Here is a 55986-nt window from a genome sequence, read left to right as displayed (position 1 = left end):
ATACACTTATGGTGCGGTGGAAAAACGTGGTGAAGTGCAATTCAAAGGCAATGCCTCGGTTCTCCCGGCAGATAACACGCTGGCTACGGTTACCTTTAAAATCACCGAATAAAGCCACGATAAAGGATGATGAAGATGCAATCGCGTAAAATCTGGTACTACCGTATAACCCTCATCATCCTGTTGTTCGCTATGCTGCTGGCATGGGCACTGCTTCCCGGCGTCCATCAGTTTATCAATCGCAGCGTTGCGGCGTTTGCCGCCGTGGACCAACAGGGTATAGAGCGCTTTATTCAGTCTTACGGCGCACTGGCAGCCGTTGTCTCGTTCATTTTGATGATTTTACAGGCCATTGCTGCACCGCTGCCTGCGTTTTTAATTACCTTTGCTAATGCGTCGTTGTTTGGCGCGTTCTGGGGTGGCTTGCTGTCGTGGACCAGTTCTATGGCAGGCGCGGCGCTATGCTTTTTTATCGCCAGAGTGATGGGCCGCGAAGTGGTGGAAAAATTAACCGGTAAAACCGTGCTTGACAGTATGGACGGCTTTTTCACTCGCTACGGCAAACACACTATCCTGGTATGTCGGTTATTGCCTTTTGTCCCTTTCGATCCAATCAGCTATGCTGCCGGTTTGACGTCAATACGTTTTCGCTCGTTTTTTATCGCCACCGGGCTTGGTCAGTTACCGGCGACTATTGTTTATTCCTGGGCGGGCAGTATGTTAACGGGCGGTACCTTCTGGTTTGTCACCGGACTGTTTATTCTGTTTGCCCTGACCGTGGTGATTTTTATGGCGAAAAAAATATGGCTTGAACGCCAGAAGAGGAATGCCTGATGGGTTTACCACCGCTTAGCAAAATTCCTTTAAGTTTACGTCCGCAGGCGTGGCTGCATCGTCGCCATTACGGCGAGGTGCTAAGTCCAATTCGCTGGTGGGGACGGATCCCGTTTATCTTTTATCTGGTGTCGATGTTTGTCGGTTGGCTGGAGCGTAAACGCTCACCGCTGGATCCGGTAGTGCGATCGCTTGTCAGCGCACGCATTGCGCAAATGTGCCTGTGTGAGTTTTGCGTGGATATCACCAGTATGAAAGTCGCCGAGCGCACTGGCAGCACCGATAAACTGCTGGCAGTGGCTGACTGGCGGCAAAGCCTGCTCTTTAGCGATGAAGAACGGCTGGCGCTGGAGTACGCCGAAGCCGCCAGCGTAACGCCACCAACAGTCGATGCAGCCCTGCGTACCCGACTGGCTACGCATTTTGACGCTCAGGCGCTCACCGAACTGACGGCATTGATCGGCCTGCAAAATCTGTCAGCCCGTTTTAATTCTGCCATGGACATTCCCGCTCAGGGGCTGTGCCGTATTCCTGAAAAACGTTCTTAAGGAGAGATGATGCGCCATTGTGGGTGGTTGCTGGGATTGTTATCGCTGTTTTCTCTGGCAACACATGCCAGTGACTGGCAGGAAATTAAAAATGAGGCCAAAGGGCAAACCGTCTGGTTTAACGCCTGGGGCGGCGATACCGCAATTAACCGCTATCTCGACTGGGTTAGCGGCGAGATGAAAAACCATTATGATATAAACCTGAAGATTGTCCGTCTGGCAGATGCCGCAGACGCGGTGAAGCGCATTCAGACCGAAGCTGCTGCCGGACGTAAAACGGGCGGCTCGGTGGATCTGCTCTGGGTGAACGGCGAAAACTTCCGCACCTTAAAAGAGGCCAATTTACTGCAAACCGGCTGGGCTGAGACTCTGCCAAACTGGCGTTATGTCGATACACAACTGCCGGTACGGGAAGATTTTTCTGTACCTGTCGAAGGCGCAGAATCACCGTGGGGCGGCGCACAACTGACGTTTATCGCCCGCCGCGATGTTACGCCACAGCCACCACAAACACCGCAAGACTTACTGGAATTTGCTAAAGCCAATCCTGGCACGGTTACCTATCCGCGCCTGCCAGACTTTACTGGCACCGCATTTCTTGAACAGTTACTGATTATGCTGACGCCAGATCCCGCAGCATTAAAAGAAGCGCCGAACGATGCGACTTTCGCCCGTATCACTGCGCCCTTGTGGCAATATCTTGATGCGCTGCATCCGTATTTATGGCGCGAAGGAAAGGATTTCCCACCTTCGCCCGCGCGGATGGATGCTCTGCTGAAAGCTGGCACATTGCGCCTGTCGCTGACCTTTAATCCTGCACATGCCCAGCAAAAAATCGCCAGTGGCGATTTGCCGGCAAGCAGTTACAGTTTTGGTTTTAACGAGGGGATGATTGGCAACGTGCATTTTGTCACCGTTCCGGTCAACGCGAATGCCAGTGCTGCGGCGAAGGTGGTTGCCAATTTCCTGCTCTCACCTGATGCACAGCTGCGTAAGGCAGATCCTGCTGTATGGGGCGATCCATCGGTTCTCGATCCACAAAAACTGCCTGACGGGCAGCGTGAAACATTGCAATCAAGAATGCCGCAGGATCTGCCGCCGGTACTGGCGGAACCGCATGCTGGCTGGGTAAATGCGCTGGAACAAGAATGGCTACGCCGTTACGGTACGCATTAATCTTGTTGCTGTGGGCGATGGTGGTGGTGATTTATGCACCGCTGATCCCGGCAGCTCTCACGCTGATATCGCCTGCTTTGTCGTTGGCACACTGGCATGCGTTATTTGCCGATCCGCAGTTACCGCAGGCCTTACTGGCAACGCTGGTATCGACAACCATCGCGGCGGTCGGCGCTTTGTTTATTGCCCTGCTGGTGATAGTCGCGCTGTGGCCGGGGCCGAAATGGCCGCGTATGTGCGCCCGTCTGCCGTGGCTGCTCGCCATCCCCCATGTGGCTTTTGCCACCAGCGCCCTGTTGCTGTTTGCTGAAGGTGGCCTGGTTTATCAGGTTTTTCCTTTTCTCACTCCGCCGATGGATAAATTGGGTATTGGGCTGGGCCTTACCCTGGCGGTGAAAGAAAGCGCATTTCTGCTGTGGATCTTAGCGGCAGTATTGAGCGAGAAACGGCTGTTGCAGCAGGTTATTGTACTGGATTCGCTGGGCTACAGCCGCTGGCAATGTCTGAACTGGTTGTTGTTGCCCTCCGTCGCGCCTGCACTGGCAATGGCGATGCTGGCTATTGTGGCATGGTCGTTGTCGGTCGTGGATGTGGCAATTATTCTCGGGCCGGGTAATCCACCGACGCTGGCGGTAATTAGCTGGCAGTGGCTAACCCAGGGTGGCATTGACCAACAGACAAAAGGCGCGCTTGCCAGCCTGCTGCTGATGCTGTTACTCGCCGCCTACGTTTTGCTGGGTTATCTGTTATGGCGCGCCTGGCGACGCACGATCCCCCAGGACGATGGCGTTCGTAAGCCTGCCACGCCTTTATTGCCAGGGATTACGCTGGCGATTTTTTTACCCTTAACCGGTGTGCTGTGTGTGGTTCTGCTGGCGATCCTCGCGGATCAGTCGACGATCAATAGTGAAGCGCTCATCAACAGCCTGACAATGGGGCTGGTGGCGACGTTTATCGCTTTGGTCCTGTTACTGCTGTGGCTGGAATGGGGGGCAAAGCGTCGCCAGTTGTGGCTCTGGTTGCCCATTTTATTACCCGCTCTGCCGCTGGTGGCGGGCCAGTACATGCTGGCGCTATGGCTGAACATAGATGGGAACTGGACAGCGGTGGTCTGGGGGCATCTGCTGTGGGTAATGCCGTGGATGCTGTTTATCCTGCAACCCGCCTGGCAGCGCATTGATTCACGGTTAATTTTGATTGCGCAAACACTGGGCTGGTCGCGGGCCAAAATCTTCTTTTACGTGAAATGCCCACTCATGTTGCGCCCTGCGCTGATTACCTTCGCGGTGGGATTTTCAGTCAGTATTGCGCAGTATATGCCGACGCTGTGGCTGGGCGCGGGGCGTTTTCCGACACTCACCACTGAAGCGGTGGCATTAAGCAGCGGCGGCAGCAACGGCATTCTCGCCGCCCAGGCTTTATGGCAACTACTGTTGCCGCTTATTATTTTTGCCCTGACCGCGTTAGTCGCAAAATGGGTAGGTTATGTCAGACAAGGACTCCGCTAATGCTCTGCGTGAAAAATGTTTCGCTACGTTTACCAGAAAGCCGCTTGCTGACAAACGTTAACTTTACGGTGGATAAAGGTGACATTGTCACGTTAATGGGGCCGTCTGGCTGTGGAAAATCTACACTGTTTTCATGGATGATTGGTGCGCTGGCCGGACAGTTTTCTTGTGCAGGTGAGCTATGGCTCAATGAGCAACGGATTGACATGCTACCCACCGCACAGCGTCAGATTGGCATTCTTTTCCAGGATGCACTGTTATTTGACCAGTTCAGCGTCGGGCAAAATTTACTGCTGGCGCTACCGGAGACACTTAAGGGGAATGCCCGACGTAATGCCGTGAATGATGCACTTGAGCGTTCAGGCCTTGACGGAGCTTTCCATCAGGATCCTGCCACTTTGTCTGGCGGTCAGCGAGCGCGCGTTGCTCTGCTACGCGCCCTTCTCGCCCAGCCAAAAGCGTTACTCCTGGATGAGCCGTTCAGCCGTCTTGATGTGGCTCTGCGCGATAATTTTCGCCAGTGGGTGTTCAGCGAAGTTCGCGAACTGGCGATCCCCGTCGTTCAGGTAACGCACGATCTCCAGGATGTTCCTGCTGATAGTTCTGTTCTGGATATGGCGCAGTGGTCAGAAAATTACAACAAACTGCGATAACGCAAAGTTTTTCCCAATGTGTCAGTTCAGAATGGCGCACTCAAAACTACAATGTCGGGATTTTCGATGAAACGTGTTTCTCAAATGACCGCGCTGGCAATGGCTTTAGGGCTGGCTTGCGCTTCTTCGTGGGCCGCTGAACTGGCGAAGCCTCTTACTCTTGACCAGCTTCAACAACAAAATGGCAAAGCGATAGATACTCGCCCCAGCGCGTTTTATAACGGCTGGCCACAAACCTTAAATGGCCCTTCCGGTCATGAACCTGCCGCCTTAAACCTTTCTGCTAGCTGGCTCGACAAAATGAGCACCGAACAGCTCAACGCGTGGATCAAGCTACATAACCTGAAAACCGACGCTCCGGTGGCGCTGTACGGTAATGACAAAGATGTCGACGCCGTCAAAACGCGACTGCAAAAAGCAGGTTTTACGCATATCTCCATTTTGAGTGACGCGCTAAGCGAACCTTCCCGTCTGCAAAAACTGCCGCACTTTGAGCAGCTGGTTTATCCGCAATGGCTGCATGACCTGCAACAAGGAAAAGACGTTACAGCGAAACCTGCCGGTGACTGGAAAGTCATTGAAGCAGCCTGGGGCGCACCGAAACTTTATCTTATCAGCCATATTCCTGGCGCGGATTACATTGACACCAACGAAGTGGAAAGCGAACCGCTGTGGAATAAAGTCTCTGATGAGCAACTGAAAGCGATGCTGGCAAAGCATGGCATTCGTCATGACACCACGGTGATTCTATATGGTCGTGATGTATACGCAGCAGCGCGTGTAGCACAGATTATGCTCTATGCAGGGGTGAAAGATGTGCGCCTGCTGGACGGCGGCTGGCAAACCTGGTCCGACGCGGGACTGCCTGTTGAGCGCGGAACGCCACCGAAAGTGAAAGCTGAACCGGATTTCGGCGTGAAGATCCCGGCGCAACCGCAGTTGATGCTTGATATGGAACAGGCCCGTGGGCTGCTGCATCGCCAGGATGCATCGCTGGTGAGCATTCGTTCGTGGCCAGAATTTATCGGTACGACCAGTGGTTACAGCTATATTAAGCCAAAAGGTGAAATAGCCGGAGCCCGTTGGGGACACGCTGGTAGCGACTCGACGCATATGGAGGATTTCCATAACCCGGATGGCACCATGCGTAGCGCCGATGATATTGCCGCTATGTGGAAAGCATGGAATATCAAACCAGATCAGCAAGTTTCATTCTACTGCGGCACCGGCTGGCGCGCGTCCGAAACCTTTATGTACGCACGAGCAATGGGCTGGAATAACGTCTCCGTATATGATGGCGGCTGGTATGAATGGAGCAGCGATCCGAAAAATCCCGTAGCAACCGGTGAGCGCGGCCCGGACAGCAGCAAATAACATTGCAATTACTGGCGCTGGAGCGACTTCAGCGTCAGATACCCACTCCACACCCGCGTAAAGGTCGTCATCCAGCACAACGCACCAAATACCCACGCAAACCACGGAAAATAAGCTGGCAAGAGGCAACTCAGAACAAACAGCAAAATCGTCTCGCTGCCTTCGGTTAACCCGCCCAGATAATAAAACGATTTATGCGCATAACCGGGATTATCAATCTGATGTTTCGCCGCCAGCGCAGCAAAAGCGAGAAAACTGCTGCCCGTGCCGATAAACGCAAACAGCAGCCAGCCGCCTGCCAGCGCGTTTTGCTCCGGTGCGGCGAGGATAAACCCAAAAGGCACCAGTGCGTAAAAAAGAAAATCGAGAGAAATATCGAGAAAGCCACCCGCGTCGGTAAGTCCTCTTCGCCGCGCCAACGCGCCGTCCAGACCATCAAGCAGCCTGTTCAACAAAATGACGATTAGCGCCGCCAGATACCAGCCCAGCGCCAGAAACGGCAGTGCCAGCACGCCGATGGCAAATCCCACTAATGTTAAACCATCTGGCGTAATGCCGGGTTTATCCAGCACCTTCACACACTGATGCAACAAAGGTTTAATTCGGGGATGAAGATGGCGGTCTAACACAGGCACTCCTTAAATATAAAGCCTTTCTGATTGAGCAACAGTGCGGATATTATGGCATTTTTCGCTTATCTGCCCGTGTGTAATTTATGAATATGATTGAAGTTGTTGCCGCCATCATCGAACGTGATGGCAAAATTTTACTCGCTCAACGCCCCGCCCATAGCGATCAGGCGGGATTATGGGAGTTTGCCGGTGGTAAAGTCGAGCCGGATGAAAGCCAGCGGCAGGCGCTGGTGCGTGAGTTACGCGAAGAATTGGGCATCGAAGCAACTGTGGGTGAGTATGTTGCCAGCCATCAGCGAGAAGTGTCGGGGCGGATTATCCATCTTCATGCCTGGCACGTACCCCACTTCCACGGGACGTTACAGGCACATGAACATCAGGCGCTGGTCTGGTGCTCACCTGAAGAGGCTCTGCAATATCCGCTGGCCCCTGCTGACATTCCACTATTAAAGGCGTTTATGGCTTTACGCGCCGCCAGACCAGCGGATTAGTGCTAAGAGTTTTGTCATCCCGCTGGCATTGCAGCAGTATTCCTTCGGCTTTAATTACCGCCCCTTCAGAATAGTTTTGATCCTGATAGACGCAGCACTGATTACAGGGCTGCGCTGACTGCCCGCCTGAACTGAACACTTCTGGCGGTACGTTCACCTCCACGTCCGGACGATAATGCGGGTTAGCCAGTGCAATGAATGGAAATGCCAATGCTACGGCGAACAATGCTCGACTCACAGGGAACTCCTTAACGTTTTGTCTCTGTTACTGATAACGGTAGCCTGGCGGCAAAACTTTAGCGTCTGAGTTATCGCTTTTGGTTATGAGATTTCTCCCGTTATTAATTTGCTTTCGTGAGTCATTTTTTTCTTGCTTACCGTCACATTCTTGATGGTATAGTCGAAAACTGCAAAAGCACATGACATAAACAACATAAGCATAATCGTATTAATATATAAGGGTTTTATATCTATGGATCAGACATATTCTCTGGAGTCATTCCTCAACCATGTCCAAAAGCGCGACCCGAATCAAACCGAGTTCGCGCAAGCCGTTCGTGAAGTAATGACCACACTCTGGCCTTTTCTTGAACAAAATCCAAAATATCGCCAAATGTCATTACTGGAGCGCTTGGTTGAGCCGGAGCGCGTGATCCAGTTTCGCGTGGTATGGGTTGACGATCGCAACCAGGTGCAGGTCAACCGTGCATGGCGCGTGCAGTTCAGCTCCGCCATCGGCCCGTACAAAGGCGGTATGCGTTTCCATCCGTCAGTTAACCTCTCCATTCTCAAATTTCTCGGCTTCGAGCAAACCTTCAAAAATGCCCTGACAACTCTGCCGATGGGCGGTGGTAAAGGCGGCAGCGATTTTGACCCGAAAGGGAAAAGCGAAGGCGAAGTGATGCGGTTCTGCCAGGCGCTAATGACTGAACTGTATCGCCACCTGGGCGCAGATACCGACGTTCCGGCGGGCGATATCGGCGTTGGTGGTCGTGAAGTCGGCTTTATGGCGGGGATGATGAAAAAGCTCTCCAACAATACCGCCTGCGTCTTCACCGGTAAGGGGCTTTCTTTTGGCGGCAGTCTTATTCGCCCGGAAGCAACCGGCTACGGTCTGGTTTATTTCACAGAAGCAATGCTAAAACGCCACGGTATGGGTTTTGAAGGGATGCGCGTTTCCGTTTCTGGCTCCGGCAACGTCGCTCAGTACGCTATCGAAAAAGCGATGGAATTTGGTGCTCGTGTGATCACTGCGTCAGACTCCAGTGGCACTGTCGTTGATGAAAGCGGATTCACGAAAGAGAAACTGGCGCGTCTTATCGAAATCAAAGCCAGCCGCGATGGTCGTGTGGCAGATTACGCCAAAGAATTTGGTCTGGTCTATCTCGAAGGCCAACAGCCGTGGTCTGTACCAGTTGATATCGCCCTGCCTTGCGCCACCCAGAACGAACTGGATGTAGACGCCGCGCATCAGCTTATCGCCAATGGCGTTAAAGCCGTCGCCGAAGGGGCAAATATGCCGACCACCATCGAAGCGACTGAACTGTTCCAGCAGGCAGGCGTACTGTTTGCACCGGGTAAAGCGGCTAATGCTGGTGGCGTAGCTACATCCGGCCTGGAAATGGCGCAAAACGCTGCGCGCCTGGGCTGGAAAGCCGAGAAAGTTGACGCACGTTTGCATCACATCATGCTGGATATCCACCATGCCTGTGTTGAGCATGGTGGTGAAGGTGAGCAAACCAACTACGTGCAGGGCGCGAACATTGCCGGTTTTGTGAAGGTTGCCGATGCGATGCTGGCGCAGGGTGTGATTTAAGTCATTAGCGCCGTTTCAGGCGTTTATGCCAGATGCGGCGTGAACGCCTTATCTGGCCTACGAAAACTGACTGCATCAGAGCATTACATTATCACTCCACTGCCCGCCTCTGCTGCTGGCGGGCTTTTTTTCGCTGCTCGCTTACGTGATGAAGTCTTTTTATTTCCTTCTCCGCCATCTGGAGCCACTATGCCGCGAAACTGCCGCACCGGTGTACGTTTGGCTTGATCAATTAGCTGATACAGCGTCCCCACCAGCGGTTGCATAAAGTCCTGGTAGCGGCACTGCTTTTCGCTGATTTGCGTCAGCACCGATTCCCAGTGCGCGGTCATGTCCGGTCGCGTAGCCATTTCTGGCAGTGAATGGAATAACGCTTTTCCGGCGTCGGTGGAGTGGATATAGCGCCCTTTTTTGGTCAGAAAGCCACGCTTGAACAGCAGTTCAATAATCCCGGCACGGGTTGCTTCTGTCCCCAGACCATCGGTGGCACGAAGGATCTTTTTCAGATCTTTGTCCTGCACAAAGCGCGCGATCCCGGTCATCGCCGAAAGCAGTGTTGCATCGGTAAAATGGCGCGGCGGCTGGGTTTGCCGCTCTACCACTTCACCTTTTTCACACAGCAACTCATCGCCTTTCGCCACCACAGGCAGTGGCGTGCCGTCGTTTTCTTCATCGCGCTCTTTGCTGCCTAACAGTGTGCGCCAGCCTGTTTCAGCAAGAAAACGGGCTTTAGCGACAAATTTGCCTTTGGCTATTTCCAGTTCGATAACACACTTGCGGAACACCGCGTCCGGACAGAACTGCATCAAATACTGACGAGCAATCAGGTTATAGACCTTCGCCTCGTTTTCCGTCAGGTTGATGGCAGAACTCCTCGCGGTCGGGATGATGGCGTGGTGCGCATCGACCTTTTTGTCATCCCAACAGCGGTTGCGTATATCTGGATCTACCACTGGTTGCGGCAACAGATCCGGCGCATGGACGCCGATAGCATTCATCACCGCGTGGCGTCCGGCAAAATGCTCTTCTGGCAGATAGCGACAATCGGAACGCGGATAAGTGATTAGCTTGTGCGTTTCGTACAACTTCTGGCAGATATCAAGCACGTTCTGCGCACTCAGACCAAAGCGTTTAGCCGCTTCAATCTGCAACGCCGAAAGCGAAAACGGCAGCGGTGCGGATTCTGATTCCCGTTTATCGTTATAGCTGGTGACAATAGCCGGTTGGCCGCTGATGCGGTTGACCACATGCTCCGCCAGCGGACGATGTAACAAGCGCCCTTCTTCATCCTGGTACGGTTCACACGCTTCGCTCGGTTGCCAGATAGCGGTAAACCGCTCATCGGCAGGTGTCACGATATGCGCTTTGACTTCAAAGAAGTCTTTCGCCACGAAGTTTTCAATTTCTTCATCGCGGCGCACCACCAGCCCGAGCACGGGCGTCTGCACGCGGCCCACGGAAAGCACGCCCTGATAACCCGCATTACGACCGAGAATGGTGTACGCGCGGGTCATATTGATGCCGTATAACCAGTCGGCTCGTGCTCGCGCCAGCGCAGAAACGCACAGTGGTACAAACTCGCTATTGGAGCGAAGACGATCGATCGCCCGCTCAACCGCCTGCGGGTTCAGGTCGTTTATCAAACAACGCTGTACCTGCTGGCGCTTTTCTGGTGCCAGTTGCAGGTAGTCCAGCACTTCATCTACCAGCAATTGCCCTTCACGGTCCGGGTCACCGGCGTGAACGATTTCGCTGGCTTCATGCAGAAAGCGTTTGATGACGTTAAGTTGTTTGGTCACGGAGGGTCGTGGCTGTAATTGCCACTTTTCCGGGACAATGGGGAGATCGGCCAGGTTCCAGCGCGCATAGCGACTGTCGTAGGCGTCTGGCTGCGCCTGCTCAAGCAGGTGACCGATACACCAGGTCACCACCTGGCCATTACCGCACTCGATAAAGCCATCGCCTTTCCGGTGCGGTTTGGGCAGGACATCAGCAATGGCGCGCGCCAGACTCGGTTTTTCGGCAATAAACAACCGCATTGAATTAACGGATCTCAACCATGGCACGACCGCCGCGCGCTGGCACCAGTTCGCCAATCGCCGTCAGTTCAATGCCAAACTCGGCGGCTGTAGCTTTGACCTCATTTTCTGCTTCCGGCATGACCGCCAGCAGCAGACCGCCAGAAGTTTGCGGATCGCACAGCAGATCGCGCACTTCACGCGGCATTTCACCCATCAGATGCCCATAGCTGGCAAAGTTACGTTCGGTGCCGCCAGGCACTGCGCCCAACTTAATGTACTCTTCAACCCCCGGCAGTTTCGGGATCGCGTCATAGTCGACTCGCGCCTGCACACCAGCACCCTGACACATTTCGCTCAAATGCCCCAGCAGACCAAAACCAGTCACGTCAGTCATCGCTTTTACGCCTTCGATGTTGGCAAAGGACGCGCCTGCAATATTCATCCGGCACATCACTTCCGTCGCTAGTCCCTGATGTTCTGGTTTCAGCAGTGATTTTTTCTCAGCCGTAGTAAGAACGCCAATTCCCAGCGGTTTCGTCAGGAACAGTTTGCATCCGGCTTGTGCAGTACTGTTTTTCTTCACCCGCTCGGTCGGTACGATCCCCGTTACCGCCAGACCAAAAATCGGCTCCGGCGCATCGATGGAGTGACCGCCAGCCAGCGCAATACCCGCCTGACGGCATGCATAGCGTCCACCTTCGGTTACTTCGCGGGCAATTTCAGGGGAAAGTTTGTTAATAGGCCAGCCGAGGATCGCAATCGCCATAATCGGTTTGCCACCCATCGCGAAGATATCGCTGATGGCGTTAGTCGCCGCAATGCGGCCAAAATCGAAAGGTTTATCAACGATCGGCATAAAGAAGTCGGTGGTACTGATAACGCTGGTGCCATTGCCCAGATCGTACACCGCCGCATCGTCGCGGGTTTCATTACCCACAAGCAAATTCGGATCAACAAACTTCGCCTGCTCACTGTGCAGGATGGTTTCCAACACTTTTGGGGAAATTTTACAGCCGCAACCTGCACCGTGGCTGTATTGGGTCAAACGAATCGAGTTCTCGCTCATGGACATCTCCTGTCAATGCAATCCGGGTATGGTAACCCTCATTCCATGAAGTGATAAGTGAGAGTGTCTGAATTCCTGCGCCTTTGCTCACAATCCAGACAGTTTCGCGACAATTATCAGAAATAAGTCACAAACGGCGTCGGGTCCGGAACGTTTATCGATGTAGATGCTTTCAACTGCGGCGTACCAAGGTAGAGAAAACCGACAATTTTATCCTGCTCACGGCAACCGAATGCTTCACGCACTACCGGACTTTCAGTTAATGCGCCACTGCGCCAGATGCCGCCAAACCCCTGGGCAACTGCTGCCATTTGCATCGCCATGACCGCACATCCCGCAGACATTTCCTGTTCCCAGCGCGGGACTTTATGATTTTCTTCGCATTTTGCCACCACCGTTATGATGAGCGGTGCGCGGAACGGCGCATTACGCGCTTTGTCGATAGCTTTGTCATCACTACCGGCAGCAATCGCCCCCTGTTCCAATAATGCGCTGAAACGCTCGCGTCCTTCCCCTTCAATCACAAAAAAATGCCACGGTTGCATGGACTTATGGTCCGGGGCACGCATACCCGCTCGCAGTATGTTTTGCAGTTGTTCACCCGTTGGCGCAGGTTCAGCCAGGCGGGAGGCGCTACGGCGATTGATCAATAGTTCGAGTGCATCCATTTGATTAACTCCTGTCATGATATTTATTCACAAAATTAACACGAGAGTGGATTTTGTTACAGCCCAGTCCGCAATTCCTGCTGACAAGTGCCGGTTGGGTCATTACGATAACCACATCTATTGCGCCTGAAAAAGGTGTGACCTTAAGTTGGGAGAATACATGCGAACCCTTTGGCGATTTATTGCCGGATTTTTTAAATGGACGTGGCGTCTGCTGAATTTCGTCCGTGAAATGGTACTTAACCTGTTCTTTATTTTTCTCGTGCTGGTTGGTGTGGGGATCTGGATGCAGGTCAGTGGTGGTGATTCGAAAGAAACGGCCAGTCGTGGCGCACTGCTGCTGGACATTTCTGGTGTGATCGTCGATAAACCCGACAGTTCTCAGCGGTTTAGTAAATTAAGCCGCCAGCTGCTTGGTGCCAGTTCCGATCGTCTGCAGGAAAACTCACTGTTTGATATCGTCAACACCATTCGCCAGGCGAAGGACGACCGCAATATCACCGGTATCGTGATGGATCTGAAAAACTTCGCAGGCGGCGACCAGCCGTCTATGCAGTACATCGGCAAAGCCCTGAAAGAGTTTCGTGACAGCGGGAAACCAGTTTATGCCATAGGCGAGAACTACAGCCAGGGGCAATATTATCTCGCCAGTTTCGCCAACAAAATTTGGCTATCTCCACAAGGCGTGGTGGATCTGCACGGTTTTGCTACCAACGGTCTGTACTACAAATCGTTGCTGGATAAGCTGAAAGTTTCCACCCATGTGTTCCGCGTGGGTACGTATAAATCTGCCGTTGAACCGTTTATTCGTGATGATATGTCGCCTGCAGCCCGCGAAGCTGACAGCCGCTGGATTGGTGAGCTGTGGCAAAACTATCTGAATACTGTTGCCGCTAACCGGCAGATCCCTGCTCAGCAGGTATTCCCTGGCGCGCAAGGGTTGCTTGAGGGTTTAACCAAAACCGGTGGCGATACCGCGAAATATGCGCTGGAAAACAAGCTGGTCGATGCACTGGCATCAAGTGCCGAAATCGAAAAAGCTCTGACCAAAGAGTTCGGCTGGAGTAAGACTGATAAAAATTATCGCGCCATCAGTTATTACGATTACGCATTGAAAACGCCGGCAGATACCGGTGACAGTATCGGTGTCGTCTTCGCGAATGGCGCAATTATGGATGGCGAGGAAACTCAGGGGAATGTTGGCGGTGATACCACTGCGGCACAAATCCGCGACGCTCGCCTTGACCCGAAAGTGAAAGCGATTGTTCTGCGTGTTAATAGCCCTGGCGGCAGCGTTACCGCCTCTGAAGTGATTCGCGCTGAACTGGCAGCCGCCAGGGCAGCGGGTAAGCCTGTGGTTGTATCGATGGGCGGCATGGCGGCATCTGGTGGTTACTGGATTTCCACGCCAGCTAATTACATTGTGGCTAACCCCAGCACCCTGACCGGTTCTATCGGTATCTTCGGCGTGATCACTACCGTAGAAAATAGTTTGGATTCGATTGGTGTTCATACCGATGGCGTCTCAACTTCACCGCTGGCGGATGTTTCTATCACCAAGGCACTGCCGCTGGAAGCGCAGCAGATGATGCAGTTAAGCATTGAGAATGGCTATAAACGCTTTATCACGCTGGTTGCTGATGCGCGTCATTCGACGCCGGAGCAGATTGATAAAATCGCCCAGGGCCACGTCTGGACCGGTCAGGATGCCAAAGCTAACGGGCTGGTCGATAGTCTCGGGGATTTCGATGATGCGGTTGCCAAAGCAGCAGAGCTGGCAAAAGTGAAACAGTGGCATCTGGAATACTACGTTGATGAACCGACCTTCTTCGACAAAGTGATGGACAATATGTCTGGTTCTGTCCGGGCAATGTTGCCAGATGCGTTCCAGGCCATGTTACCTGCACCGCTGGCCTCGGTAGCCTCTACCGTTAAAAGTGAAAGCGACAAGCTGGCAGCGTTTAACGACCCACAAAACCGTTATGCGTTTTGCCTGACCTGCGCCAACGTGCGTTAAATCCTGCAAAAATGTGGCCGATATGCTGTCGGCCACACTCCTGAATCGGACTGTCTTTCACTCCCTCTCTCCACTACATTCCCTTGCTCATTTAGCATCTGATATGGAGTTATCAGTGAATAAGGCCCCCTCTTTAATTGCCGCTATCGTCCTCGGACTGGGGATTAGCGCCTGTGGTTATTTTGTTGGCGATGGTGTTAAACATTTAAAAACCAATAACCGTTATGTAAATGTGCGTGGGCTTTCTGAAAAAGAAGTTCGCGCAGATACGGCAGAATTAACAATTGCGATTAACTTTAAGGGTAATATTCCCGGCGAACTGTTCCCGAAACTGGAAGACGCGCAGAAAAAAATTGTTGCCGAACTCAATGCTCAGGGGATTAACGAGAAAGAGATAACCCTGGGCCAATGGAAAAGCAAGCGAACAGATTCCTTTTATCTGAAAGATGATCCCACAATGCCACGCTATAACGCAGACGGGTCAGTGACGATAAAAACCCATAATGTTGCTGCTGTCGAAAAAGTCGTCGCGAAATTAAACGAACTGCAAGTCGCTACGGAGGGCGCTATCGCTGAGAGCAAAGTCGCCTATCGCTTTAATGGTATTGGCGCACTGCGCGCTGAGATGATTGCCGCCGCCACCAAAGATGCACGCAACGCAGCATTACAATTTGCAACGGACTCAGGTAGCCAGGTGGGGTCAATTAGCGATGCCTCACAAGGCGTGTTCCAGATCTTCGCCAGTGGCAGTGATGAAGATGATCCTACGGCGATTAATAAAACGGTACGCGTAGTAACCACCGTAACCTATGCGTTGCAGGATTAACCACTTTTCTCCGGCGGGACACTAATCCCTCCGTTCTGCCGGACTTTTCTCATATCCACAGAGTATCCAGGTGCGCTCGCTGCCCCTCACGTATATACTTTTGCTCTTTCGATATCATTCATATCAATATCATGCAAAAGAAATCAATTTACGTCGCCTACACGGGCGGGACCATCGGGATGCAGCGTTCCGAGCAGGGTTATATTCCGGTGTCAGGTCATCTACAACGCCAACTGGCGCTGATGCCGGAATTCCATCGCCCGGAGATGCCAGATTTCACCATTCATGAATATACGCCGCTGATGGACTCTTCAGATATGACGCCAGAAGACTGGCAGCATATTGCTGAAGATATTAAAGCGCATTATGACGACTATGATGGTTTTGTCATTCTGCACGGCACCGACACGATGGCGTATACCGCCTCTGCGCTGTCGTTCATGCTCGAGAATCTCGGTAAACCGGTCATTGTGACAGGGTCACAAATCCCGCTGGCTGAGTTACGCTCTGACGGACAAATTAATCTGCTGAATGCGTTGTACGTTGCGGCGAATTATCCTATCAACGAAGTAACTCTCTTTTTTAATAATCGACTTTATCGTGGCAACCGTACCACCAAAGCCCATGCCGATGGTTTTGATGCGTTTGCCTCTCCAAACCTTCCTCCGTTACTGGAAGCAGGTATCCATATTCGTCGTTTGAATACGCCCCCCGCCCCGCACGGTGAAGGGGAATTGATCGTTCATCCAATCACCCCACAACCAATTGGCGTAGTGACGATTTATCCGGGGATTTCTGCTGACGTCGTGCGCAATTTTCTGCGCCAACCGGTGAAAGCATTGATTCTGCGCTCATATGGCGTGGGTAATGCGCCACAAAACAAAGCCTTCCTGCAAGAATTACAAGAAGCCAGCGATCGCGGAATTGTGGTAGTCAACCTGACACAATGTATGTCCGGTAAAGTGAACATGGGGGGTTATGCCACCGGTAACGCCCTCGCCCATGCCGGCGTTATTGGCGGTGCAGATATGACTGTAGAAGCCACGCTAACCAAACTGCATTACCTGCTTAGCCAGGAACTGGATACTGAAACCATTCGCAAGGCCATGAGCCAAAACCTGCGCGGCGAACTGACGCCGGATGATTAAGGAGACTGCAATGCCCCCTCGCGCCCTGTTACTGGTCGATTTACAAAATGATTTCTGTGCTGGTGGCGCGCTCGCCGTGCCGGAAGGTGACAGTACGGTGGATGTCGCTAACCGCCTGATTGACTGGTGCCAGTCGCGCGGTGAAGCGGTTATCGCCAGTCAAGACTGGCACCCGGCGAATCACGGCAGTTTTGCCAGTCAGCACGGTGTAGAGCCTTATACGCCAGGCCAACTCGACGGTTTGCCACAAACCTTCTGGCCAGATCACTGTGTGCAGAACAGTGAAGGCGCACAATTACATCCGTTACTGAACCAAAAAGCGATCGCAGCGGTGTTCCATAAAGGCGAAAATCCTTTAGTTGACAGTTACAGTGCCTTTTTTGATAACGGCCGTCGGCAGAAAACCACGCTCGATGACTGGTTACGTGATCATGAAATCGATGAATTGATCATTATGGGCCTGGCTACTGACTATTGCGTGAAGTTTACCGTGCTGGACGCGTTACAGTTAGGTTATAAGGTTAATGTGATTACCGATGGTTGTCGTGGCGTGAATATCCAGCCACAGGACAGTGCGCACGCGTTTATGGAGATGTCAGCAGCTGGGGCAACGCTATATACGCTGGCAGACTGGGAAGAGACGCAGGAGTAATATTAGTTGAATACATCTCTGGCCTACATTTCCTCATTGACATCGTAGGCCAGGTTATACTCGTCAGTGTTGCATTTAACCTATCAACCGCTAAATCGAACAATCAAGACGTCAAACAAGTATTTTTGTTCGCACTTAATAACAGACTCAAAAAGCTGAATAATTCAATCATTTAAACATGGCAATAGGCTTTGCTGAGATACCAAAATCTTCTTTTAACTGTTGTTTGCTCTTCATAACCATCTGACCATGTGTGTCAATTGTCATATGCTGTGCTTCGGTATTATGGCGGGCTTGCCACAGCATCACCAGCTGTAGGCAGTTCTCTTTTTGTTCCTCGGTCAGCGCAACGCCATCGGGCCATTTCCCCAGCTCAACGGCAGTCGACAAACGCTGGTATACATCAGGCGTCATGCTGTTGATAATGTCATCAAGATTCATAATTTTTCCGCTCCTGTGGAATAAGTTGCTGAATCGTTTTTTCAACCGTTGATTTCTTCGCCGTTTTCGCCATCGGTAAAGCGTAAAGAGGCTGAGTTAACACAATAACGTTCACCCGTTGGCTGCGGCCCGTCGGGGAAGACATGCCCCAGATGGGCATCACAGTTACCGCAACGAATTTCTATGCGCTGCATTCCATGTGACAAGTCTTTGATATAACGAATGGATTCTTCACTCACCGGTTCGTAGAAACTGGGCCAGCCACAGCCGGAATCATACTTGGTTTGGGAATGAAACAGCGGGGCATCGCAGATCAAACAGTGATATACGCCGTCACGCTTGTTATGCAGTAAACGACCCGTAAATGGCGGCTCTGTCCCATGATTCTGCGTCACGTAGAACTGCATCTCGGACAAATTTTTTTTCAGTTCTTCTGCCGAAGGTTTATTAGCCATTTGCTCACATCTCACTTTAATCGTGCTCACATTACGTGACTGATTCTAACAAAACATTAACACCAACTGGCAAAATTTTGTCCTAAACTTGATCTCGACGAAATGGCTGCACCTAAATCGTGATGAAAATCACATTTTTATCGTAATTGCCCTTTAAAATTCGGGGCGCCGACCCCATGTGGTCTCAAGCCCAAAGGAAGAGTGAGGCGAGTCAGTCGCATAATGCTTAGGCACAGGATTGATTTGTCGCAATGATTGACACGATTCCGCTTGACGCTGCGTAAGGTTTTTGTAATTTTACAGGCAACCTTTTATTCACTAACAAATAGCTGGTGGAATATATGACTATCAAAGTAGGTATCAACGGTTTTGGCCGTATCGGTCGCATTGTTTTCCGTGCTGCTCAGAAACGTTCTGACATCGAGATCGTTGCAATCAACGACCTGTTAGACGCTGATTACATGGCATACATGCTGAAATATGACTCCACTCACGGCCGTTTCGACGGTACCGTTGAAGTGAAAGACGGTCATCTGATCGTTAACGGTAAAAAAATCCGTGTTACCGCTGAACGTGATCCGGCTAACCTGAAATGGGACGAAGTTGGTGTTGACGTTGTCGCTGAAGCAACTGGTCTGTTCCTGACTGACGAAACTGCTCGTAAACACATCACCGCTGGTGCGAAAAAAGTGGTTATGACTGGTCCGTCTAAAGACAACACTCCGATGTTCGTTAAAGGCGCTAACTTCGACAAATATGCTGGTCAGGACATCGTTTCTAACGCTTCCTGCACCACCAACTGCCTGGCTCCGCTGGCTAAAGTTATCAACGATAACTTCGGCATCATCGAAGGTCTGATGACCACCGTTCACGCTACTACCGCTACTCAGAAAACCGTTGACGGCCCGTCTCACAAAGACTGGCGCGGCGGCCGTGGTGCTTCCCAGAACATCATCCCGTCCTCTACCGGTGCTGCTAAAGCTGTAGGTAAAGTACTGCCAGAACTGAATGGCAAACTGACTGGTATGGCGTTCCGCGTTCCGACCCCGAACGTATCCGTAGTTGACCTGACCGTTCGTCTGGAAAAAGCTGCAACTTACGAGCAGATCAAAGCTGCCGTTAAAGCTGCTGCTGAAGGCGAAATGAAAGGCGTTCTGGGCTACACCGAAGATGACGTAGTATCTACCGATTTCAACGGCGAAGTTTGCACTTCCGTGTTCGATGCTAAAGCGGGTATCGCTCTGAACGACAACTTCGTGAAACTGGTATCCTGGTACGACAACGAAACCGGTTACTCCAACAAAGTTCTGGACCTGATCGCTCACATCTCCAAATAAGTTGAGATGACTCTGTGATCTAAAAAGAGCGACTTCGGTCGCTCTTTTTTTTACCTGATAAAATGAAGTTAAAGGACTGCGTCATGATTAAGAAAATTTTTGCCCTTCCGGTCATCGAACAAATCTCCCCTGTCCTCTCCCGTCGTAAACTGGATGAACTGGACCTCATTGTGGTCGATCATCCCCAGGTAAAAGCCTCTTTTGCATTACAGGGCGCACACCTTCTCTCGTGGAAACCTGCGGGTGCAGAAGAAGTTCTGTGGTTGAGTAACAACACACCGTTCAAAAATGGCGTCGCCATTCGCGGTGGCATACCGGTTTGCTGGCCGTGGTTTGGTCCGGCTGCACAACAAGGTCTGCCTGCGCACGGTTTTGCCCGCAACCTGCCGTGGACGCTGAAATCACATCGTGAAGATGCTGATGGTGTAGCGCTGACTTTTGAATTGACACAAAGCGAAGAGACGAAAAAATTCTGGCCGCACGACTTTACGCTGTTAGCGCATTTCCACGTGGGTAAAACCTGTGAAATCGATCTTGAAGCACACGGCGAATTTGAAACTACCTCTGCTCTGCATACCTACTTTAACGTGGGTGATATCGCTAAGGTAAGCGTCAGTGGACTAGGCGATCGCTTCATTGATAAAGTAAATGACGCGAAAGAAGATGTACTGACCGACGGTATTCAGACCTTCCCTGACCGTACCGATCGCGTGTATCTGAATCCGCAAGATTGCAGCGTAATTAATGACGAAGCGCTGAATCGTATTATCGCCGTAGGCCACCAGCATCATCTGAACGTTGTAGGCTGGAACCCAGGACCGGCGCTTTCAGTTAGCATGGGCGATATGCCGGATGATGGCTACAAGACCTTTGTTTGTGTAGAAACGGCATACGCTTCAGAAACGCAAAAAGTCACCAAAGAGAAACCTGCACATCTGGCGCAATCCATTCGCGTTGCGAAACGTTAATTTGCGTTAATATTGTGTGCCGGGTGCGATGCATCCGGCACGTATCAACATCACACCATATCCAACGCAGTTTTTCCTTTTGGTGCCGGATACGCTTTATCCAGCATAACTAATTCCGCTGACGAAAGTTCAACCTCAAGCACATCCGCATTTTGTTGGACATGTGCGACAGTTGCCGCTTTTGGAATCGCCATCACACCCTGATGGCTGATTACCCACGCCAACAATACTTGTGCCGCACTGATATTGTGAGCATGTGCAATTTCGTTGACTACCGCATTTTTTAACAGTCCATTGCGCAACCGGCCGGCCTGGGCTAATGGACTGTAAGCCATCACCGGCATCTGCTGTTTCTGGCACCAGGGCAGTAGATCGTACTCAATCCCTCGTGAACCGAGATGGTAAAGCACCTGATTAGTGGCACACTGATTTCCCCCCGGCAGCTGCCAGAGTTCCTGCATATCGGCATAATCAAGGTTAGAAACGCCCCAGCGGCGGATTTTTCCCTGGGCGATCAATTTTTCCATCGCTGCGACAGTCTCTTCGAGAGCGAAACTGCCAGACCAGTGTAATAAGTAGAGATCGAGATAATCAGTATTGAGACGGCGTAAACTGGCTTCGCATGCATTTATCGCTTTTTGCCCGCCAGCATTCCACGGATAGACTTTAGAGACGAGAAAGACGTTCTCACGCAGACCGATTAATGCTTCCCCAACCACTTTTTCGGCACCGCCATCGGCATACATTTCGGCGGTATCAATGAGGGTTAAACCGAGTTCAATGCCCGCGCGTAGTGCAGCAACTTCTGTTTTACGCTGACTGGCATCTTCGCCCATATACCATGTTCCCTGCCCTATGGCTGGCAGTGAGACATCGCCACTAAATTGAATCATTTTTTGTTGCATTGTTTCCTCCCAGGTATTGCACCACCGTAATGCAAAACAGGGCGTTACGCCCTGTTTTTATGCACAAAATGCCCTGGAAAGATGCATTATCAGAATTTGTAGGTGATCCCGGTAGAAATCAGGCCAGTCCAGGATTTATCTACCATCGGGCTGTCAGTAACTTCATCAGACAGACGAGTGTAGCGTGCGGTGCCGTAAACACTCCAGTCGCCGAGGAAGTTGTAGCTGGCACTTAGCTCCAGGTAAGGGTTCCAGCTGTCATTCGGGTTATAGCCACGCAGACCGCTGCGCGCAGACTCTTTGCGCGATACGCCATAATAGTATTCGTTCTGGTTTTCGCTGTTCCACTGCACACCAATACCCGGAGTCACGGTCAGGCCACCGTTGGTGTAACGATACAACCAGGCCATATCCCAGACGATGCCGTTGCTGTTATCCAGGGTATCGCCAGCCAGGGTGGTACGCAGGTAACCGTACTGGGTAAAGTGAGCATAAGACAGACCAGCCATCATGGTGCTCTTACGGTCATCCAGGTGACGCATTTGGTGATCGCCACTGTCTTTAGCTTTGAAGTAAAGCGGCGACCAGTAAGCGGTAATTGAAAGTTTATCCGTTGCGTCATTCCACAGGTAGTAACCACCACCTAAGCCACGGAACCAGAAGTTATCGCCTTCATAGTTGATTACCGGTACTGGGTAAACATCGGTATCGTAATCTTTATATGGGTGTTCAACGACACCTACGCCTGCGCCCAGGGAAAATTTACCTTCAGCGTGCGCTACGCCTGCAGACGTTGCGATAAGCACTCCAAGTGCCAGAAGTTTGAGTTTGGTCACAATTAATCATTCCTTAAACAAATGTTTAGCGGGCGACAAAGTTTACCCGTCAATACATCGAAACCCAACCTTTTTACGTTTTCATTTTTTAAAGTAACTGTTTAATTTTCCTGACGCAGATGACACCACGCTTACAGCCAAATGAATTACGCGTTACTGGCGACCCTGGTCTTTACATTAATTATGCAAATTTTATGGATGAGTTGTTGATATGCCATTGAAATTAAGAAAGCCGTGCAGGCAAGTTTTCCATTTGCCATCTACGCTTAATTTTGAAGGTGTATCACCGGGCACGTTGTTCTCATCGTCGATAAAATGGCATGAGAGTTGCTGTGTTTTAGCAAGAGACGTCGTTCAGTTTACCTCTTCCGGGAGCCTCTACTATTCATATGAACGGCTCTTAACCTGTGCTAAAAAACGAAAGGACGGCATACCATGAATATATTCGATCACTATCGCCAGCGATATGAAGCTGCCAAGGACGAAGAGTTCACACTGCAGGAGTTTCTTACCACTTGTCGGCAAGATCGCAGTGCTTATGCCAACGCGGCTGAACGGCTATTGATGGCTATCGGTGAGCCTGTCATGGTCGATACAGCCCAGGAACCCAGACTTTCTCGACTCTTTTCTAACCGGGTCATTGCACGTTACCCGGCCTTTGAAGAGTTTTACGGCATGGAAGACGCGATTGAACAGATTGTCTCTTATCTGAAACACGCGGCTCAGGGGCTGGAGGAGAAGAAACAAATCCTGTATCTGCTGGGGCCTGTGGGTGGGGGTAAATCATCGCTTGCTGAGCGACTGAAATCATTAATGCAGCTCGTGCCGATCTATGTATTAAGCGCTAACGGTGAGCGGAGCCCGGTCAACGATCATCCGTTCTGTCTTTTCAATCCGCAAGAAGATGCGCAGATTCTGGAAAAAGAGTATGGCATTCCTCGACGCTATCTTGGCACCATCATGTCGCCGTGGGCAGCAAAACGCCTGCATGAATTTGGTGGCGATATTACTAAGTTCCGGGTGGTAAAGGTCTGGCCGTCAATTCTGCAACAAATTGCTATCGCCAAAACGGAACCTGGCGATGAGAACAACCAGGACATCTCAGCGCTGGTAGGGAAAGTCGATATCCGTAAACTCGAACACTACGCGCAGAACGATCCGGACGCCTACGGATATTCCGGTGCACTATGCCGCGCCAACCAGGGGATCATGGAGTTTGTCGAGATGTTTAAAGCACCGATTAAAGTGCTGCATCCCCTGTTAACCGCCACTCAGGAAGGTAACTACAACGGGACGGAAGGTATCTCCGCCTTGCCGTTTAACGGGATTATTCTCGCCCATTCGAACGAATCCGAATGGGTCACTTTCCGTAATAACAAGAACAACGAAGCCTTCCTCGATCGTGTTTATATCGTGAAGGTGCCATATTGCTTGCGTATTTCCGAAGAGATCAAAATCTACGAGAAATTGCTTAATCACAGTGAACTGACTCACGCCCCCTGCGCACCTGGCACGCTGGAAACGCTGTCTCGTTTTTCCATTCTTTCGCGTCTGAAAGAGCCGGAAAACTCCAGCATTTATTCGAAGATGCGGGTTTATGATGGCGAAAGTCTGAAAGACACCGATCCGAAAGCCAAGTCGTATCAGGAATATCGTGACTACGCAGGCGTTGATGAAGGGATGAACGGTCTGTCCACGCGTTTTGCGTTTAAGATCCTCTCTCGCGTGTTCAACTTCGACCACGTGGAAGTGGCAGCAAACCCTGTTCATCTGTTCTACGTCCTGGAACAGCAGATCGAGCGCGAGCAGTTCCCTCAGGAGCAGGCTGAGCGTTATCTCGAGTTCCTGAAAGGTTACTTGATTCCGAAATATGCCGAGTTTATCGGTAAAGAGATTCAAACTGCGTATCTTGAATCCTATTCTGAATATGGACAAAACATTTTTGACCGTTATGTCACGTATGCAGATTTCTGGATTCAGGATCAGGAGTATCGCGACCCGGATACCGGGCAGCTGTTTGACCGCGAATCTCTCAACGCTGAGCTGGAGAAAATTGAGAAACCGGCGGGGATCAGTAATCCAAAAGATTTCCGCAACGAGATTGTCAACTTCGTACTGCGCGCCAGAGCGAATAACAGCGGACGCAATCCGAACTGGACCAGCTATGAAAAACTGCGCACGGTTATTGAGAAGAAAATGTTCTCTAATACCGAGGAGCTGTTGCCAGTTATTTCGTTTAACGCCAAAACGTCAACCGACGAGCAGAAGAAACACGACGATTTTGTCGACCGTATGATGGAAAAAGGCTACACCCGTAAACAGGTGCGTTTACTGTGCGAATGGTATTTGCGCGTACGTAAATCGTCTTAACAACCATGGCCCGGTACGCATGCTACCGGGCCTACAACGACAGCGAACCGTGGGCCAGAGAAGCGGCAACACAGGCGTAGCAAACAGTTGGCAAATGTAGTACGGGGGGCATATGACCTGGTTTATTGACCGGCGTCTGAACGGCAAAAACAAAAGCATGGTGAATCGCCAGCGTTTTTTACGCCGTTATAAAGCGCAAATTAAACAGTCGATCTCCGAGGCCATTAATAAGCGTTCGGTGACTGACGTCGACAGCGGCGAGTCCGTATCCATTCCAACGGAAGATATTAGCGAACCGATGTTTCATCAGGGACGTGGCGGCCTGCGCCACCGCGTTCATCCGGGCAATGACCATTTCGTCCAGAATGACCGCATTGAACGCCCCCAGGGCGGCGGCGGTGGTTCCGGCAGTGGTCAGGGCCAGGCCAGCCAGGATGGTGAAGGTCAGGATGAATTTGTCTTTCAGATTTCGAAAGATGAGTATCTTGATCTGCTCTTTGAAGATTTGGCCTTACCGAATCTGAAACAAAACCAACAACGCCAGCTGACCGAATATAAAACGCATCGGGCGGGTTATACCGCTAACGGCGTTCCTGCCAATATCAGCGTTGTGCGTTCATTGCAGAACTCACTGGCGCGACGCACAGCCATGACGGCGGGCAAGCGGCGGGAACTTCATGCGCTGGAAGAGAATTTGGCCATCATCAGCAACAGTGAGCCTGCGCAACTACTGGAAGAGGAACGTCTGCGCAAAGAAATTGCAGAATTACGTGCCAAAATTGAACGCGTCCCTTTTATTGACACCTTCGATTTACGTTACAAGAACTACGAAAAACGACCCGATCCCTCCAGCCAGGCAGTGATGTTTTGCCTGATGGACGTTTCGGGTTCAATGGATCAGTCCACTAAAGATATGGCTAAGCGTTTTTATATTCTGCTGTATCTGTTCCTTAGCAGAACGTATAAGAACGTGGAAGTCGTTTACATCCGGCACCATACCCAGGCGAAAGAAGTCGATGAACATGAGTTTTTCTACTCACAGGAAACTGGCGGTACCATTGTTTCCAGCGCCCTGAAACTGATGGATGAAGTGGTGAAAGAGCGTTATAACCCGGCGCAATGGAATATTTACGCGGCACAAGCATCGGACGGCGATAACTGGGCCGATGACTCTCCACTTTGCCATGAAATCCTGGCGAAAAAATTATTGCCCGTTGTTCGTTATTACAGCTATATCGAAATTACCCGTCGCGCTCATCAGACACTGTGGCGAGAATATGAACATCTGCAATCTACTTTCGACAATTTTGCGATGCAGCATATCCGCGACCAGGATGATATTTATCCGGTGTTCCGTGAACTATTTCATAAACAAAATGCAACAACCAAAGACTAAAACTATCAGCCGGGTCATCGTCGCCTGGCTGTTTTTTAGCACACTGTAAATCATCTCATTTATTATATACATTAACTTACAATCGCTTTAAATATGACAGCATAACCTTTACACAATTTAGTTCCAGAAAACAATCATTCGGAAAAATGCTTCGTTCAACACGTATTTACCCGTGTTATTCTTTAATTATTTTGCATCGTTACCGAAAATTGATCCTGGTCAAAACCATATATCTCTGCCATCAATAAAATCCAGCACTCACATTGCTCTCCTTTTTATGGTTTCTATGGGTACACAAAAATTAAAAGCTCAAGGCTTTTTTATTTTCAGCTTATTGCTGACGTTAATTTTATTTTGCATCACCACCTTATATAACGAAAACACGAATGTAAAACTCATCCCACAGATGAATTACCTGATGGTTGTTGTGGCTTTGTTTTTCCTTAACGCCGTCATTTTTCTTTTCATGTTAATGAAGTATTTCACTAACAAACAAATTTTACCAACACTCATTTTAAGCCTTGCATTTTTAAGTGGCCTTATCTATTTAGTTGAAACCATTGTAATTATCCATAAACCAATCAACGGCAGTACACTGATCCAGACAAAGTCGAATGATGTTTCTATTTTCTATATTTTCCGCCAACTCAGTTTCATTTGTTTAACCTCGCTGGCGCTCTTTTGTTATGGGAAAGACAACATCCTTGACAACAATAAGAAAAAAACTGGCATTCTGTTGCTGGCGCTGATTCCTTTTTTAGTTTTTCCCCTTCTGGCACACAATCTGAGCAGTTATAACGCTGACTATTCTTTGTATGTCGTCGATTACTGTCCGGACAACCATACTGCGACCTGGGGAATCAACTATACAAAAATATTGGTTTGTTTGTGGGCATTTTTACTGTTCTTTATTATCATGCGTACACGATTAGCCAGCGAACTATGGCCGTTAATAGCATTATTATGTCTGGCATCGCTATGCTGCAACTTACTTCTACTGACTCTGGATGAGTATAATTACACCATCTGGTATATCAGTCGCGGGATTGAAGTTTCCAGTAAACTGTTTGTTGTGTCTTTTCTGATTTATAACATTTTTCAGGAACTGCAACTCTCCAGCAAACTGGCAGTTCATGATGTACTGACCAATATTTATAATCGGCGCTACTTTTTCAACAGCGTAGAGTCATTATTGTCGCGACCTGTTGTTAAGGACTTTTGTGTCATGCTGGTTGATATTAATCAGTTCAAGCGCATCAATGCCCAATGGGGACATCGTGTGGGTGATAAAGTGCTGGTTTCAATTGTCGATATTATCCAGCAAAGCATCCGCCCCGATGATATTTTAGCGCGACTGGAGGGTGAGGTGTTTGGCTTGCTATTTACCGAACTCAATAGTGCCCAGGCAAAAATCATTGCGGAACGTATGCGTAAAAATGTCGAACTCCTGACCGGTTTTAGTAACAGATATGATGTTCCTGAACAAATGACCATCAGTATTGGCACGGTTTTTTCAACGGGTGACACGCGTAATATCTCGCTTGTCATGACGGAAGCAGATAAAGCCTTACGCGAAGCGAAAAGCGAGGGGGGCAACAAAGTGATTATTCATCATATTTAAGTGCAAAAATATTCAGAGCCATGCTTTTTGCGTGGCTTTTGCATACAATTTATTACTATTACCCCTAAATTTCCCCTCCCCAGCGGCGCAGAGATGAGTATAATTAGCGCCCCTGTGCCAGGCCGCAATCGAACTTTATCTGGTTTTCTCGTTTCACTAACCGAAGGAGTGCCATTTATCATGAAATTGCACCATAGAATGCTCCGGCATTTTATCGCCGCAAGTGTCATTGTGCTGACATCTTCCTTCCTTATTTTTGAACTTGTCGCCAGCGACAGAGCAATGAGTGCCTATCTGCGCTATATCGTGCAGAGAGCAGACTCCTCCTTTCTTTATGATAAGTATCAGAATCAGAGCATTGCCGCGCATGTGATGCGCGCTCTCGCTGCTGAGCAGTCGGAAGTGTCGCCAGAACAGCGGCGCGCCATCTGCGAGGCTTTTGAGTCTGCCAATAATACCCATGGTTTAAACCTGACTGCCCATAAGTACACGGGCTTACACGGTACACTACAAACCGCATCCACTGACTGCGACACAATTGTGGAAGCTGCGGCACTATTACCCGCTTTTGATCAGGCAGTGGAAGGCAACCGCCACCAGGATGATTATGGTTCAGGTCTTGGAATGGCCGAAGAGAAATTTCACTATTATCTCGATCTCAATGACCTCTATGTCTATTTTTATGAGCCGGTTAATGTTGAGTACTTTGCGATGAATAACTGGTCCTTCCTGCAGTCAGGAAGCATTGGCATCGATCGCAAAGATATTGAAAAAGTTTTTACCGGTCGCACCGTATTATCGAGCATTTACCAGGATCAGCGTACTAAACAGAACGTGATGAGTTTGCTGACGCCGGTATATGTCGCAGGGCAGCTAAAAGGGATTGTGCTGCTGGATATTAACAAAAACAATCTGCGGAATATCTTTTACACGCATGACCGCCCTCTCCTCTGGCGTTTTCTCAATGTCACGCTAACTGATACAGATTCAGGGCGCGACATTATCATCAACCAGAGCGAAGATAATCTGTTCCAGTATGTCAGTTACGTCCATGACTTACCGGGCGGTATTCGTGTCTCGTTATCCATTGATATTCTTTACTTTATCACGTCTTCGTGGAAAAGCGTTCTGTTCTGGATTTTGACGGCGTTAATTTTGCTGAATATGGTCCGGATGCACTTCCGTTTATACCAAAATGTGTCGCGAGAAAATATTAGTGATGCGATGACCGGACTGTATAATCGCAAAATTTTAACCCCTGAACTGGAGCAGCGGTTGCAAAAACTGGTGCAATCCGGTTCTTCGGTGATGTTTATTGCAATTGACATGGACAAGTTAAAGCAAATAAATGACACCCTCGGTCATCAGGAGGGGGATTTAGCGATTACGTTATTAGCTCAGGCGATTAAACAGTCGATTCGTAAAAGTGATTATGCCATCCGACTCGGTGGCGATGAATTCTGCATCATTCTTGTCGATTCGACGCCGCAAATTGCAGCACAACTGCCTGAACGTATCGAAAAACGTCTGCAACATATCGCGCCTCAGAAAGAGATCGGCTTCTCTTCCGGTATTTACGCGATGAAAGAAAACGATACGTTACATGATGCATATAAAGCTTCCGATGAGCGTTTATATGTCAATAAGCAGAACAAAAACAGCCGTTCATGATAACCTTCTGTGGTTGTTTGCTTGTAATCTCAGGAGCATGAAATGACTGAAATGGCTAAAGGAAGCGTGACGCATCAGCGGTTAATCGCTTTATTATCACAAGAAGGTGCTGACTTCCGCGTCGTTACCCATGAAGCGGTAGGTAAATGTGAAGCGGTGTCAGAAATTCGTGGCACCGCTTTAGGCCAGGGGGCTAAGGCACTGGTATGTAAAGTCAAAGGCAATGGTGTAAATCAACATGTTCTGGCGATCCTCGCGGCCGATCAACAGGCCGATCTGAGCCAACTCGCCAGCCATATAGGCGGATTACGCGCTTCGTTGGCCAGCCCGGCGGAAGTCGATGAACTCACAGGCTGTGTCTTCGGCGCGATCCCCCCTTTCAGCTTCCATCCAAAACTCAAACTGGTTGCCGATCCCCTACTCTTCGAACGATTTGATGAAATCGCCTTCAATGCAGGCATGCTGGATAAATCCGTTATTTTGAAAACCGCGGATTATTTGCGCATTGCGCAACCAGAACTGGTCAATTTCCGCCGCACTGCGTAACTAGCCTGTCCGTTCAATAAGCAGAACGGACAAAACCAGCACAACAGCAATGGCAAAAAACGATGACGTGATAATCAGTGTCTCGACAAACATTTGATCGTTCATAGTATGCCCCGGGGAGATAGCTGTTTTCACGTTATTGTTAGCGTGCACAAATGGCAGTTTGATGACAGTTCGCCTGATTTTTTATGCAAAAAACGTAAAGATTTTCTACTTCCTTCCTGCAGCAAGCGTAAAGTAAGCAGGCTTATTATTTTTTGGCAAGGAAACCACGATGTTTGATGTCACTTTGCTGATCCTGCTCGGGTTAGCTGCGCTGGGCTTTATCAGTCATAACACCACTGTCGCCGTTTCAATTCTGGTGTTAATCATTGTCCGCGTCACACCGTTAAGCACCTTTTTCCCGTGGATTGAAAAACAGGGGCTAAGTATCGGGATAATCATTCTGACGATTGGCGTTATGGCCCCCATCGCCAGCGGGACGCTACCGCCCTCAACCCTGATTCACTCGTTTCTGAACTGGAAATCGCTGGTGGCAATTGCAGTAGGCGTTATTGTCTCCTGGCTAGGTGGGCGCGGCGTGACGTTAATGGGCAGCCAGCCGCAACTGGTCGCCGGGCTGCTGGTGGGCACTGTTTTGGGCGTGGCGCTATTTCGCGGCGTACCGGTTGGCCCGCTTATTGCCGCGGGTCTGGTTTCGCTGATTGTGGGGAAACAGTAGTTAATCCCGCAATATATCGGCCTGGCGTTTGCCCCAGGCCTTTCTTAAACATAGTAATAAAGGCCGTTGTTGAATCATACCCCAGCGTATGAGCAACTTTCTGTACAGTATCGCCTTTCACTAATCCCTGAAGCGCCATAATCAGCTGTAACTGCTGACGCCACTGGCGAAAACTCAACCCCGTCTCTTTCACTATCAGCCGGGCAAGATTGCGTTCACTCATCGCAAAAAAGCCAGCCCATTGCCCCAATGAGCCCCACTCGACGGGCTCTTTCGCCATCATCTCCACCATCGTGCGGATTTTAGGATGAGAAGAAACGGGCAGGTGCAGCTGTTGTTGTGGCTGCTGAGGGAGTTCATCAAACAGGACCTGAATTAATCTGCGGGTCATCGGCTCAGCACGCTGAGTCGTCGTCCTGTTTGCCAGGGTTAAAATTAATTCCCGGCATAAGGGCGATATTTTCAATGTGCAACATGTTGTCGGCATTGTCACTGCGCTGGGTTCGATAAACAGAAAACAGAGTTCAGCGTTAGCTGTCACTTGATTGCTATGTTTCACCCCGCCCGGTATCCAAACCGCATATTGTGGCGGCACCATCCACAAAGCATTTTCCACCGTACAGGTAATTGCACCATGTAGTGCCAGTATCAACTGCCCTTTGCGGTGCTTATGTACAGGACTGGTTAACTCATCCGTTCCGGCGTGAATACAAAATGCGACCGCGGCTTCATGGTGTCGGTCGGGTTCATAGCCATTGAGATTCAACCTGTGCATCATTTTGTCCGAATTTAGCGATATTTTGTCATTTTAGCTTGATTCAACATAACAATAAAAACGGTAAGGTACAGCCTCGTTTGTAACAATGAGAAGCATATGACCTGTTCAACTTCATTAAGCGGTAAAAACAGGATTGTCCTTATCGCTGGCATTCTGATGATTGCCACAACATTACGCGTCACCTTTACCGGCGCAGCACCGTTACTGGATACGATTCGTTCCGCTTACTCGCTAACGACGGCGCAAACCGGCTTATTGACCACCCTGCCATTATTAGCCTTTGCGCTAATCTCACCGCTGGCCGCCCCGGTGGCGCGACGTTTTGGTATGGAACGTAGCCTGTTTGCCGCGTTACTTTTGATCTGTGCTGGTATTGCAATTCGCTCTCTCCCTTCGCCTTACTTATTATTTGGCGGTACAGCGGTCATTGGCGGTGGGATTGCATTAGGCAATGTCTTACTGCCAGGATTAATTAAACGCGATTTCCCTCATTCTGTCGCCAGACTTACCGGCGCATATTCCCTGACAATGGGAGCTGCGGCGGCACTGGGATCGGCTATGGTCGTGCCGCTGGCTTTGAACGGTTTTGGCTGGCAAGGCGCGTTGCTCATGCTGATGTGTTTTCCTCTGCTGGCTCTTTTTTTATGGCTGCCACAGTGGCGAAGTCAACAACATGCAAATTTGAGTACCTCACGCGCCTTACATACTCGGGGTATCTGGCGTTCGCCGCTTGCCTGGCAGGTAACATTGTTTCTTGGGATCAACTCACTCGTCTATTACGTGATTATTGGCTGGCTTCCGGCGATCCTCATCAGTCACGGCTATAGCGAAGCACAGGCGGGTTCACTGCATGGTTTGCTGCAACTAGCCACAGCAGCTCCCGGTTTGCTGATCCCACTTTTCTTACATCATGTGAAAGATCAGCGTGGTATTGCAGCGTTCGTTGCCTTGATGTGCGCAGTGGGCGCGGTTGGGCTCTGCTTTATGCCAGCACACGCGATCACCTGGACTCTGCTTTTCGGTTTTGGTTCCGGCGCAACAATGATACTGGGGTTGACGTTCATTGGTCTGCGGGCAAGTTCTGCGCATCAGGCGGCGGCACTGTCGGGGATGGCACAATCCGTCGGGTATTTGCTGGCAGCCTGTGGGCCGCCGCTGATGGGTAAAATACACGATACTAACGGTGACTGGTCCATACCATTGATGGGTGTTGCCATACTTTCACTACTGATGGCGATTTTCGGACTTTGCGCCGGGAGAGACAAAGAAATTCGCTAATATCCGGTGCTATAGTGACGTGACAAATCATGCGTGAAAGGGAGAACAAATACGATGAACATTCAGTGCAAACGCGTTTATGATCCGGCTGAACAGAGCGATGGTTATCGCGTACTGGTCGACCGCCTCTGGCCACGCGGTATCAAAAAAACCGATTTAGCCCTTGATGAGTGGGATAAAGAAATCACGCCGTCAACGGAGCTGCGCAAAGCCTTTCACGGCGAAGTCGTCGATTTTGCAACCTTTCGCGAGCAATATCTTGCAGAACTGGCGCAACACGAGCAAGAAGGAAAGCGGCTGGCAGACATCGCCAAAAAACAGCCGCTAACCCTGCTCTACTCAGCAAAAAACACCACGCAGAACCATGCGCTGGTGCTGGCAGACTGGCTACGTAGCTTGTGATTTTAGTGCAGCATCCGGCGGTTATTTTTCACCAGCCGGATGGTCCCGTCGCCACAATGCCCATTCATCAATCGTTTCACCGCCCGGTAATTTGCAATTGTTGCTGACCCCTTGCGCTGTCTGCACAGGAATGAGCGTCCCGCCCTTCTGCTGGCAATAGACCGACGCCGGATTTGCCATACCAATCTGCGGCGGTTTAGGTGCTTCTGGCTGAGAAGGGGTTGAACAACCAGCCAGGACCAGCAAGCAAGGCAGAACAAAACTGATAATTTTCATTTATTGATCTCACATATTTATCCAGGCTTAGAGTATCGCGGTATCGTTTTGTTTTGCAGCACTATTTTTATTACATTCACTCAAAACATATTACGTCTTGTTTCATCTTTGTTGATGATGTTTTATCATGCCTGCAAAGATTAAATAATCAGCATTTACCCGCCGTATCCTGGAGTTGTTTCGTGTCAGATCAGATTATCGCCCGCGTCTCGCAATCCCTTGCCAAAGAACAGTCACTGGAAAGTCTGGTCCGACAGCTTCTGGAGATGCTGGAAATGGTCACTGATATGGAATCAACCTACCTGACCAAAGTGGATGTCGAAGCGCGCCTGCAGCATATAATGTTTGCCCGTAACAGCCAGAAAATGCACATCCCGGAGAATTTTACCGTCTCGTGGGATTACTCGTTATGCAAACGCGCCATTGATGAAAACTGCTTTTTCAGCGATGAAGTCCCCGACCGTTGGGGCGACTGTATTGCGGCACGCAATCTTGGCATCACCACATTTCTGAGCACGCCAATTCACTTACCGGATGGATCATTCTATGGCACGCTTTGCGCCGCCAGCAGTGAGAAGCGCCAGTGGAGTGAACGCGCGGAACAGGTTTTGCAGTTATTCGCCGGACTGATTGCACAATATATTCAAAAAGAGGCGCTGGTTGAACAGCTGCGCGAAGCCAATGCCGCACTGATTGCGCAATCGTATACCGACTCGTTAACCGGGCTACCGAATCGGCGGGCGATTTTTGAAAACCTGACGACGCTGTTTTCTCTTGCGAGGCATCTTAACCATAAGATAATGATCGCATTTATCGATCTGGATAACTTCAAATTAATCAATGATCGTTTTGGTCATAATAGTGGCGATCTGTTTCTTATTCAGGTTGGCGAGCGCCTTAATACGCTCCAGCAAAATGGCGAAGTTATTGGTCGTCTCGGCGGTGATGAGTTTTTGGTTGTTTCACTGAACAATGAGAATGCGGATATTCCATCGCTGCGAGAACGTATTCAACAGCAAATACGCGGAGAATATCACTTAGGTGATGTTGATTTGTATTATCCTGGTGCCAGTCTTGGCATAGTAGAAGTCGATCCTGAAACGACCGATGCAGACAGCGCCCTGCATGCTGCCGATATCGCGATGTATCAGGAGAAAAAACACAAACAGAAAACACCTTTTGTCGCGCATTCAGCGCTACATTCCTGAGGCGTATTCACATCCTTTTGATTGGTGATAACATGCGAATCGGTATTATTTTTCCGGTTGTAATCTTTATTACAGCGGTCGTATTTTTAGCATGGTTTTTTATTGGCGGCTATGCTGCCCCGGGAGCATAAAGATGAAAAAAACAACGATTATTATGATGGGCGTAGCGATTATTGTCGTTCTCGGCACTGAGTTGGGATGGTGGTAACGTCACATCTAAAAAATAGCAAAGGCTGCCTGTGTGCAGCCTTTGTGCAATTTACGCGTTAACTTTTGATCTTTCTGTAGATAAACAGCACGACAATCGCACCAATAACGGCAACCACGAAGCTGCCAAAATTGAAGCCATCGACTTTACCAAAGCCAAACAGCGTGCTGATCCATCCGCCGACTACGGCACCGACTATCCCCAGCAGGATAGTCATAAAGAATCCACCACCATCTTTACCTGGCATGATCCACTTCGCCAGAATACCGGCAATAAGCCCAAAAATAATCCATGACAGAATGCCCATTGTTTCCTCACTTATCTGTTTTGCATTAGCGGGTTAGTCGCTGATAAAAAGCATAGCACAACATCAGGAGGGCAAGATTTGTGACAAGCATCACGGAGGATTTTTTTGCGATGGCGCAGAAATTGCGCCATCTACGATCAGTGATAATTACCAACCACAAACATCATGTTCGTTTTCCGTGTCATAAGAACGCACGGTATTCACCAGATCTTTTATCACTTCAGCCGCCACTTCTGGCACCAGCAAAGTCATCGGCGTCTCTGTTTCATAATCGACAGAAACGCCATTACTGTTATTGGTGACGGTCACGGTATACGTTGCTTTGCCCATGATTCATTTCCCGTTATGAATGACTTTTCGTTGTTGCGCGCCTTCCATCAGGACTTCAGGAGCAACGAAGAAGTCAATGTTGAAATAAGTGTCGTCAGTCATGGCTTCAATGTTGTGCCACTTTTCTGGAGGGAACACCGCAAACTGCCCCGCTTCGATAAGGATCACTTGATCAGGATCTGCACTGTGTTCATCAGCGTAGCCGAGATATTTGACCGCCCCATGCATAACGGAAAGGCGTGGGTAAACCCCCGGGCGCGTTCCTTTATCAAGATGACGTTCGAATATTCCGGCAGGCGCAGTTTGTTTATTCCAGAAAGGCGTTGAGCGCGTATGAATATAATTCTGTGGGATTTGCAGCATCCTTTTCCCTCCTTCGGTGAATGCGCTGAAAACGGTTTATTCCAGCCGTTTTAGGGTACGCCTGATAATTTGCATTTTAAATACCATTTATTGGTTACTTTTTAGCACCGTATCAGAGAAGAATCAGGGAGGATTACAGGTGGGAAGCCCGCGACAACGCGGGCTGAATGCATCAGGACTGGAGCGTCGCCAGTCGGGCGGCGAAACCCACAAACATCAAACCAATCAGTGAGTTGCCCACTTTAGCCAGTTTCTTTTTGGTACGGATGTACTGCGTGACAAAAGCACCAGAAATAATCAGGAAGCTCAAATAGCAGAAACTCACCAGTTCCAGCGTCGTCGCCAGAATAAAGAATGAAATTCCCGTATGTGGTGCATTAACATCGATAAACTGTACAAAAAACGACACATAGAACAAAATGGCTTTCGGATTAGTCAGGCTCAAAATTAACGCGCGCTTAAAGATGGCACCGTATTGGGGCTCGTCGGATTTGACCTCGCTATTTTTACCCTTCAGGGTCGCGTAGAGAATTTTACTCCCCAGATAGAGCAAATAAAATGCACCAAGATAACGTACAATGTTGAATAATATCGGGGTGGTCTTAATTAATGTCGCCACTCCAGCCCATGCCAGAAACATCAATACCGCATCGCCAATAAATACGCCACAGGCCGCAAGATAACCGCCTTTGATACCGCTACTGACGCTATTTTTGAGTACAAACAGGGTATTTGGCCCTGGCACCAACACAATAAAAATGGCCCCAACCAGATAGGTCCAGTAATTCAGAACCCCGTATTCAGCGAACACATTAACCTCTTTAATTAGCTATCGATCATGCGCGATTAAAGGTGAATATGCTAACCAATCTCTAGCGGCTTAGAAAGGAGAAAATCAGGGTTTAACCTGATATCAACCCGATAATTGAATCATTAATCAGGCGTGGTCCAGTGAAAAATTCGGGTAGTGCTCGGCAAAATACTGGCGTAAAAATTCTACCGTTATCCGCACTTTCGCTGACGTCGCCAGCCTTGAAACATAAACGGCCCAGACATTTGCTGGCTGGTAATACTCCGGTAGCACTTGCACTAAATGTCCACTGGCAATATTTTCGCTAACATCCCACCAGGAGCGCAGAGCAATCCCCTGCCCATCGAGACACCACTGATGGACAATTTCTCCATGATTAGACGACAGCGGGCCGGTGACTTTAATCGCATGGTGGCCTTCTTTATTGCGTAATTGCCAGACACCAAAAGGATGATCGCGCTCTTTAATGACCAGACATGGCAATGCAGAAAGGTCGGTTAAATGTTTCGGCGTGCCATATTGCGCAATAAATTCCGGCGAAGCGCAGAGAATGCGGTAATTGGTCGCCAGTTTGCGGGCGATTAAATTAGGGGCGATGTCATCGCCAATGCGAATATCGAGATCAACACCTTCATTGACCAAATCGACCAACCGGTCTTCCACATCAAAACGTAATTCCAGTTGCGGATACGCCTTCGCCAACGCCGATAACGCCGGAGCCACCACCTGCCGTCCAAAACCAAAGCTGCTGATAATACGCAACATCCCCTGCGGCACCTGACGTACGTCAGAAAGCTCGTCCATCATCTGGCCGACATCTTGCAAAATTCGCTGCGCCCATTCATAAATCCGCTCTCCTTCTTCGGTAATAGTGACGCGGCGGGTGGTGCGGTGTAACAACACCACATTTAGCGTTTGCTCCAGCAAGGCGATGCGCTTGCTGACGAACGCCGGTGAAACGCCCAATTCTTCTGCCACGGAGGCAAAACCAGCCCGGCGAGCCACCAGCATAAAGACGCGCAAATCGTTCAGCAGCGGTAAATTATTCATGATTCGTGTTTTATGTTTCACCAGTTACGGGGATTAATTCCTTTTCAGTCAATTATAGGATGAGGGTATTGTCAATTTTGATGGTCAGGAAGTGAGAACCCAATGATGAAAACGATGCGTATTGCTGCGATCCCGGGAGACGGGATTGGCAAAGAAGTCCTTCCTGAAGGGATTCGCGTGTTACAGGCTGCCGCTGAGCGCTGGGGCTTCGCCTTGAGTTTTGAGCAAATGGAGTGGGCGAGCTGCGAGTATTACAGCCATCACGGTAAAATGATGCCGGACGACTGGCATGAGCAACTTAGCCGTTTCGACGCCATCTATTTTGGTGCCGTCGGCTGGCCGGATACCGTTCCGGACCATATTTCGTTGTGGGGTTCGCTGCTGAAATTTCGTCGTGAGTTCGACCAGTACGTCAACCTGCGCCCGGTTCGTCTCTTTCCTGGCGTTCCCTGCCCGCTGGCGGGAAAACAGCCTGGCGACATCGATTTTTACGTGGTCAGGGAAAACACCGAAGGCGAATATTCCTCGCTCGGCGGTAGAGTGAATGAAGGTACAGAGCATGAAGTCGTCATTCAGGAATCGGTATTTACTCGTCGTGGTGTCGATCGTATTTTGCGCTATGCCTTTGAACTTGCGCAAAGCCGCCCACGTAAGACGCTAACTTCTGCCACTAAATCGAACGGTTTAGCCATCAGCATGCCGTACTGGGATGAGCGAGTGGAAGCAATGGCTGAGAATTACCCGGAGATCCGCTGGGACAAGCAGCATATTGACATTCTCTGCGCACGTTTTGTGATGCAGCCGGAACGCTTCGATGTGGTAGTGGCGTCCAATTTGTTTGGCGATATCCTTTCCGATCTTGGCCCGGCCTGCACCGGCACCATTGGCATTGCCCCATCCGCCAACCTGAATCCCGAACGCACTTTCCCGTCGCTCTTCGAGCCAGTCCACGGTTCCGCGCCGGATATCTACGGGAAAAATATTGCTAACCCTATCGCCACGATTTGGGCCGGTGCAATGATGCTCGATTTTCTCGGCAATGGCGATGAGCGTTTCCAGCAAGCGCATAACGGTATTCTGGCCGCGATTGAAGAAGTGATTGCTCACGGGCCGAAAACACCTGATATGAAAGGCAATGCCACCACGCCACAGGTTGCCGACGCGATTTGCAAAATTATTTTGCGTTAAGGTCAAACCAGTTTATTTGAACCGCGTCACTGACGCGGTTTTTTTATTCGTTCTTTGCAGTAAATAACCTGCGTCATTTCACCTTTTATTGTTTCCGTTTCGTGTTTTATGGCTTTCCGTATTCTTAATTGTTTAATTTATGTAACATGTAAATAATCAATTTGTTAAACACAACATACAACTCATACCCTGCAAATAATTACAACTGGCAAAAGCCAGAGACGGGCTTTTATGCCCAGGAGATGACTCATGATGAGCAATGTTAAGAAAAAAGATGTGCCGTTGATAAGCATCAGCCTGGTGGCCATTCTTTTCATCGCAGCTGCATTAAGCCTTTTCCCACAACAATCGGCCGACGCGGCCAACGCAATATACACTTTTGTTACGCGTACGTTAGGTTCCGCCGTACAGGTATTGGTTTTGCTGGCAATGGGACTGGTGATTTATTTAGCCACCAGTAAATACGGCAATATTCGTCTTGGCGAAGGAAAACCGGAATACAGCACGCTCTCCTGGCTGTTTATGTTTATTTGTGCAGGTTTAGGTTCTTCTACGCTTTATTGGGGGGTTGCTGAATGGGCCTATTATTATCAAACGCCTGGATTAAATATCGCACCGCGTTCACAACAGGCACTCGAATTTAGCGTTCCCTACTCCTTCTTCCACTGGGGCATCAGCGCCTGGGCAACTTATACGCTGGCCTCATTAATCATGGCTTATCACTTTCATGTGCGGAAAAATAAAGGGCTGAGCCTTTCCGGCATTATTGCTGCTATTACCGGCGTTCGCCCGCAAGGCCCGTGGGGGAAACTGGTCGATTTGATGTTCCTGATCGCCACTGTCGGCGCACTGACCATTTCCCTTGTTGTCACCGCAGCAACCTTTACCCGTGGGCTTTCCGCGCTGACCGGTTTACCCGATAACTTTACCGTACAGGCATTTGTGATCCTGCTTTCCGGCGGCATTTTTTGCCTAAGCTCGTGGATTGGTATCAACAACGGTTTGCAACGTCTAAGCAAAATGGTTGGCTGGGGCGCGTTCCTGCTGCCATTACTGGTGCTGATTGTCGGCCCAACCGAATTTATTACCAACAGCATCATCAATGCCATCGGCCTGACCACGCAAAACTTCCTGCAAATGAGCTTATTTACCGATCCGCTTGGCGATGGTTCATTTACCCGCAACTGGACCGTTTTCTACTGGCTGTGGTGGATCTCATACACCCCCGGTGTAGCAATGTTTGTCACCCGCGTTTCGCGCGGTCGAAAGATTAAAGAAGTTATCTGGGGACTGATCCTCGGCAGCACTGTCGGTTGCTGGTTCTTCTTCGGTGTAATGGAAAGCTATGCCATTCATCAGTTTATCAATGGCGTAATCAACGTCCCACAGGTGCTGGAAACACTGGGCGGCGAAACAGCTGTGCAGCAAGTTCTGATGTCTCTACCAGCCGGTAAATTGTTCCTCGCGGCCTATCTGGGCGTGATGATTATCTTCCTCGCCTCGCATATGGATGCGGTGGCTTACACCATGGCGGCGACCAGCACGCGTAATCTCCAGGAAGGTGACGATCCTGACCGTGGGCTGCGTCTGTTCTGGTGCGTAGTGATCACTCTGATCCCGCTTTCCATCTTGTTTACCGGTGCTTCGCTGGAAACAATGAAAACTACCGTCGTCCTCACTGCCCTTCCCTTCCTCGCCATTTTACTGGTGAAAGTCGGCGGATTTGTTCGCTGGCTGAAACAGGATTACGCCGACATTCCGGCTCATCAAGTTGAAGATTATCTCCCGCAGACACCGGTTGAAGCCCTGGAAAAAACGCCAGTGCTCCCTGCGGGAACCGTATTCAAAGGCGACAACTGAGCGCCATCATCCTAACGATAAAGGTATCCCTATGAGCAATCTGAGCCCTGACTTTGTACTACCCGAAAATTTTTGCGCTAACCCACAAGAGGCGTGGACCATTCCTGCCCGTTTTTATACCGATCAGAACGCGTTTGAACACGAAAAAGAGAACGTCTTCGCCAAAAGCTGGATTTGCGTCGCTCACAGCAGCGAACTGGCGAATGCCAATGATTATGTGACGCGTGAGATCATTGGCGAAAGCATCGTGCTGGTACGCGGTCGTGATAAGGTTTTGCGCGCGTTCTATAACGTTTGCCCGCACCGTGGTCATCAGTTATTGAGCGGCGAAGGGAAAGCGAAAAATGTGATTACCTGCCCGTATCACGCCTGGGCATTCAAACTCGATGGCAACCTGGCCCATGCGCGTAACTGCGAAAACGTCGCCAATTTCGATAGTGACAAAGCGCAACTGGTTCCGGTGCGTCTGGAAGAATATGCCGGATTCGTCTTCATCAACATGGACCCCAACGCCACCAGCGTAGAAGATCAGTTACCCGGTCTGGGAGAGAAAGTGCTGGAAGCCTGCCCGGAAGTCCACAACCTGAAACTGGCGGCCCGTTTTACCACCCGCACGCCTGCCAACTGGAAGAACATTGTCGATAACTATCTCGAGTGCTATCACTGTGGTCCGGCGCATCCAGGTTTCTCCGACTCCGTTCAGGTTGATCGTTACTGGCACACCATGCACGGTAACTGGACGCTGCAATACGGTTTCGCCAAACCGTCCGAACAGTCTTTCAAATTTGAAGAGGGTACGGATGCGGCATTCCACGGTTTCTGGCTGTGGCCGTGCACGATGCTGAACGTCACCCCGATCAAAGGCATGATGACGGTCATTTATGAATTCCCGGTGGATTCTGAAACTACCCTGCAAAACTACGATATTTACTTCACCAATGAAGAGTTAACCGACGAGCAAAAATCGCTGATTGAGTGGTATCGCGATGTGTTCCGTCCGGAAGATTTACGTCTGGTTGAAAGCGTACAGAAAGGGCTGAAATCGCGTGGCTATCGTGGTCAGGGGCGCATCATGGCCGACAGTAGCGGTAGTGGCATTTCCGAACATGGTATCGCCCATTTCCATAATCTGCTGGCGCAGGTGTTTAAGGACTAATGACATCGGCGGCGGTATTTTCCGCCGCTGGGCTGATTTTTGATGGAGTACAGCAATGTCAGACTATCAAATGTTTGAAGTACAGGTGAGTCAGGTTGACCCCCTTACCGAACAGGTGAAACGCTTCACGCTGGTGGCAACCGATGGCAAACCATTACCTGCGTTTACTGGAGGAAGTCACATCATTGTGCAGATGAGCGATGGTGATAACCAGTACAGCAATGCGTACTCACTGCTGAGTTCGCCACTCGATACGTCTCGTTATCAGATTGCCGTTCGGCTGGAAGAAAACTCGCGCGGTGGTTCGCGCTTTTTGCATCAGCAGGTGAAAGCAGGCGATCGGTTGACCATTTCGACGCCTAATAATCTGTTTGCGCTAATTCCCTCGGCCAGAAAGCATCTGTTTATCGCGGGCGGTATTGGTATCACCCCTTTCCTGTCGCACATGGCAGAGTTGCAATACAGCGACGTCGACTGGCAGTTACATTACTGCTCGCGAAGTCCAGAAAGTTGCGCATTTCGTGATGAGCTAGTCCAGCATCCGCAGGCCGAGAAAGTCCATTTGCATCATTCATCAACCGGAACACGACTGGAATTAGCGCGATTATTGGCGGATATCGAACCTGGCACACATGTTTATACCTGTGGCCCCGAGGCGCTAAATGAGGCGGTAAGAAGTGAAGCTGCGCGTCTGGACATCGCCACCGATACGCTGCACTTTGAGCAATTTGCTATCGAAGACAAAACCGGCGATGCATTTACGCTGGTGCTTGCCCGTTCCGGAAAAGAGTTTGTGGTGCCGGAAGAGATGACTATTTTGCAGGTTATTGAAAATAGTAAAGCAGCGAAAGTGGAATGTTTATGTCGTGAAGGGGTATGCGGAACCTGCGAAACGGCAATACTGGAAGGTGAAGCTGACCATCGGGATCAGTATTTTAGCGATGAAGAGCGTGCCAGCCAGCAAAGTATGTTGATCTGTTGTTCACGCGCGAAGGGTAAACGCCTGGTGTTGGATTTGTAGTTTGTCTCAAGCCGGACACACCCTGTCCGGCTCAGGAAGGTTTTACTGCGGATATTCCTGCAATAAATTGTGTAATGCTTCCGCCATCAGCTCACCACGCCAGCCGGAAATCAGCTCGGGCAAATTGTTCTGTGGTTTCAGTTTCCAGTGCCAGTTCAGCAGCTGGTTGATTTGCCGACGCGATGCCAGCAATTCGGCGCTGATCTTGTGTGTTTCGCTCACGTCAGTAATCAGCGACTTAATCGCTTTAAACGCTTTACGATAACCCGGCATGTCCATCAGGTTAAGCATCGGCTGCGGTAAGGCCTCTTCCGGCAATGTCTGCGCTTTTTCCACCAGCGCCAGCAGCGTTTTACCGTGGAAGCGGATTTCGCTACCGGATAAGCCCAGGCTATCCAGTTCGCCAAGACTTCCCGGCATATAACGTGCTACCGACCACAAATGCTCTTCACGCACAACAAAGTTCACTGCCAAATCGCGCTCCCGCGCCTTGCGCAGTCGCCAGTCGGCTAACAGTTGCAAACAGGCTAGCTGGCGTGTGCGTAACTGCCAGGCATTGGTGATATCACGCCAGGCATCTTCCGGCGCAACGACTTCCTGACGACGCATTTGCATCAGGCGGCATTCATCCAGCGCCGCAGGTAGCCAGCCGGAGGCCTCCGTTTCTACCATAAGCTTTGCGGTGATCGGTAACAGATACCAGACATCCGCCGCTGCGTATTCACACTGACGTTCAGTCAGCGGTCTGGCCAGCCAGTCGGTGCGCGATTCACTCTTGTCCAGCGTAACGCCGGAATACTCTTCCACCATGGAAGCAAAACCCCATGACATCGGGCGTCCGCAGAAGGCAGCAAGGATTTGCGTGTCAATCAGGGGTTGTGGTAATTCGCCAAAGACATTGAGGAACACTTCCAGATCTTCACTGCCTGCATGGAGAAATTTTGTGATGGACGGATCGCGCAGGATCGCTTTCAGCGGTGACCAGTCGGTGATCCCGAGAGGATCAATTAGCGCCAGATGCTCGCCATCGAAAAGTTGAATTAGACCCAGCTGCGGGTAATAGGTGCGCGTACGAACAAATTCAGTATCCAGGGCTATCGCCGGAAAGGCACGGACAGCTTCACACAAAGAAGCCAGCGCATCGTCCGTGGTAATCATTTGGTAATTCAAATTGTATTCTCTTTAGTGGGCGTCAAAAAAAACGCCGGATTAACCGGCGTCTGACGACTGACTTAACGCTCAGGCTTTATTGTCCACTTTGCCGCGCGCTTCGTCACGTAATTCTCGTCGCAAAATTTTTCCGACGTTAGATTTCGGTAACTCATCACGAAACTCCACCAGCTTCGGTACTTTGTAGCCCGTGAGCTGACGGCGGCAAAAAGTCACCAGTGACTCTTCGGTAAGCGATGGATCTTTTTTCACAACGAAGATTTTCACCGCTTCACCACTTGAGCCGGAAGGTACGCCAACAGCCGCGACTTCCTGTACGCCAGGATGCTGCATGACGACATCTTCAATCTCGTTGGGATAGACGTTAAAACCGGAAACCAGAATCATGTCTTTTTTGCGATCAACGATGCGTAAGAAACCTTCTTCGTCCATTACGGCAATGTCGCCAGTGTGTAGCCAACCGTTTTTGATGATTTCATCAGTGGCATCCGGACGCTGCCAGTAGCCCAGCATCACCTGCGGTCCTTTGACACAAAGCTCACCCGGTTGACCCGGTGGTACTTCGTTATCATCATCATCCACCAGTTTGGCTTCCGTCGACGGCACCGGCAAACCGATGCTACCACTATGATAATCAATATCATACGGGTTAACGCTGACCAGCGGCGCACACTCGGTCAGGCCATAACCTTCCAGCAGATACTGTCCGGTCAGTTTCACCCAACGTTCAGCCACCACTTGTTGAACAGGCATCCCACCGCCTGCGGAAAGGTGCAGACTGGAGAAATCCAGCTGCTGGAACTCTTTATTGTTCAGCAACGCATTGAACAAGGTGTTAACGCCGGTTATCGCGGTAAACGGATATTTCGCTAACTCTTTTACCAACCCCGGAATATCGCGCGGGTTAGTGATAAGCAAGTTCTGCCCACCCAGTTCAATAAACAGCAGGCAGTTAATGGTCAGCGCAAAAATGTGATACAGCGGCAGTGCCGTCACCACCAGCTCTTTGCCCGGATGCAACAGCGGCCCGTAAGTCGCGTTAACTTGTTCCAGATTCGCCAGCATATTGCGGTGAGTCAGCATCGCGCCTTTCGCCACACCAGTGGTACCACCGGTATATTGCAGGAAAGCTAAATCTTCCGGCACCAGTTCGGGTTTGACGTACTGCATCCGGTAGCCGTTATGCAGTGCGCTACGAAATGAGATGGCATCTGGCAGATGGTATTTCGGCACCAGACGCTTGATGTATTTAACAACGAAGTTGACTACCGTGCCTTTTGCCGTGGATAACTGATCGCCCATACGGGTCAGAATAACGTGCTGAACGGCGGTTTTATCAACCACTTTTTCCAGAGTGTGGGCAAAGTTAGACACGATAACAATCGCCGATGCGCCGCTATCGTTAAGCTGATGCTCAAGTTCACGCGGGGTATACAACGGGTTAACGTTTACGACAATCATCCCGGCACGCAAAATGCCAAACAGCGCCACCGGATATTGCAATAAATTAGGCATCATCAACGCAACGCGATCGCCTTTCTTCAGTCCCAACCCTTGTTGCAAATAAGCGGCAAACGCGCGACTGCGTTCTTCCAGTTTGCGGAAGGTCATCACCTCCCCCATATTCACAAACGCGGGTTGATCGGCGTAGCGCGCGACCGACTGCTCAAACATATCTACCAGAGATTGATAACGGTCAGGGTTGATCTCCGTCGGAACGTCCGCGGGATAACGGTTAAGCCAAACCTTCTTCAATTCTTCACCTCTAAAATGCGTGTTCGTCGTCATCGCAACCCCAAATGATATACATGCCGTTAACATAACATTAACTCATCATACCAGCTTGATAATTACCCAACGAAAAGGTTGCGAAGCGCGTCACTATTTATTTTTATCTTTACCGTAAGAATGCAGAAACAGCGGACCAGCCGCTGTTTCTTTTACTTTAAAAACAAGCAATTATTCAGTTACAACAGTTTGTACTCTCGCGGGGCCGGGATTATACCAGCCCCATCCACCGTAGCCATAGGGCCAGCCACGACCGCCATAAAACCATGGATCAATCGGCTGAGGCGGCATAATCACCTGCTGGGTTAAATGCCAACGTTTGTAACCCGTTACCTGCATCACCATAAATTTATAGGGCGTGTTGCCGATTTTGCCGTCAACCGCACCGGTGATTGGCCCAACTACCGTAACCAGTTGTCCACGGAAATCTACCGGGTCCAGAAAACCGTTCACATCAGCATAAATGCGACCGCGAGAAGGTTCTCCCAGCGTCGGTCTGGCTCCGCTGTCGAGCGGTACGGTAGCAATTTCCAGGCGGGTTTTCCCTTGCTGGTTTTGTACCGCAACCACTTTGCCACCAAAGCGTGCCTCCTGACCAACGTACAGCTGCGGCGCACTCATTACCCGAACTAAATCTTGTTGCGGCGTGGGACTGTTGCCTTTAATGGCGTCCGGCACAGTGACACAACCGCTCAGCATTAGCGCAAACGTACCTGCCAGTATGCCTTTGATAACATTCTTTTGAACCGCCATGATGCGACTCCTTTTTTCTCAGGGCATACTCTTAAGATTCATTCTTTGCCCGGAAGTTTCTTCCACGCGACGTTGTTACGTAAATAAACCGGCTCGGCATGTTCCACCGCCACTGTTTTACCCTCAGCAAACATCTGACAAGCAATCGGCAGCATATCTTCTGCGGCAGGCAGTAATACTTCACCATCGCGCAAAACCAGCCCGCTCTCTTTACCGAGATCCGGCCAGGCTTGCCAGCCTGTACCCACAGTCACCCATTCGCCGGAAAGCTGTTGCATCCGTTCATGAACGAGTTCAGGTTTGAGTACGGCTTCGGTTTCTTCACCGTGCCAGATACCATTTTCATCACGCTGATATTCGGCCCAGTAAACTTCGCCCATTCGCGCGTCAATGGCTGCCAGCACGCGGGTTGCGCCGTTTTTGCGCCACGCCCCTTGCGCCATCGTCATTAGCGTGGAGACGCCAATCATCGGTAATTCCGCGCCAAGCGCCAGCCCTTGCGCAATGCCAATACCAATGCGCACGCCGGTAAAGCTACCGGGGCCGCGCCCGTAAGCCAGAGCATTTATGTCCGTCAGGGAAGTTCCGCTGGTGGTCAGGATATCCTGCACCATCGGTAAGATTCGTTGAGTATGTTCACGAGGGCAAAGCTCAAAATGAGCGTTGACAGTACCGTCGTTCCACAGGGCGACAGAGCAGGCCTCTGTCGCGGTATCGATAGCCAGAATTCGCATGGGTCTTCGTGCTTAGATCAATAAAAAGGCGCGCATCATACCATACTCCATCACAAATTACCTGGAGGATGGTATCGCAAGGAAACGAACCGCACGGGCAATGTCACGGGTGCGCGGCGCTGGCGGCAGACTGGCGAGAAACGTCGCGCCGTAAGGGCGCATCACCAGCCGATTGTCGCAAATCACCAAAACCCCTCGATCGTCGGCGTCGCGAATCAGTCGCCCTACTCCCTGCTTGAGAGTAATGACCGCATCCGGCAGTTGTACTTCATCGAACGGGTCACCACCGCGCAAACGGCAATCTTCCATGCGCGCTTTTAATAGTGGATCATCCGGTGAGGTAAACGGCAACTTGTCGATAATCACCAATGACAATGTATCGCCACGCACATCCACCCCTTCCCAGAAGCTGCTGGTTGCCACAAGAAGCGCGTTACCGGCGCTGACAAATTGCTGCAACAGTTGCCCTTTGCTAGTTTCCCCCTGCAACAAAACGGGAAGCGTCATGGTAGCGCGGAACTGCTCGGCCAGATCGCGCATCATGGCGTGCGAGGTACAAAGCATAAAACAACGACCGTTGTTAGCTTCGATGATCGGTCGCAGCATTGCCGCCAGCTGCCGAGCGGAACCCGGTTGATTGGTTTGCGGCAGGTTGCGCGGCACACAGAGTAATGCCTGGCGGCTGTAATCAAAGGGGCTGGGTAACAGCAACGACTCCGCCTGTTCTATCCCAAGCCGCGAGGTGAAATGATGCAGATCGTCGTTCACCGACAGCGTTGCTGAGGTGAAGATCCAGCTACCTGGTTTTTGCGCCATTAACTCTTTGAATTTATCCGCCACGCTAAGCGGCGTGAGCGCCAGAGTAAAATGGCGCGAAGTGCATTCATACCAGTAGCTGTAACCCGGCTGATTGATCTCTTTCAGCCGTTTAAGCCGCGTACGATAAAGTGTGGCGCGTTCAAATGCTGCATCCAGCAAGGCGGAACGCCCCAGCGACAATTTCGCTACGTCATAACAGAGTTCAAGGGTGTCATCGAGCAGTAAAAATGCCCGCTGAATTTGCGGATTAGCTAACAGTTCGCGCAGGTTGCCACGATAACCTGGCTCACCTAATTGCAGGCGAAAATCCTGCGCGCTCTGGGCAAGGCGGTCGGCGCACTTTTGTAACTGCTGGGTGTCTTTTAATTCGGTGCGGTAGGCGATGGTGATGTCTTTTGCCAGGTCGAGCAGTTGTCGACTGGAGAGTGACTGACCAAAATACTGGCTGGCGATATCCGGCAACTGGTGGGCTTCGTCGAAGATCATGACGTCAGCTTCCGGGATCAGTTCGCCAAATCCACTCTCTTTCACCACCATATCCGCCAGAAAGAGATGATGGTTTACCACCACCACATCGGCGTCCATCGCTTTTTTGCGTGCTTTGACCACAAAGCAATCTTTATACATCGGGCAGTCGCTGCCAAGGCAGTTGTCGTTGGTGCTGGTGACCAGCGGCCACGCCTGTGAATCTTCCGCCACGCTGACGCAGGTGCTGATATCACCATCGACTGTTTGATTAGACCAGGAGCGCAGCAGGATCACATCGCTTAAAATTTGTACCGGTAGATCGCCACCCGCCAGCGCCTGCTGTTCGAGACGTTCGAGGCAGAGGTAGTTAGAGCGCCCTTTCAGCAACGCCACGTTGCCCGTATATTTCAACGCCTTTGAAACCGTTGGCAAATCGCGGCTGTAGAGCTGATCCTGCAACGCTTTTGAACCGGTCGAGATAATGACTTTCTTTTTCGCCCGCAGCGCAGGGGCCAGGTAAGCGTAGGTTTTGCCCGTACCGGTTCCGGCCTCCACCACCAGCGGCTGGCTTTTATCTATCGCCCCGGCGACGGCTACCGCCATCTGACGCTGTGGTTCTCGCGGCTTAAAGCCTGGTATCGCTTTCGCCAGCTGACCGTCTGGTGCAAAATCGTCCGTCACACTACCCCCTGTTGATTTGAACAGGGATTATGTCAGGATGAGGGCGCTTTCGCCAGCAGGACCGCCACGATAATTAAGGAGAGCAAGGATGCAACTTAGCGCCGCTGAACAGAGCCTGGTCGAACGGATTAAGCAAAAAATCCCCCGCATTTCGTCAGGCGATCCAAACTGCGCCTTATTTGGTGCCAAACAGTGGAAATACCAATGGCCGCCTGCAGTCAGTGAAGAGACGCTCCTTGCCTTTGAGCAGCAATCTGGCGTTTCGCTGCCGCGCGTCTACCGCATTTTTCTGCGTTACATCGCCAATGGCGGCCCATGTTATGGTTATGGTTTATGGCCTATTGAACAATGCCCGGTACAGGGTTTACTGCCGGTCGACAATATGCTTCCCCTGCGTTTGACGCAGCTTGATATTCAACAGATCCAGGAGATTGCGGTTTCCGATGAGGGCAATCACCCTGTTTACAACGGGCTGCTGCAAATTGGTTGCAATGGTATTTACCTAGTAGTTACCGGGCAATATAGAGGGCGACTACTGCGTTCCTCATTTGACTCGGATTTTCCTGTAACCAGCGAAACGTTTCAGTTTCTGTATGACGCCGATTTTCTCAGTTGGTATGAACGCTGGCTTGACGAGATCGTTGCCGGGATGGATATGGAAACTTTCGGCACCGATGTCCCCGGCAGTCAGGCGCAATTGCGTACGCTTTTCATGGCGACCCAAAACAAAGATGCCCTCTCATCGCTGGCGCGTTTTCCGCTTGCCGAGCCGGAAACACTGGCGCTTTGGGAGTCTGTTTGTCGCACGGATAAAGATCCTGCACCCGGGAATATTGCCCTGAAAGCGCTGATTAATGCGCGAGCAGAATGTGTTCCGGAGATCGTTCATCTTCATCTGTCCATGCCCGGTGCGTATCAAGATAACGCCGTGCAGTTGCTACGCCTTGCCGATAAAAAGGGCTTCCCGCTGGCGCTGTTTACCCGGCAACTGGTACGACATTTAGCGGAAGTGACGGATGTCACGACGTTCGCTGAAGCGGTGCAACTGATCCAGCAAAGCGAATTTAATTGCTGCGAAACTTTTGCTCCGATCTTTCAACATGTCAGTTGGAAGAACGTTCTCTGGCTAACATGGGGAATAACGCAGGCGAAAGATTTTGCGACTCAGGACTGGCATGTGGCGTTGTTTGAACCGTTATTCAAACATCCGGATAGTGAAATCTGTAAACAGGCAATTTATGCCCTGTTTGGCGTTCGCGATCCCCGCGTGCCCGCATGGGTTGACTACGCCGCAATGCGTTTTCCCGATTTAACCTCGCTGCGCCACGATTATTATCGCCGCACCTGGGAGGTTGAAGAATGACGTTAGCGTGCGATTATGGCAGTCTTAGCACTAAATTTTGCATATTAAGGAGAATAAAATGACCATTACCCGTATCGACGCCGAAGCCCGCTGGTCTGATGTCGTGATCCACAACAACACTCTCTACTATACGGGTGTGCCGGAAAACCTTGACGCCGATGCTTTTGAGCAAACTGCGAATACGCTGGCGCAGATTGACGCCGTGCTGGAAAAACAGGGCAGCAATAAATCGAGCATTCTGGATGCCACCATTTTCCTGGCTGATAAAAACGACTTCGCGGCGATGAATAAAGCGTGGGATGCCTGGGTTGTCGCGGGTCATGCGCCGGTGCGCTGCACGGTACAAGCGGGACTGATGAATCCACAGTATAAAGTTGAAATTAAGATTGTTGCTGCGGTTTAAGTTATTCCAGGGCAGAAAATAACCAGATAATACTGACCGATTTTGCTGGATTCGGTCAGTACTTCGCGCCCCCACTCTGTTATCCCTCGTTCCGGGCGCAATAAAACAGGCTTAAATTGTGTCGCGCCTCACTGCGTTCGGCAAAAAACACAGATGTCAACAGACTAACGCATGATAGAGGTTTATAATCCCTTTGATCTTAGAGGCAATTTGAGGTCATATAGACTTATTGATTACGTGGTTAATTTTAAGGATAAGAATATGCCTGCTGTAATAGATAAAGCCCTGGATTTCATTGGTGCCATGGATATCTCAGCATCAACACCAAGTTCTATGAATGAAAGCACTGCAAAGGGAATCTTTAAATGTCTGAAAGATTTGGGAGTACCCGCGAGTGCCGACGTCATCATTGCGCGAGGGAACGAGGAAGGATGGAATCCTGAGTTCACACAGAAAATGGTTGGTTGGGCAAAAAAAATGGAGTCTGGTGAACGCGTGGGGATTAAAAATCCGGAATATTTTACGTCATATATGCATGACGAACTCAAAGCGCTGGTATAGTTTAACTCTCTATCAGCAGAAATCGGCATGGACGCTTTCATCTATAACAGAAAAGCGTCCATTTTTTCGCCAATATACAACTCACTTGTTCTTCTTTTTTATCAGTGCGTCCATTGTAATCTCGGGTGCAAGAAGCACAGGGATAGTACAGACGTATCAATAAAACATCGACGGCGCGATCTCCCCATAATAGAGTTCTCTTTCAGTCTTTACCAAAACCCATTTTCCGCGCATCTTCCTGAAAATCGGGGCGATTTGTCGCCCATCAGGCTGTGTAAATACCACATCATCATATTTTTTAAATCGCTGTCCGTCTTGCCTGAATACAGAAAAGGCACAAGATTGTTGATAGCCGTTATCAGCAATGATCCACGGTAAACAAACAGCAAAAGAACTCATCCCTTCAACGGGAATTTCATATCGTGTGAAGGTATTGTTTTTAATATGAACAAGTTCATAATCCGTATAATAATAAAACCAGACTGATGTCGCATTTTCAACATTTAAGGCATAACAATCAAAAATACAACACTCATTCTGTTCCCATAAAACATTACCGTAGAGATCATATTTTGCCAGGCCGTTTTGTCCCATAGGGATCTGCCAGCCATAATTTCCAAAGACACCTTCATCAAAGTAGCTTACCCATATTTCACCCTTTTCTGTAACACTTACATCCTCGATACCATCGCCCAATGTAAATCGCCGTACCAGTCTTCCATCCATGGTGTAAATGGCTGCATTTTTCTCCCCCTCGCCATTTTCAAACCGACTCCGGGCACCTACTAATAAAATATGTTGGTTGTCAATAATCTGTACTTTGTGGAAATTATAAGTATCCTGAATATTAATCGTTTTCGCATAATGGGGTTTTCTTCCATATAATGTAATATACCAGGTTCTTTCCTCCGTTATTGTCGAAACAAACATTCCCTGGATACGTTCAGGTATCTGATCCACTTCCAGTACAGATATTTGCCCATTAAAACTGAGGGAACAAGAAACAAATTCACCGCAAGGCTGATAGCTCATTGCGGTTAAAGGAATATTTATCATTCACTACCTCCTGTATTATGATTTATTATTTTCATCAATAAATCATCCGTGAAAAAATTTACTTAAGTATGTATTACGGCTTTAAATATGACACGGAAACAGCCCATTGCAATAACAGGACCATAATACCTTCACCGCCCAGGATTGCTGATCCCCCATGACCATACGTTTGCTAATCAACTCAATATCATCAGATATTCTGGCGGAAATATCACTGTTTCCCGTTATACGAAAAGCTAATTTAAAATATCTCTCACGTAATGTATCTATTAGGTTAATCACTTCTTCAGAAAAGGCTCTTCACTGGACGGCATTAAACTCACACATCCAGCGTTCATCAAATTGCGAGTCGTCCCTGAGATCCAGTGCGCTATCAACATTGAGTTGACTTAAAAAAGCAAAAAAATCCGGTTCCTCCAGGGCTGCTTTCACGCCCACCAACGCCACCAGACTCTCCATAATAAATTCCCTCTCATACTTACGACCTGACGCATAACGTTACTCGTCTTCATCCTCAAAACGCGCCACGATTCGCTCGCCGGAATGGTTGGCACGCAGCTCTTCTGCCACCAACGCGATTGCCTGGCCGCTGCTCATCCCTTGTGCCATCAGCTCCTGGATCCGCTCGACGGCTTTTTGCTGCTGTTCATGGGTGAGTGAAGGTAAACCTGCAAACATTGTTAACTCCTGCTAAATTGTTGGCGCTAATTATTTCATGCTACCCGGCACATAGCCAGTAGAGTCAGGACTGATGAAGACGTTATCTCCCGCTGTGATTACTTTACCCTGGCGTCAGGACGCCGCTGAATTTTATTTCTCCCGCTTAAGCCACCAGCCGTGGGCGATGCTTTTGCACTCCGGTTATGCCGATCATCCGCATAGTCGCTTTGATATTGTGGTCGCCGAGCCGATTTGCACTTTAACCACTTTCGGTAAAGAAACCGTTGTTAGTGAAAGCGAAAAACGCACAACGACCACTGATGACCCGCTACAGGTGCTCCAGCAGGTGCTGGATCGCGCAGACATTCGCCCAGCGCATAACGAAGATTTGCCATTTCAGGGCGGCGCGCTGGGGTTGTTTGGCTACGATCTGGGCCGCCGTTTTGAGTCACTGCCAGAAATTGCGCAGCAAGATATCGTTCTGCCGGATATGGCTGTGGGTATCTACGACTGGGCGCTCATTGTCGACCACCAGCGTCAAACAGTTTCTTTGCTGAGTCATAATGATGTCAATGCCCGTCGGGCCTGGCTGGAAAGCCAGCAATTCTCGCCGCAGGAAGATTTCACGCTAACTTCTGGCTGGCAATCCAATATGACCCGCGAGCTGTACGGCGAAAAATTTCGCCAGGTACAGGAATATCTGCACAGCGGTGATTGCTATCAGGTGAATCTCGCCCAGCGTTTCCATGCGACCTATTCTGGCGATGAATGGCAGGCATTCCTTCAGCTTAATCAGGCCAACCGCGCGCCATTTAGCGCTTTTTTACGTCTTGAACAGGGCGCGATTTTAAGCCTTTCGCCTGAGCGGTTTATTCTTTGTGATAATAGTGAAATCCAGACCCGCCCGATTAAAGGCACGCTACCACGCCTGCCCGATCCTCAGGAAGATAGCAAACAAGCAGAAAAACTGGCGAACTCAGCGAAAGATCGTGCCGAAAATCTGATGATTGTCGATTTAATGCGTAATGATATCGGTCGTGTTGCCGTAGCAGGTTCGGTAAAAGTACCAGAGCTGTTCGTGGTGGAACCCTTCCCTGCCGTGCATCATCTGGTCAGCACCATAACGGCGCAACTACCAGAACAGTTACACACCAGCGATCTGCTGCGCGCAGCTTTTCCTGGTGGCTCAATAACTGGAGCACCGAAAGTACGGGCTATGGAAATTATCGACGAACTGGAACCGCAGCGACGCAATGCCTGGTGCGGCAGCATTGGCTATTTGAGCTTTTGCGGCAACATGGATACCAGCATTACTATCCGCACGCTGACTGCCATTAACGGACAAATATACTGCTCTGCGGGCGGTGGAATTGTCGCCGATAGCCAGGAAGAAGCGGAATATCAGGAAACTTTTGATAAAGTTAATAAGATATTACGCCAACTGGAGAAGTAAGACGTGGAATACCGTAGCCTGACGCTTGATGATTTTTTATCGCGTTTTCAACTTTTGCGCCCGCAAATTAACCGGGAAACCCTAAATCATCGTCAGGCTGCCGTGTTAATCCCCATCGTCCGTCGACCGCAACCGGGGTTGTTGCTGACTCAGCGTTCGATTCATCTGCGTAAACACGCCGGACAAGTGGCGTTTCCAGGCGGCGCAGTGGATGATACGGACGCGTCAGTTATCGCCGCTGCGCTGCGCGAAGCTGAAGAAGAGGTTGCTATACCACCTTCCGCCGTCGAAGTTATCGGCGTGCTGCCGCCCGTCGATAGCGTCACTGGCTACCAGGTAACGCCAGTGGTCGGCATTATCCCGCCCGATCTGCCGTATCGCGCCAGTGAAGATGAAGTCTCCGCTGTGTTTGAAATGCCGCTCGCCCAGGCATTACATCTGGGTCGTTATCACCCTTTAGATATCTACCGCCGTGGCGATTCACATCGGGTATGGCTGTCCTGGTATGAACAGTATTTTGTATGGGGAATGACCGCAGGCATAATTCGTGAGCTGGCGCTGCAAATTGGTGTGAAACCCTGACTATACTTATCTTTACATCTACAAAACACTACTTGAGACAATCATCGCAATATTAGTTAAATCGCGGTTTTTGATTAGTTTAATTCATGTGAATAGTTAAGCCAGTCGCCGCGTTCCCTCTTACACTATGCGCTGTTATTAGTTCGTTACTGGAAGTCCAGTCACCTTGTCAGGAGTATTATCGTGATTAGTCTATTCGACATGTTTAAGGTGGGGATTGGTCCCTCATCTTCCCATACCGTAGGGCCTATGAAGGCGGGTAAACAGTTCGTCGATGATCTGGTCGAAAAAGGCTTACTGGATAGCGTTACTCGCGTTGCCGTGGACGTTTATGGTTCACTGTCGCTGACGGGTAAAGGCCACCACACCGATATCGCCATTATTATGGGTCTTGCAGGTAACGAACCTGCCACCGTGGATATCGACAGTATTCCCGGTTTTATTCGCGACGTAGAAGAGCGCGAACGTCTGCTGCTGGCACAGGGACGGCATGAAGTGGATTTCCCGCGCGACAACGGGATGCGTTTTCATAACGGCAACCTGCCGCTGCATGAAAACGGTA

The 55986-nt window shown here is 50.1% G+C and carries 61 protein-coding genes (2 of these 61 cut by a window edge); 36 read left to right on the top strand and 25 right to left on the bottom strand.

The genetic code is table 11. The annotated features are described in order from the left end of the window. The 7 genes from ydjY to ynjE form a co-directional block, all read left to right on the top strand. Positions 1-112 carry the 3' end of a lipoprotein YdjY gene (gene ydjY / locus ATB02_RS03520; protein WP_105271087.1) on the top strand. It extends 566 nt beyond the left edge of the window, so only the last 112 of its 678 coding nucleotides appear in the window; its start codon lies off the left edge, out of view; it ends in the stop codon at positions 110-112. 14 nt (positions 113-126) lie between these two features. Then, the gene (locus tag ATB02_RS03515; RefSeq protein WP_105267331.1) at positions 127-834 is read left to right on the top strand and encodes a TVP38/TMEM64 family protein; all 708 of its coding nucleotides are present in this window, start codon (positions 127-129) and stop codon (positions 832-834) included. Then, entirely contained in the window at positions 834-1382 is a 549-nt protein-coding gene (locus tag ATB02_RS03510) for a carboxymuconolactone decarboxylase family protein (RefSeq protein WP_000524103.1), read from the top strand. Before ATB02_RS03515 ends, ATB02_RS03510 begins: the two co-directional genes overlap by 1 nt. 9 nt (positions 1383-1391) lie before the next feature. Beyond that, complete coding sequence (locus tag ATB02_RS03505; RefSeq protein ID WP_032184376.1) at positions 1392-2558, top strand: ABC transporter substrate-binding protein; 1167 nt, start codon at positions 1392-1394, stop codon at positions 2556-2558. After that, positions 2531-4066, top strand: a complete 1536-nt coding sequence (locus ATB02_RS03500) for an ABC transporter permease subunit (protein WP_105271086.1) — start codon at positions 2531-2533, stop codon at positions 4064-4066. The genes ATB02_RS03505 and ATB02_RS03500 overlap by 28 nt, the downstream gene beginning before the upstream one ends. Then, positions 4066-4719: an ATP-binding cassette domain-containing protein gene (locus ATB02_RS03495; RefSeq protein ID WP_032184378.1), complete on the top strand. Its 654-nt coding sequence runs from the start codon at positions 4066-4068 to the stop codon at positions 4717-4719. The genes ATB02_RS03500 and ATB02_RS03495 overlap by 1 nt, the downstream gene beginning before the upstream one ends. 66 nt (positions 4720-4785) lie before the next feature. Next, entirely contained in the window at positions 4786-6093 is a 1308-nt protein-coding gene (gene ynjE, locus ATB02_RS03490) for a thiosulfate sulfurtransferase YnjE (RefSeq protein WP_105267326.1), read from the top strand. A gap of 8 nt (positions 6094-6101) precedes the next feature. On the opposite strand, the gene ATB02_RS03485 is transcribed toward ynjE, so the two are convergent. After that, a complete protein-coding gene (locus ATB02_RS03485; RefSeq protein ID WP_001353164.1) occupies positions 6102-6722 on the bottom strand; it encodes a CDP-alcohol phosphatidyltransferase family protein in 621 nt (206 codons plus the stop codon). 86 nt (positions 6723-6808) lie between these two features. Between ATB02_RS03485 and nudG the strand changes: the two genes are divergently transcribed. Further along, positions 6809-7216, top strand: coding sequence for a CTP pyrophosphohydrolase (gene nudG / locus ATB02_RS03480; protein ID WP_105271085.1), 408 nt, complete (start codon positions 6809-6811; stop codon positions 7214-7216). Here the strand turns inward: nudG and ATB02_RS03475 are convergent. Next, positions 7182-7454, bottom strand: coding sequence for a YnjH family protein (locus ATB02_RS03475; protein ID WP_105271084.1), 273 nt, complete (start codon positions 7452-7454; stop codon positions 7182-7184). The genes nudG and ATB02_RS03475 overlap by 35 nt on opposite strands. Before the next feature lie 234 nt (positions 7455-7688). On the opposite strand from ATB02_RS03475, the gene gdhA reads away from it, so the two are divergent. Then, entirely contained in the window at positions 7689-9032 is a 1344-nt protein-coding gene (gene gdhA / locus ATB02_RS03470; protein ID WP_000373043.1) for an NADP-specific glutamate dehydrogenase, read from the top strand. 83 nt (positions 9033-9115) lie between these two features. Here gdhA and topB read toward each other — a convergent pair whose 3' ends face one another. The 3 genes from topB to ATB02_RS03450 all read right to left on the bottom strand — a co-directional run bounded on the left by topB (position 9116) and on the right by ATB02_RS03450 (position 12787). Then, positions 9116-11071, bottom strand: a complete 1956-nt coding sequence (gene topB / locus ATB02_RS03465; RefSeq protein ID WP_105271083.1) for a DNA topoisomerase III — start codon at positions 11069-11071, stop codon at positions 9116-9118. Positions 11072-11075: 4 nt separating this feature from the next. Beyond that, positions 11076-12119, bottom strand: a complete 1044-nt coding sequence (gene selD, locus ATB02_RS03460) for a selenide, water dikinase SelD (protein ID WP_105271082.1) — start codon at positions 12117-12119, stop codon at positions 11076-11078. 116 nt (positions 12120-12235) lie between these two features. Beyond that, a complete protein-coding gene (locus ATB02_RS03450) occupies positions 12236-12787 on the bottom strand; it encodes an NAD(P)H nitroreductase (protein ID WP_000339269.1) in 552 nt (183 codons plus the stop codon). A gap of 160 nt (positions 12788-12947) precedes the next feature. Between ATB02_RS03450 and sppA the strand changes: the two genes are divergently transcribed. From sppA to pncA, 4 genes are all read left to right on the top strand, one after another. Beyond that, positions 12948-14804 carry a signal peptide peptidase SppA gene (gene sppA, locus ATB02_RS03440; protein ID WP_105271081.1) on the top strand — a complete coding sequence of 619 codons (1857 nt, stop codon included), beginning with the start codon at positions 12948-12950 and terminating at the stop codon, positions 14802-14804. Positions 14805-14919: 115 nt separating this feature from the next. Continuing rightward, a complete protein-coding gene (locus tag ATB02_RS03435) occupies positions 14920-15630 on the top strand; it encodes an SIMPL domain-containing protein (protein ID WP_123059826.1) in 711 nt (236 codons plus the stop codon). 131 nt (positions 15631-15761) lie between these two features. After that, a complete protein-coding gene (gene ansA, locus ATB02_RS03430; protein ID WP_001170162.1) occupies positions 15762-16778 on the top strand; it encodes an asparaginase in 1017 nt (338 codons plus the stop codon). Positions 16779-16788: 10 nt separating this feature from the next. Beyond that, positions 16789-17430: a bifunctional nicotinamidase/pyrazinamidase gene (gene pncA / locus ATB02_RS03425; RefSeq protein ID WP_001135079.1), complete on the top strand. Its 642-nt coding sequence runs from the start codon at positions 16789-16791 to the stop codon at positions 17428-17430. 168 nt (positions 17431-17598) lie between these two features. On the opposite strand, the gene ATB02_RS03420 is transcribed toward pncA, so the two are convergent. Both ATB02_RS03420 and msrB read right to left on the bottom strand, forming a co-directional pair. Then, complete coding sequence (locus ATB02_RS03420; RefSeq protein ID WP_032303188.1) at positions 17599-17871, bottom strand: YeaC family protein; 273 nt, start codon at positions 17869-17871, stop codon at positions 17599-17601. 41 nt (positions 17872-17912) lie between these two features. Next, positions 17913-18326 (bottom strand): peptide-methionine (R)-S-oxide reductase MsrB, encoded by a 414-nt coding sequence (gene msrB / locus ATB02_RS03415; protein ID WP_001284618.1) that lies wholly within the window; start codon positions 18324-18326, stop codon positions 17913-17915. A 341-nt stretch (positions 18327-18667) separates the two neighbouring features. Here msrB and gapA point away from each other — a divergent pair, with 341 nt between their 5' ends. Beyond that, positions 18668-19663: a glyceraldehyde-3-phosphate dehydrogenase gene (gene gapA / locus ATB02_RS03410; RefSeq protein WP_000153502.1), complete on the top strand. Its 996-nt coding sequence runs from the start codon at positions 18668-18670 to the stop codon at positions 19661-19663. Positions 19664-19746: 83 nt separating this feature from the next. Then, on the top strand, positions 19747-20631 hold the full coding sequence (locus ATB02_RS03405; protein ID WP_088541827.1) for a D-hexose-6-phosphate mutarotase: 885 nt from the start codon (positions 19747-19749) through the stop codon (positions 20629-20631). A gap of 50 nt (positions 20632-20681) precedes the next feature. Here ATB02_RS03405 and yeaE read toward each other — a convergent pair whose 3' ends face one another. Together yeaE and mipA are read right to left on the bottom strand one after the other, a co-directional pair. Next, positions 20682-21536 carry a methylglyoxal reductase YeaE gene (gene yeaE, locus ATB02_RS03400; protein WP_001353161.1) on the bottom strand — a complete coding sequence of 285 codons (855 nt, stop codon included), beginning with the start codon at positions 21534-21536 and terminating at the stop codon, positions 20682-20684. Positions 21537-21625: 89 nt separating this feature from the next. Continuing rightward, on the bottom strand, positions 21626-22372 hold the full coding sequence (mipA, locus tag ATB02_RS03395; RefSeq protein WP_032303190.1) for a scaffolding protein MipA: 747 nt from the start codon (positions 22370-22372) through the stop codon (positions 21626-21628). Positions 22373-22807: 435 nt separating this feature from the next. On the opposite strand from mipA, the gene yeaG reads away from it, so the two are divergent. The 5 genes from yeaG (at position 22808) to yeaK (ending at position 29976) form a co-directional block, all read left to right on the top strand. Continuing rightward, positions 22808-24742, top strand: coding sequence for a protein kinase YeaG (yeaG, locus tag ATB02_RS03390; protein WP_001019882.1), 1935 nt, complete (start codon positions 22808-22810; stop codon positions 24740-24742). Positions 24743-24854: 112 nt separating this feature from the next. Continuing rightward, complete coding sequence (locus ATB02_RS03385) at positions 24855-26138, top strand: YeaH/YhbH family protein (RefSeq protein ID WP_032303191.1); 1284 nt, start codon at positions 24855-24857, stop codon at positions 26136-26138. A gap of 277 nt (positions 26139-26415) precedes the next feature. After that, entirely contained in the window at positions 26416-27759 is a 1344-nt protein-coding gene (locus tag ATB02_RS03380; RefSeq protein WP_123059825.1) for a sensor domain-containing diguanylate cyclase, read from the top strand. 180 nt (positions 27760-27939) lie between these two features. Further along, on the top strand, positions 27940-29430 hold the full coding sequence (gene dgcJ, locus ATB02_RS03375) for a diguanylate cyclase DgcJ (protein WP_088541816.1): 1491 nt from the start codon (positions 27940-27942) through the stop codon (positions 29428-29430). A 42-nt stretch (positions 29431-29472) separates the two neighbouring features. Further along, positions 29473-29976, top strand: a complete 504-nt coding sequence (gene yeaK, locus ATB02_RS03370) for a mischarged aminoacyl-tRNA deacylase (protein ID WP_000138043.1) — start codon at positions 29473-29475, stop codon at positions 29974-29976. Here yeaK and yoaI read toward each other — a convergent pair whose 3' ends face one another. Beyond that, the gene (yoaI, locus tag ATB02_RS03365) at positions 29977-30081 is read right to left on the bottom strand and encodes a small membrane protein YoaI (RefSeq protein WP_000999630.1); all 105 of its coding nucleotides are present in this window, start codon (positions 30079-30081) and stop codon (positions 29977-29979) included. It lies immediately after the preceding gene. 169 nt (positions 30082-30250) lie between these two features. On the opposite strand from yoaI, the gene ATB02_RS03360 reads away from it, so the two are divergent. Further along, positions 30251-30697 (top strand): DUF441 domain-containing protein, encoded by a 447-nt coding sequence (locus tag ATB02_RS03360; RefSeq protein ID WP_000460707.1) that lies wholly within the window; start codon positions 30251-30253, stop codon positions 30695-30697. On the opposite strand, the gene nimR is transcribed toward ATB02_RS03360, so the two are convergent. Further along, a complete protein-coding gene (gene nimR, locus ATB02_RS03355) occupies positions 30654-31475 on the bottom strand; it encodes a DNA-binding transcriptional regulator NimR (RefSeq protein WP_088541815.1) in 822 nt (273 codons plus the stop codon). The two genes, ATB02_RS03360 and nimR, sit on opposite strands and share 44 nt — an antisense overlap. Before the next feature lie 96 nt (positions 31476-31571). On the opposite strand from nimR, the gene nimT reads away from it, so the two are divergent. Together nimT and ATB02_RS03345 are read left to right on the top strand one after the other, a co-directional pair. Then, positions 31572-32753: a 2-nitroimidazole transporter gene (nimT, locus tag ATB02_RS03350; protein ID WP_000128492.1), complete on the top strand. Its 1182-nt coding sequence runs from the start codon at positions 31572-31574 to the stop codon at positions 32751-32753. Between the two features lie 54 nt (positions 32754-32807). Further along, complete coding sequence (locus ATB02_RS03345) at positions 32808-33155, top strand: DUF488 domain-containing protein (RefSeq protein ID WP_001025381.1); 348 nt, start codon at positions 32808-32810, stop codon at positions 33153-33155. A gap of 21 nt (positions 33156-33176) precedes the next feature. On the opposite strand, the gene yoaF is transcribed toward ATB02_RS03345, so the two are convergent. Continuing rightward, positions 33177-33431, bottom strand: a complete 255-nt coding sequence (yoaF, locus tag ATB02_RS03340) for a DUF333 domain-containing lipoprotein YoaF (protein ID WP_000691930.1) — start codon at positions 33429-33431, stop codon at positions 33177-33179. 182 nt (positions 33432-33613) lie between these two features. Between yoaF and dgcP the strand changes: the two genes are divergently transcribed. Genes dgcP through yoaJ form a run of 3 tightly spaced genes read left to right on the top strand, consistent with a single transcriptional unit; the run spans position 33614 to position 34847 of the window. Further along, positions 33614-34639 (top strand): diguanylate cyclase DgcP, encoded by a 1026-nt coding sequence (gene dgcP / locus ATB02_RS03335; protein ID WP_024212062.1) that lies wholly within the window; start codon positions 33614-33616, stop codon positions 34637-34639. 32 nt (positions 34640-34671) lie between these two features. Further along, the gene (locus ATB02_RS03330; protein WP_001219350.1) at positions 34672-34770 is read left to right on the top strand and encodes a YoaK family small membrane protein; all 99 of its coding nucleotides are present in this window, start codon (positions 34672-34674) and stop codon (positions 34768-34770) included. 2 nt (positions 34771-34772) lie between these two features. Continuing rightward, on the top strand, positions 34773-34847 hold the full coding sequence (gene yoaJ, locus ATB02_RS03325; protein WP_001386836.1) for a protein YoaJ: 75 nt from the start codon (positions 34773-34775) through the stop codon (positions 34845-34847). Positions 34848-34905: 58 nt separating this feature from the next. On the opposite strand, the gene ATB02_RS03320 is transcribed toward yoaJ, so the two are convergent. The 5 genes from ATB02_RS03320 to dmlR form a co-directional block, all read right to left on the bottom strand. Then, positions 34906-35154: a GlsB/YeaQ/YmgE family stress response membrane protein gene (locus tag ATB02_RS03320; RefSeq protein WP_000512153.1), complete on the bottom strand. Its 249-nt coding sequence runs from the start codon at positions 35152-35154 to the stop codon at positions 34906-34908. A gap of 147 nt (positions 35155-35301) precedes the next feature. Continuing rightward, positions 35302-35484 (bottom strand): DUF1869 domain-containing protein, encoded by a 183-nt coding sequence (locus ATB02_RS03315; RefSeq protein WP_000513737.1) that lies wholly within the window; start codon positions 35482-35484, stop codon positions 35302-35304. Positions 35485-35487: 3 nt separating this feature from the next. Then, entirely contained in the window at positions 35488-35847 is a 360-nt protein-coding gene (gene yeaR, locus ATB02_RS03310; RefSeq protein ID WP_000939313.1) for a DUF1971 domain-containing protein YeaR, read from the bottom strand. Between the two features lie 172 nt (positions 35848-36019). Then, on the bottom strand, positions 36020-36658 hold the full coding sequence (gene leuE / locus ATB02_RS03300; protein WP_000457194.1) for a leucine efflux protein LeuE: 639 nt from the start codon (positions 36656-36658) through the stop codon (positions 36020-36022). A gap of 126 nt (positions 36659-36784) precedes the next feature. Beyond that, positions 36785-37708 carry a DNA-binding transcriptional regulator DmlR gene (dmlR, locus tag ATB02_RS03295; protein ID WP_105271125.1) on the bottom strand — a complete coding sequence of 308 codons (924 nt, stop codon included), beginning with the start codon at positions 37706-37708 and terminating at the stop codon, positions 36785-36787. Positions 37709-37810: 102 nt separating this feature from the next. On the opposite strand from dmlR, the gene dmlA reads away from it, so the two are divergent. The 4 genes from dmlA (at position 37811) to yeaX (ending at position 42933) form a co-directional block, all read left to right on the top strand. Continuing rightward, positions 37811-38896, top strand: a complete 1086-nt coding sequence (gene dmlA, locus ATB02_RS03290; RefSeq protein WP_000978494.1) for a multifunctional D-malate/3-isopropylmalate/tartarate dehydrogenase — start codon at positions 37811-37813, stop codon at positions 38894-38896. 249 nt (positions 38897-39145) lie between these two features. Next, a complete protein-coding gene (yeaV, locus tag ATB02_RS03285) occupies positions 39146-40756 on the top strand; it encodes a BCCT family transporter YeaV (protein ID WP_105271077.1) in 1611 nt (536 codons plus the stop codon). 31 nt (positions 40757-40787) lie between these two features. Further along, on the top strand, positions 40788-41912 hold the full coding sequence (gene yeaW, locus ATB02_RS03280) for a carnitine monooxygenase, oxygenase subunit YeaW (protein ID WP_105271076.1): 1125 nt from the start codon (positions 40788-40790) through the stop codon (positions 41910-41912). Positions 41913-41967: 55 nt separating this feature from the next. Beyond that, on the top strand, positions 41968-42933 hold the full coding sequence (gene yeaX / locus ATB02_RS03275) for a carnitine monooxygenase reductase subunit YeaX (RefSeq protein WP_105271075.1): 966 nt from the start codon (positions 41968-41970) through the stop codon (positions 42931-42933). Positions 42934-42975: 42 nt separating this feature from the next. On the opposite strand, the gene rnd is transcribed toward yeaX, so the two are convergent. The 5 genes from rnd to ATB02_RS03250 form a co-directional block, all read right to left on the bottom strand. Beyond that, a complete protein-coding gene (rnd, locus tag ATB02_RS03270) occupies positions 42976-44091 on the bottom strand; it encodes a ribonuclease D (protein ID WP_001303529.1) in 1116 nt (371 codons plus the stop codon). Positions 44092-44172: 81 nt separating this feature from the next. Further along, positions 44173-45858, bottom strand: coding sequence for a long-chain-fatty-acid--CoA ligase FadD (gene fadD, locus ATB02_RS03265; RefSeq protein WP_000758422.1), 1686 nt, complete (start codon positions 45856-45858; stop codon positions 44173-44175). Between the two features lie 204 nt (positions 45859-46062). Further along, a complete protein-coding gene (yeaY, locus tag ATB02_RS03260) occupies positions 46063-46644 on the bottom strand; it encodes a Slp family lipoprotein YeaY (protein WP_000290557.1) in 582 nt (193 codons plus the stop codon). A gap of 38 nt (positions 46645-46682) precedes the next feature. Beyond that, on the bottom strand, positions 46683-47378 hold the full coding sequence (gene tsaB, locus ATB02_RS03255; protein ID WP_001220981.1) for a tRNA (adenosine(37)-N6)-threonylcarbamoyltransferase complex dimerization subunit type 1 TsaB: 696 nt from the start codon (positions 47376-47378) through the stop codon (positions 46683-46685). Positions 47379-47435: 57 nt separating this feature from the next. Beyond that, positions 47436-49346 (bottom strand): ATP-dependent DNA helicase, encoded by a 1911-nt coding sequence (locus tag ATB02_RS03250; protein ID WP_105271074.1) that lies wholly within the window; start codon positions 49344-49346, stop codon positions 47436-47438. An 88-nt stretch (positions 49347-49434) separates the two neighbouring features. On the opposite strand from ATB02_RS03250, the gene ATB02_RS03245 reads away from it, so the two are divergent. From ATB02_RS03245 to ATB02_RS03235, 3 genes are all read left to right on the top strand, one after another. Next, positions 49435-50709 (top strand): SMI1/KNR4 family protein, encoded by a 1275-nt coding sequence (locus tag ATB02_RS03245; RefSeq protein ID WP_105271073.1) that lies wholly within the window; start codon positions 49435-49437, stop codon positions 50707-50709. A 58-nt stretch (positions 50710-50767) separates the two neighbouring features. Next, positions 50768-51112, top strand: coding sequence for a RidA family protein (locus ATB02_RS03240; protein WP_032184405.1), 345 nt, complete (start codon positions 50768-50770; stop codon positions 51110-51112). Between the two features lie 261 nt (positions 51113-51373). Next, complete coding sequence (locus ATB02_RS03235; RefSeq protein WP_206748426.1) at positions 51374-51673, top strand: DUF1889 family protein; 300 nt, start codon at positions 51374-51376, stop codon at positions 51671-51673. Positions 51674-51829: 156 nt separating this feature from the next. On the opposite strand, the gene ATB02_RS03230 is transcribed toward ATB02_RS03235, so the two are convergent. From ATB02_RS03230 to ATB02_RS03225, 3 genes are all read right to left on the bottom strand, one after another. Continuing rightward, positions 51830-52729 (bottom strand): hypothetical protein, encoded by a 900-nt coding sequence (locus ATB02_RS03230; RefSeq protein ID WP_105271071.1) that lies wholly within the window; start codon positions 52727-52729, stop codon positions 51830-51832. 300 nt (positions 52730-53029) lie between these two features. Continuing rightward, positions 53030-53188 carry a hypothetical protein gene (locus ATB02_RS26325; RefSeq protein WP_157945201.1) on the bottom strand — a complete coding sequence of 53 codons (159 nt, stop codon included), beginning with the start codon at positions 53186-53188 and terminating at the stop codon, positions 53030-53032. 39 nt (positions 53189-53227) lie between these two features. After that, positions 53228-53407: a YoaH family protein gene (locus tag ATB02_RS03225; protein ID WP_000457334.1), complete on the bottom strand. Its 180-nt coding sequence runs from the start codon at positions 53405-53407 to the stop codon at positions 53228-53230. Between the two features lie 73 nt (positions 53408-53480). Between ATB02_RS03225 and pabB the strand changes: the two genes are divergently transcribed. The 3 genes from pabB to sdaA all read left to right on the top strand — a co-directional run. Then, positions 53481-54842: an aminodeoxychorismate synthase component 1 gene (gene pabB / locus ATB02_RS03220; RefSeq protein WP_032184408.1), complete on the top strand. Its 1362-nt coding sequence runs from the start codon at positions 53481-53483 to the stop codon at positions 54840-54842. Positions 54843-54845: 3 nt separating this feature from the next. After that, positions 54846-55424 (top strand): CoA pyrophosphatase, encoded by a 579-nt coding sequence (locus tag ATB02_RS03215; protein ID WP_000456725.1) that lies wholly within the window; start codon positions 54846-54848, stop codon positions 55422-55424. 183 nt (positions 55425-55607) lie between these two features. Further along, positions 55608-55986 carry the 5' portion of an L-serine ammonia-lyase gene (sdaA, locus tag ATB02_RS03210; RefSeq protein ID WP_054250503.1) on the top strand. 986 nt of this gene lie beyond the right edge of the window, so only the first 379 of its 1365 coding nucleotides appear in the window; the start codon lies at positions 55608-55610; the stop codon falls past the right edge of the window.

Origin of the sequence: Escherichia sp. MOD1-EC5189, from assembly GCF_002966045.1 — a bacterium.
GTDB lineage: Bacteria > Pseudomonadota > Gammaproteobacteria > Enterobacterales > Enterobacteriaceae > Escherichia > Escherichia coli_F.
The sequence above is the reverse complement of the archived record's forward strand: the minus strand, read 5'-3'. Positions and strand labels throughout refer to the sequence as shown.

What these genes read in the sequence shown, in the direction of transcription:
- topB (WP_105271083.1), bottom strand. Translation starts at nt 11,071, where the DNA reads ATGCGGTTGTTTATTGCCGAAAAACCGAGTCTGGCGCGCGCCATTGCT.
- yeaW (WP_105271076.1), top strand. Translation starts at nt 40,788, where the DNA reads ATGAGCAATCTGAGCCCTGACTTTGTACTACCCGAAAATTTTTGCGCT.
- gapA (WP_000153502.1), top strand. Translation starts at nt 18,668, where the DNA reads ATGACTATCAAAGTAGGTATCAACGGTTTTGGCCGTATCGGTCGCATT.
- sppA (WP_105271081.1), top strand. Translation starts at nt 12,948, where the DNA reads ATGCGAACCCTTTGGCGATTTATTGCCGGATTTTTTAAATGGACGTGG.
- ATB02_RS03235 (WP_206748426.1), top strand. Translation starts at nt 51,374, where the DNA reads ATGCCTGCTGTAATAGATAAAGCCCTGGATTTCATTGGTGCCATGGAT.
- ATB02_RS03495 (WP_032184378.1), top strand. Translation starts at nt 4,066, where the DNA reads ATGCTCTGCGTGAAAAATGTTTCGCTACGTTTACCAGAAAGCCGCTTG.
- ATB02_RS03385 (WP_032303191.1), top strand. Translation starts at nt 24,855, where the DNA reads ATGACCTGGTTTATTGACCGGCGTCTGAACGGCAAAAACAAAAGCATG.
- ansA (WP_001170162.1), top strand. Translation starts at nt 15,762, where the DNA reads ATGCAAAAGAAATCAATTTACGTCGCCTACACGGGCGGGACCATCGGG.
- ATB02_RS03245 (WP_105271073.1), top strand. Translation starts at nt 49,435, where the DNA reads ATGCAACTTAGCGCCGCTGAACAGAGCCTGGTCGAACGGATTAAGCAA.
- rnd (WP_001303529.1), bottom strand. Translation starts at nt 44,091, where the DNA reads ATGATTACCACGGACGATGCGCTGGCTTCTTTGTGTGAAGCTGTCCGT.
- yeaE (WP_001353161.1), bottom strand. Translation starts at nt 21,536, where the DNA reads ATGCAACAAAAAATGATTCAATTTAGTGGCGATGTCTCACTGCCAGCC.
- yeaX (WP_105271075.1), top strand. Translation starts at nt 41,968, where the DNA reads ATGTCAGACTATCAAATGTTTGAAGTACAGGTGAGTCAGGTTGACCCC.
- yeaK (WP_000138043.1), top strand. Translation starts at nt 29,473, where the DNA reads ATGACTGAAATGGCTAAAGGAAGCGTGACGCATCAGCGGTTAATCGCT.
- dgcJ (WP_088541816.1), top strand. Translation starts at nt 27,940, where the DNA reads ATGAAATTGCACCATAGAATGCTCCGGCATTTTATCGCCGCAAGTGTC.
- pncA (WP_001135079.1), top strand. Translation starts at nt 16,789, where the DNA reads ATGCCCCCTCGCGCCCTGTTACTGGTCGATTTACAAAATGATTTCTGT.
- yeaV (WP_105271077.1), top strand. Translation starts at nt 39,146, where the DNA reads ATGATGAGCAATGTTAAGAAAAAAGATGTGCCGTTGATAAGCATCAGC.
- yeaY (WP_000290557.1), bottom strand. Translation starts at nt 46,644, where the DNA reads ATGGCGGTTCAAAAGAATGTTATCAAAGGCATACTGGCAGGTACGTTT.
- yoaI (WP_000999630.1), bottom strand. Translation starts at nt 30,081, where the DNA reads ATGAACGATCAAATGTTTGTCGAGACACTGATTATCACGTCATCGTTT.
- selD (WP_105271082.1), bottom strand. Translation starts at nt 12,119, where the DNA reads ATGAGCGAGAACTCGATTCGTTTGACCCAATACAGCCACGGTGCAGGT.
- gdhA (WP_000373043.1), top strand. Translation starts at nt 7,689, where the DNA reads ATGGATCAGACATATTCTCTGGAGTCATTCCTCAACCATGTCCAAAAG.
- ATB02_RS03420 (WP_032303188.1), bottom strand. Translation starts at nt 17,871, where the DNA reads ATGAATCTTGATGACATTATCAACAGCATGACGCCTGATGTATACCAG.
- msrB (WP_001284618.1), bottom strand. Translation starts at nt 18,326, where the DNA reads ATGGCTAATAAACCTTCGGCAGAAGAACTGAAAAAAAATTTGTCCGAG.
- yoaF (WP_000691930.1), bottom strand. Translation starts at nt 33,431, where the DNA reads ATGAAAATTATCAGTTTTGTTCTGCCTTGCTTGCTGGTCCTGGCTGGT.
- ATB02_RS03225 (WP_000457334.1), bottom strand. Translation starts at nt 53,407, where the DNA reads ATGTTTGCAGGTTTACCTTCACTCACCCATGAACAGCAGCAAAAAGCC.
- ATB02_RS03345 (WP_001025381.1), top strand. Translation starts at nt 32,808, where the DNA reads ATGAACATTCAGTGCAAACGCGTTTATGATCCGGCTGAACAGAGCGAT.
- ynjE (WP_105267326.1), top strand. Translation starts at nt 4,786, where the DNA reads ATGAAACGTGTTTCTCAAATGACCGCGCTGGCAATGGCTTTAGGGCTG.
- yeaG (WP_001019882.1), top strand. Translation starts at nt 22,808, where the DNA reads ATGAATATATTCGATCACTATCGCCAGCGATATGAAGCTGCCAAGGAC.
- yeaR (WP_000939313.1), bottom strand. Translation starts at nt 35,847, where the DNA reads ATGCTGCAAATCCCACAGAATTATATTCATACGCGCTCAACGCCTTTC.
- tsaB (WP_001220981.1), bottom strand. Translation starts at nt 47,378, where the DNA reads ATGCGAATTCTGGCTATCGATACCGCGACAGAGGCCTGCTCTGTCGCC.
- ATB02_RS03380 (WP_123059825.1), top strand. Translation starts at nt 26,416, where the DNA reads ATGGTTTCTATGGGTACACAAAAATTAAAAGCTCAAGGCTTTTTTATT.
- ATB02_RS03315 (WP_000513737.1), bottom strand. Translation starts at nt 35,484, where the DNA reads ATGGGCAAAGCAACGTATACCGTGACCGTCACCAATAACAGTAATGGC.
- ATB02_RS03360 (WP_000460707.1), top strand. Translation starts at nt 30,251, where the DNA reads ATGTTTGATGTCACTTTGCTGATCCTGCTCGGGTTAGCTGCGCTGGGC.
- nimR (WP_088541815.1), bottom strand. Translation starts at nt 31,475, where the DNA reads ATGATGCACAGGTTGAATCTCAATGGCTATGAACCCGACCGACACCAT.
- ATB02_RS03330 (WP_001219350.1), top strand. Translation starts at nt 34,672, where the DNA reads ATGCGAATCGGTATTATTTTTCCGGTTGTAATCTTTATTACAGCGGTC.
- ATB02_RS03450 (WP_000339269.1), bottom strand. Translation starts at nt 12,787, where the DNA reads ATGGATGCACTCGAACTATTGATCAATCGCCGTAGCGCCTCCCGCCTG.
- ATB02_RS03505 (WP_032184376.1), top strand. Translation starts at nt 1,392, where the DNA reads ATGCGCCATTGTGGGTGGTTGCTGGGATTGTTATCGCTGTTTTCTCTG.
- nudG (WP_105271085.1), top strand. Translation starts at nt 6,809, where the DNA reads ATGAATATGATTGAAGTTGTTGCCGCCATCATCGAACGTGATGGCAAA.
- nimT (WP_000128492.1), top strand. Translation starts at nt 31,572, where the DNA reads ATGACCTGTTCAACTTCATTAAGCGGTAAAAACAGGATTGTCCTTATC.
- ATB02_RS03240 (WP_032184405.1), top strand. Translation starts at nt 50,768, where the DNA reads ATGACCATTACCCGTATCGACGCCGAAGCCCGCTGGTCTGATGTCGTG.
- pabB (WP_032184408.1), top strand. Translation starts at nt 53,481, where the DNA reads ATGAAGACGTTATCTCCCGCTGTGATTACTTTACCCTGGCGTCAGGAC.
- ATB02_RS03230 (WP_105271071.1), bottom strand. Translation starts at nt 52,729, where the DNA reads ATGATAAATATTCCTTTAACCGCAATGAGCTATCAGCCTTGCGGTGAA.
- ATB02_RS03405 (WP_088541827.1), top strand. Translation starts at nt 19,747, where the DNA reads ATGATTAAGAAAATTTTTGCCCTTCCGGTCATCGAACAAATCTCCCCT.
- ATB02_RS03500 (WP_105271086.1), top strand. Translation starts at nt 2,531, where the DNA reads ATGGCTACGCCGTTACGGTACGCATTAATCTTGTTGCTGTGGGCGATG.
- ATB02_RS03320 (WP_000512153.1), bottom strand. Translation starts at nt 35,154, where the DNA reads ATGGGCATTCTGTCATGGATTATTTTTGGGCTTATTGCCGGTATTCTG.
- dmlR (WP_105271125.1), bottom strand. Translation starts at nt 37,708, where the DNA reads ATGAATAATTTACCGCTGCTGAACGATTTGCGCGTCTTTATGCTGGTG.
- dmlA (WP_000978494.1), top strand. Translation starts at nt 37,811, where the DNA reads ATGATGAAAACGATGCGTATTGCTGCGATCCCGGGAGACGGGATTGGC.
- ATB02_RS03510 (WP_000524103.1), top strand. Translation starts at nt 834, where the DNA reads ATGGGTTTACCACCGCTTAGCAAAATTCCTTTAAGTTTACGTCCGCAG.
- ATB02_RS26325 (WP_157945201.1), bottom strand. Translation starts at nt 53,188, where the DNA reads ATGGAGAGTCTGGTGGCGTTGGTGGGCGTGAAAGCAGCCCTGGAGGAA.
- ATB02_RS03515 (WP_105267331.1), top strand. Translation starts at nt 127, where the DNA reads ATGATGAAGATGCAATCGCGTAAAATCTGGTACTACCGTATAACCCTC.